Below are 57,671 nucleotides of genomic sequence, written 5' to 3' on the forward strand. Positions count from 1 at the left end.
GGTGTGATCACCTGGGCGTTCTCGCCCATCAAGTTCCAGGCCGACATGGGCATCCTGCTGACCTTCATGTTCCTGTGGAACATGCTCGGCGCCCTGGCCCTGATCCCGGCGCTCTCTCACTTCTTGCTGCGCGATGTGCACGTCTTTGGTTCACCGGTGGTCTTGCCGCCAGCCGGCGAAACATCGGTCGCCCTCGAAGCCAAGGCCCGGACCGTGCAGTGCACCCAGGCCGATCCGAACCCCGTTTGACCCCCTGAATTCATAAGGAATCACCATGAGCGATACATCCGCAGCGTTCCTCGGCGAACAGGAAATCATGATCCGCGACTCGGCGCGCAAGGTTGCCGCCGAAGTGGTCGCGCCCACGGCCGCCGAACGTGACCGCACTGCGGCCTGGCCGCGCAGCGAACTGCGCGCCGTGGCCGAACTGGGCTTCCTCGGCATGCTGATCCCCGAAGCGTACGGCGGCGCCGGTGCCAGCTTTGTCGAGTATTGCCTGGCCATCGAGGAATTCGCCGCCGCCGACACGGGCTTCGCAACGCTGATCCACGTGCACAACTCGGTGGGCCTGGCCGTGGCGCGCCTGGGTAATGAAGAACAGAAGCGCAACTACCTGCCGGACCTGGCCAGCGGCAAGCGCATCGGTGCCTTTCTGCTCAGCGAACCTCACGCCGGTTCCGACACCGGGGCCTTCCGTACTCAGGCCCGTCGCGAAGGCGAGCATTACGTGCTCAATGGCAGCAAGCAGTTCATTTCCAATGGCAACGAAGCAGGTCTGGGGCTGGTGCTGGCCGTCACCGACAAAACCGCCGGGAAGAAGGGCAGCAGCCTGCTGATGGTCGACCCTCGGGAAAGTCCCGGCTATGTGGTAGCCCGGGTCGAACACAAGATGGGCCAGCGCTCGGCCCATGTGGCGCAGATCCAGCTGGATCAATGCCGGGTGCCACTGGTGAACCTGCTGGGCGAAGAAGGCGCCGGCTATCGCAACGTGATGGGCTCGTTGTCGGAAGGGCGCGTAGCGATTGCCGCCGTCGCCACCGGCACCGCTCGCGCGGCACTGGATGCCGCCGTTGGTTATGCCAAAGAGCGTAAGGCCTACGGCGCGCCGATCATCAACCTGCAAGGGGTGGCATTCGACCTGGCGGACATGGCCGCGCAGGTTGATGTCGCGCATGCCTACATGGTGCATGCCGCACGGCTTTGCGAAGCGCATGTGCCCTGCGCCAAGGAAGCCTCGGTGGCCAAGCTGTTCGCCAGCGAAATGGCCGAGAAGGTGTGCTCCGACGCCCTGCAGATCCATGGCGGCTATGGCTACCTCAATGATTTCCCGGTGGAGCGCTACTGCCGGGATGTGCGGGTGACCAAAATCTATGAAGGCACCAGCCATATTCAGAAGCTGATCATCGCTCGTGGACTGAGCTGAGTGTATTTGCCTGCCCCCTCCTAACCGAGGGGGGTGGTCAGAGCGTCATCGGGCATAGCCTGTCGTCGATAGCAGGCTCGAATGTTCCAGTGGATTCGTGACGACAGGCAGGGAACCAGACCATGAAGATACAGAAAACGACCGAGGCGCAGCGACTTGCGGTGGACAGCTTCCGTACCTTCCTCGCGTCTGAGGTCACGCCTGTCGCCCGGGCGTTCCGGGGCGGGCCGATTCCCCGGGAAAGGATGCGCGAGATCACCCAGGGCATCGCCGAATTCGGCCTGCCCGGCGCGAGCATAGCGCCGGTTCAGGGTGGCATGGGGTTGTCGGTGGTCACCGAGGCCATGCTGCTGGAGGAGCTGTGCGCCGTCTCCAGCGAAGTCGCTCATTGCGTTATCAGCAACATGCTCGTGGCCAGCGTACTGGTGGACTTGCCCGCGGCGCTCGAGCCCTTGCGCGAACGCTATCTGCCCGACCTGCTGACGGGTCGCAGTTGCGGCGGCTTTTACCTTCAGCAAGCCGATGCGCTGGCAATGGCTGCCGAAGGGGGCGTCAGCGCCTGGTCGACGTCCGGAGGCTGGATCATCAACGGGGCGCACGAACGGGTTTGCAATGGGCTTTATGCGGACATTCTCATCGTCGAAGTGCACACCGAGGATGGCGCCTTGCGACATGTGCTGGTGACGCGTGAGCAACATGGCTACACCTCGCGAATCATCGACAGGCCCACCTTGAGCGGTACGTTCCATACCCAGGTGTCATTTCGCAACGTGCGCCTGCCTGTCGGCCAGTCAATCTGGGAGGGGCAGGACGGGCTGCAAGGCCGGACCAGATTGCAGGAGAAAATGGATGCGGGCATGGCCTCCTTATCGGTCGGATTGATCCGCACGGTGCTGGAGGCTTGCATTGTCGCGGTTAAAAACACGGACGGACCTGAAAAACCCGCTGCATCACAGCCGTTGGTGGCGCTCAGGATTGCCGAGATGGCGACCCGGCTCGACGCGGCCAGGCTCATGTGCTTTCGCGCCTGGTCGTTGATCGATGCCGGCACTGACTGCCGGATACAGGCCGGCATGGCCCGTTGGCTGGCCAGCGAAACGGCGCTCAAGGCTTGCCAGGACGCACTGCAACTGCCCGGTGGCAAGGCGCTGAGCGCAGCGCTGGATCTTGAGCGCCTGGTACGCGAGGCGATCGTCCTGCCTGTTCCGCACGGCCTTACCGACCTTCAAAAACTCTCCATCGCCGAATCGCTCACGGGTATCAGCGCGCTGGACTGATTGCTGTACCGCTTCAATGGACGGCTGCCGCGTGCGGTACGCCAGGCTAATCATTGTGGACGCGAGCCACGCTTAAGGAACCTGTATGCGTTATTCCCTTGTTGCACTTGCCATTGCCATCGCCTTGTCCAGCGGCCCGACCTGGGCGACGGACGCCGTCAACCCTGCCAAGGCCGCCAGTACGACGACAGCAGCCGTCAACAAGGACGTGCTCAAACAATTGCCGTTCCAGGACCGGGCCGACTACGAAGCCGCGCGCCGGGGGCTTGTGGCGGCTTTCGAGGGCGAGGTCAAGGACGCCGAGGGCAAGACGGTGTGGAACTCGCACCAATACGACTTCCTCAAGCAGGACCAGGCCCCGGACTCGGTGAACCCGAGCCTATGGCGCATGGCACAACTCAACACCAATGCCGGTCTGTTCCAGGTCACCGACAAGATCTACCAGATCCGCGGCATGGACCTGGCGAACATGACCATCATCGAAGGCGACGAAGGGCTGATCATCATCGACCCGCTCTACGTCACCGAGACCGCCAAGGCCGGCCTAGAGCTGTACTACCAGAACCGCCCGCGCAAACCGGTGGTGGCGGTGATCTACAGCCACAGCCATGTCGACCATTTCGGCGGCGTGCGCGGTGTGGTCGACGAAGCGGACATCAAGGCCGGCAAGGTGCGCATCTATGCTCCCGAAGGCTTCATGGAGCACGCCATCCAGGAAAACGTCCTGGCCGGCGCCGCCATGTTCCGGCGCGGGATGTACCAGAGTGGCGGGGCGGTGCCCAACAACGCGCTGGGGCAGGTGGACACGGGCATTGGCAAAGGCGCGCCGACGGGGGGCACCATCAGCCTGATAGCGCCGACCAACCTGGTGGCGCAAGCGGAAGAAACCCATGACATCGCCGGCGTGCAGTTCGTGTTCCAGCTGACGCCCGGCACCGAGGCACCTTCGGAGATGAACGTGTACCTGCCGCAAATGCAGGCGTTGTGCATCTCCGAGAACGCCACGAAAACCATGCACAACCTGCTGACCCCGCGCGGCGCGGAAGTGCGTGACGGCAAGGCCTGGGCGCAGTTCCTCGACGATGCGCTGGTGCGGTATGGCGACAAGGCCCAGGTAATGTTCGCCCAGCACAACTGGCCGACCTGGGGTGGCGAGAACATCCGCACCCTGCTCGCCGACGAGCGTGACATGTATGCCTTCGTCAATAACCGTACCCTGAACCTGCTCAACCAGGGCCTGACCCCGCTGGAAATCGCCGACGCGGTCAAGAAGCTGCCCGGTGAGCTAGACCGCAAATGGTATGCGCGGGGCTACTACGGCACCTTGAGTTTCAACACCCGCGCGGTGTATCAACGCTACCTCGGTTTCTACGACGGCAACCCGTCCAACCTCGATCCGCTGCCGCCGGTCGAAGCCGGCAAACACTACGTGCAGGCCATGGGCGGCGCCGACAAGGTACTGGCGCAGATGCACGCGGCAATGGACAAGGGTGACTATCGCTGGGCCGCGCAACTGGGCAATCACCTGGTCTTCGCCGAACCTGACAACAAGGCGGCCCGCGAGGCGCAGGCCGATACGCTGGAGCAGTTGGCCTACCAAAGCGAATCGGCGATCTGGCGCAACATGTACCTGACCGGGGCGCAGGAACTGCGTCAGATCAAGCCGCAGCAGGGCGCCCGTGTCACCGCCGACCTGATTCGTGCGGCGACCCCGACCATGTTCATGGACCTGCTGGCGGTGCGCATGGATTCGGACAAGGCCCAGGGCCACGACATGACCCTGAACTGGAACTTCGATGACCTCGATCAGCATTTCGCCCTGACCCTGCGCAACGGCGTGCTGACCTATCGCGAGCACGCCAGCCATGCACAACCTGTCGCCTCGGTGACGATGAGCAAGGCCGTACTGGACAAGATCAGTCTGCGCCAGCTGGATTTCCCGACGGCGCTCAAGCAGGGGGATATCAAGCTTGAAGGCGACGGCGAGCGCTTCAAGGCGATGCTCGGCATGCTGACCAGCTTTCAGCCGACGTTCAACGTCGTGACGCCCTGAACCATGGCCCGCCGGTTAGCAATAGCGCCGGGCAACGAGGGGGCGCCAGCGCCCTCTCGGGGTCAGAGCAACCATGACAACGTTCTGGTGGAACTGCCCGCCAGACCCCGTAAGCAACCGAAGCAGGCACGTTCGGTCGCATTGGTCGACGCGTTGAAAACCGCAGGACGCGAGATCCTCGAAGGGGAAGGGCGCGAGGCGCTGTCGATCTACCGGCTCTCCGATTATTCCGGGGTGGCGATCAGTTCCATCTACGAATATTTCCCCACCATCGAATCGTTGATCGGTGCGATTTTCGACGACTACCGTGCCGATGCCCGCCAGCAAGCGATTGCCAGCATCCACGCGCTTCCTGCTTCGGCCACCCTTTACGACGGCATCGAAATGGTCCTGCGCACCGGTCTTGCAGCCTTGCACCGCTGGTTGCAGATCGATTCGCAGCTGAGCATCAAGTCCGCCTACTACGGCGAACTGGTGCGCCTGGATATCGTCAAGCCGGAGCGCTTCTGGATTTCGATGGTCATTCCGGCGTTGGTGCAACGTTTTTCCGATCAGGTCCTGGTGCGTGATCGCGAGAAAGCGGGCTTTCTGGCTTACCAGGCCGTCACCGCGTTACCCCGTGCGTTGCTGATTGAAAAACCCGAATACCTGCTTCAGGACGACACCGTGCGGATGCTGACGCGCATGCTCCATGCACTGCTGACCACGGCGGACCCGGAATAACCCCTCAAGCCAATTGGCTTATTAGTAAAAAACACAATAAAAACAGTTGGTTGTGACGGCATCCGAGGTGTCGGAATCCGGAAATGATTTTACCTTCCCGCCCCCTACACTGGCTCTGCCATGAAAGCCGTCGCGCATCGACGGCCAGGGCACGAACCCATGAATTCCAGGAGACTGTCCATGACAAAAACAATAGAAGAACAGGTCGAACTGCTGCTGAGCGACCCGGTGGCCCTGGTCGAGCATAACTTGCAGAGCTGGAAGCATTTGCCTGTCGAACAGATCGACGCGCTGCAACTGGCAGGGCTCAAGCGCCGCTTCAACGAGATGCGTGACCGTATTGCAGTACTCAAGAAGCTCGCTGACGCGGAGGGCATCGAGCACATCGAGCACCTGGACGACGTGGTGCCACTGCTGTTCGAACACACCCTGTTCAAGTCCTACCCGCCATCGTTGCTGGAAAAGAACAACTTCGCCACCCTCAACAAATGGCTGGGCAAACTGGTGGTTCCGGAACTGGCGCAAAAGATCGCGACCGTCGACGTCAGCACCTGCACAGGCCTGGACGACTGGTTCGAAACCATGGACCGCGAACTCCCGGAGCTGTGCCTGAGCCACACCTCGGGTACTTCCGGCACGCTTTCGTTTCTGCCATGCAGTACCCGTGAGTTCGAAAAAGCCTCCCAGGTACGCAAGCTCTACGCCTGGAACATGACCGGCGCGGACACACCCGATCCGGACCTGCATACCGCTTACCCGTACTACCGCAAAGGCTACCTCAGCCATTTGCGCGGCATCGGTTCGCTGGTGCGGGTGCTGCTGCCGGACGCTTCGCATTTCCACCCGGCCTATCCGTCGACCCTGTCCAGTGACGTGCTGCGCCTGGGCGCCAGGCTTCGCGCCGCGCACAACAACGGCACGCTGGATCGCCTGGTGGTGGCGCCGGAACTGCTGGCCAAGAAAAAGGCGTTCGACCAGCAACAGGCCGAGATGCCGCAGCACCTGGCGGCCTTCTTCGATGACATCGCCACCCGGTTGAAGGGCAAGCGCGTGTACATCGGCGGCACCTGGAACCTGCTGCACAACATGGCCGTCGCCGGTCTGGAACGGGGCCTCGAAGGCGTGTTCCATCCCGATTCCTACATCATCACCACTGGTGGGGCCAAAGGCGTGGTGCCGCCGCAGAACTGGCGCGAAGACGTCATGCGCTTTCTGGGGGTGAAGACGCTGAACGAGTCCTATGCCATGTCGGAGGTGGTCAGCGGCTCGCATTTGAAATGCGAGCAGGGCAACTACCACTTTTCACACACCGCGATTCCGTTCCTGCTGGATCCGGAAACCAGCAAGCCGCTGCCACGCCACGGGCGTCAGACCGGGCGCGCGGCGTTCTTCGACCTGGGGGCCGATATCCACTGGGGCGGCTTCATCACCGGCGACGAAGTCACGATCGAGTGGGATGAACCCTGCAGCTGCGGTCGCCCCAGTCGCTACGTGGTCGGTGCGATCCAGCGCTACAGCGAAAAGAACGGCGGGGACGACAAGATCACCTGCGCGGCATCCGAACAATCCCATCGCGAGGCGATGGACTTCCTCAACACCCTGGAGGGCTGAGCCATGACCCACCCTATTGCGCCGATGATCATTCGTGGTCAAGTGATCACCGACAACCTGATTGAAGTGGGTGGTCGTGGCGGTGACCTGAGCTTCCTCACCCCCGACGCGAACAAGTACATCGACCAGCTGCCCTTGGGCAACCCGGCGAAAATGGCCGATCTGTACAGCCTGAGCTTCAACGACATTCTCGATTACGCCGTCGAACTCGGCGGGCGCCTGGACCTGGAAAAGAACCCGTACCTGCAGGAAGCCTGCGAGCTGTCGTTCCTGACCGCGCCCACCACCCCGACCATCGTCAAGGGCTCCTACATGGGCCTCAAGCATCTGCTGTCCCGTGAGTTCGTTACCGAAATGGCGGAAACCACGGTGGGCATCAAGTACCTGGAAGGCTGGGTGCCGCAGACCCTGCTCGACGGTACCGAGCTGGAAGTGCGCTGCTTCGGCGCCCGCACCTTGCACATCGTCGCCGGCAATGCGGTGTCCCTCTCGTTGTGGACCATCATCCGCAACATGGTCTTGCGCAGCGATGCAATCATCAAGGCGCCGTCCAACGACCCGTTCACCGCGTTGGCCATCGCCCGCACCATGGTCGACATGGCCCCGGACCATCCGCTGACCAAACACCTCTCGGTGGCTTACTGGAAGGGTGGCGACGAGGCATTCGAGAAGCGCCTGTATCAACCGCAGAACCTGGAAAAAATCGTCGCCTGGGGCGGCTTTGCCTCGATGAAGCACGTCACCAAGTACATCCAGCCGGGTCTGGAACTGATTTCCCTGGACCCCAAGCGCAGCGCCAGCATCATCGGCCAGGAGACCTTCGACAGCGAAGCGAACATGCGCGAAGCGGCGGTGCGGCTGGCCGTCGATATCGGTGCCATCAACCAGAAGGGCTGTGTCTGCGCACGGGTGGTGTATGTGCAGAGCGGCACGGATGAGCAGGGTCTTGAGAAACTCAACACCTTTGGCCGGTACGTCTATGACGCCATGCTCGGTTTGCCCAATACCCTCAGCACCACGCCCAAGCGTTATGACCAGGGCCTCAAGGCCCACGTCGACGCGCTGCGCCTGGATGACGAGTGGTACAAGGTCATCGGCGGCAAGGACGGCGAGGGCGCGATCATCTGCTCGCAGTTGCCGGAGCCCGTGTCCTTCGCCGCCAGCCTCGACGACCGTACCGCCAACCTGGTGCCGGTCGACGATTTGAGCGAAGTGATGGCGGCGGTCGATGCCTATACCCAGACCGTCGGCGTCTATCCGGAAAGCATCAAGGATCAGCTCAAGGATGTGCTGCCGCTGTATGGCGCCCAGCGCATTGTCTCGCTGGGCTATGCCGCCGCCATGAAATTTGCCGCGCCCCAGGACTCCATCGAACCGATGCGCCGCATGGGCAAGTGGATTTCCAACCAGATCGCGTCACCTGAAACCAGCGCCGCCCCGTGGCTGCGCCCGTCGATCTGACCCAACTCTCACGAACACCACAAGACCCTGTAGGAGCAAGGCTTGTCGGATCGCCGCACCGCCGCGATGGCGTCCTTTCAGTCGACATCTTTGCAGGATATGCCGGCCTCATCGCGGGCAAGCCTTGCTCCCACAAGTTTTGGGGTGTTTGTTCACTATTTGGAGAAACCAACATGACCACCTGCATCGGCTACGGCGTCCATGAAGCCAACGCCCCCCTCGAACCCCTGCGCTTCGAACGCCGTGCCCTGCGCGACGACGACGTTTCCATCGAGATCGACTACTGCGGCGTCTGCCATTCCGACATGCACTACGTGCACAACGATTGGAAAAGCACGCGTTTTCCCTGTGTACCGGGCCATGAAATTGTCGGCCGGGTCACCGCCGTGGGGCCGGCCGTCAACCGATACCACGTGGGCGACCTGGTCGCTGTCGGTTGCCTGGTCGACAGTTGCCAGCAGTGCGAGGCGTGTGAAGCTCACCAGGAACCGCATTGCACCCAGGGCATGACCCCGACCTACAACGGCCTGGACCGTATCAGCGGTGAAGTGACTCGCGGTGGCTATTCCCAACGCATCGTGGTGCGCGAGCGTTTCGTGCTGCGTGTGCCGCCGGCGCTGGACCCTCGCTTCACGGGGCCCTTGCTGTGCGCGGGCATCACCGTCTGGACGCCGATGCGCGAGCACAACGTCAAGGCGGGTACACGACTGGCCGTAGTCGGCCTCGGCGGGCTGGGCCACATGGCGGTCAAGCTGGGCGTTGCGTTGGGTGCGCAGGTTACGGTGATCACCACCTCGCCGGGCAAGGCCGACGATGCTATTGCACTGGGTGCGCATCATGTCCTGCTGTCCAGCGATCCGGCGGCCATGAAAAGTGCCGCCAGCAGCTTTGACTTGATCCTCGATACCATCCCGCGCACCCACAACGTCAATCCCTACCTGATGCTGCTGGCGCGTAACGGGACGCTGGTGCTGGTGGGCGCGCTGGAACCCCTGGAGCCGATCCACGGCGCTTTGCTGGCGGTCAACAATCGTTCAATTGCGGGCTCGTTGATCGGTGGCCTGGAGCAGACCCAGGAACTGCTCGACTTCTGCGCCGAGCACGAAGTGCTGCCGATGTGCGAGATGATCGACATCCAGGACATCAACCAGGCGTTCACGCGCATGCACAACAATGACGTGAAGTATCGCTTCGTGATCGACATGGCGTCGCTCAAGGATGTCGACCCCGCCTGACGATACATTCTCGAGAATGCCGGCCCCCCTTTCGTTCGGTGCCTCGCTCCGGTCCTGCTCCGTGGGCCCGCCGCGATCGGCCATCCTTGGCCGTGCGCGGCTAACCCGGCATCCATGCCGGGTTGCCCACTGCGCAGAACCTCCACTCGGCCTCACGAGGGGGCGAACACCGCGAAAAGTCAAAGCGAGGCGGCCTGACAGCCGACCTGATTTCACGGGTGCACTCGCTCTCCTGTGGGAGCGAGCCTGCTCGCGATGGTCTTCCAGACAACGAGATCATCCAGACAGGGCGCGTAATCGTTGACGTCCTTCGCGAGCAGGCTCGCTCCCACAGGGGGATGACGGGCATCCGTCAAAATCAGGTCGGCTGTCAGGCCGCCTCGCTTTGCTTTTGATCTGGGCGACTCACGGAGCAATGCCGGAGTGAGGGTATGCCGAGCCTGAGCGAGGCACCGAGTGGTGGGGCAAGAGCCCTTGGTTACTTGGGGCTCTTCCAAGTGACTCGCTGTAAGAGCGATACCGCCAGCCGCCGTTACCGAAGAAACGGATATGTACACCAGTCGAAAGTAACAACGAAAAAAAGCCCCGATGCCCCAGCCTGACCAAAGGCGGTAGGGGACATCGAGGCGAAAAACGAAGGGGTAACCGTTAATTTACGAAACAGCTCAGGACACGCAACGCGCCTTGTCTTTCCAGTACTTCTCACGCACCTGCCGACGTAGCACCTTGCCCACCACACTGACCGGCAGTACCTCGACAAACGTGATCGACTTGGGCGCCTTGAATCGACCCAGGCGGCCTTTCACATGCTCGATCAAGGCATCGACCGACACGATCTCGCCAGCCTTGAGCACCACTTCGGCATGCACCGCTTCACCCCATTCCTCATGGGGAATGCCGACTACCGCGGAGTTGGACACCGCCGGGTGGGCATTGAGCGCTGCTTCCACTTCGATGGCGTACACGTTGAAGCCACCGGTGATGATCATGTCTTTCTTGCGGTCAACCAGGAACAGGAAACCCTCGGGATCGATGTAGCCCAGGTCGCCGGACTTCCAGTAGCCGTTGTGAAACTCCTGCGCCGTGCCTTCCGGATTCCTGAAGTAACCCGAGATGGTGCCCCGGGAACGCACCCACAATTCACCGGTGGTGCCTAGCGGCACTTCCTCGCCGTTGTCGTCGACAATCAGAATCTCTGCACCGACGGCGATGCGCCCGGCCGAGGACAGTTGTTTCTCGTTACGGGGCAGGTGATCCGCTTTGCTCAGCAGTGCGACCGCGTGCAGGCTTTCAGTGGCACCGTAGATCTGCATGAAGATGTTGCCGAAACGCTCCTGGGCCTGACGCAATTTGGCGGGGCTCATCGGTGCCGCGCCGTAGGCCATGGTCTGCAGTGAAGACAGGTCGTAGTCCCGGGCTTCGGGCATTTCCAGCAGGCGATAGATCATGGTCGGCACGAGCAGGGTCATGGTGACCTTTTCGGCTTCGATGTTGCGGCACAGGCGCGCCAGGTCCGGGACGTTCTGGGTCAGGGTGCAACCGCCGCGAAACAGTGTTGGCAGCAGACCCAGGCCAGAACCGTGGCTGATGGGCGCCATGTGCAGGAAACGCGTGTCCGGCTGGTAAGGCTGCTCGGCCTCCAGGTACATCGAATCGCGCAGCGCCATCCAGTTATCGAGGGTGTAGGCGGCGCACTTGCTTTGCCCGGTGGTGCCACCGGTGAAGCGATAGACCAGCGGGTCCTTCTGCATGTCGTTGTCGACACCGGGGTTGTGATCCGGCACGCCTACAAGCAGGTCCCAGAAACACAAAAGCCCCTCGCGCGGGGTTTCTGGCGGGTCCATGCAGACGACGGTGATGCCCTGATCGTGCAGCAGGTCGAAATAGCGATCGATCAATGCGTTCTCGATGAACACCACCTTGGGGCGCAGGAACTCGACTTGCCAGCGGTGTTCCTCGAACGCGTCGCGGTAGTTGGTATAGGCAGCGGCAGCGTCGCCCTTGAGCGCCGTCCAGGCATGGAACAGCGAGATGTTGTCGTTTTCCAGAATGCAGAGATAGACATCCCCGCGGCGAAGCCCCAGACGCCCGCGCAGCATGTTGACGATGCGATTGGTCAGCGAATGGAGCTCACGGAAGTTGTAGCGACGATTGCGCTCGATGTTGACCAGGGCTTCCCGGTCGCCAAAGCGCACGGCCAGGTTACCGACCGTGTTTGCGAAGTTCATTATTGTCATGGTTATTCTCCGTCCGGGCGTGTGGCTGCACGCCCGTTGCGATCATCATCGCGAGTTTAAACCGGGCCCCGGCCCGGGAATACTCAGGCCTGTCGAGCCTTGATAGCCGCCATGGCCGTGTCGATGAAGACCTTGACCTGCTCGTTGGCGTCGTTGCGCGGCGCGGCAGTGCTCCAGTCGGTGATCTGTGCCAGGTGCGCCTCGATGGCCTCCGGCGACAGTTCGTCATTGCCGATGTACACCGGAGCGGTCTCTTCCATGCGCACCGCCGAGAACACACCGGCGCCGGCACCCAGGATCAGCTTGGTCGGCGCGTTTTCGCTGACCAGGAACAAGGCGCCCGGAGTGACCTGTTCGGGACGGCTGGCCGCCAGCAGCTCGGCCGGCATGACGTCTTCGGTCATGCGGGTGGCGGCCATCGGCGCCAGGGTGTTGACCAGGATGTTGTGCTTGCGGCCTTCGATGGCCAGCATGTTCATCAGGCCGACCACGGCCATTTTCGCCGCGCCATAGTTGGCCTGGCCGAAGTTGCCGAACAGGCCGGCGGCGGAGGTGGTCATCAGGACGCGGCCGTAGTTTTGCTCGCGCATCACATCCCATACGGCCTTGGTGCAGTTGATCGAGCCCATCAGGTGGACATTGATCACTGCGTTGATGTCGGCCATCTCCATTTTGGCGAACGACTTGTCGCGCAGGATGCCGGCGTTGTTGATCAGGATGTCGACACGACCGAAGGCTTCGACCGTCTGCTTGACCATGGCCTGGACCTGTTCGTAGTCGGCCACGTTGGCGCCGTTGGCAATGGCGACGCCACCGGCCTGGCGGATTTCCTCGACCACGGCCAGGGCGGCTTCGGTGGAACTGCCGGAGCCGTCACGGCTGCCGCCGAAGTCGTTGATCACCACCTTGGCGCCACGGGCGGCAAGATTCAGGGCGTGGACGCGGCCAAGGCCGTTGCCGGCGCCGGTGACAATAGCGACGCGATCATCAAAACGAATGGTCATTGTATTTTCCTCTGGTGAAATAGTAGTAGGCGGAGAACGGCGGAGGAAGTACGTGGTTTCCCCGGGGTCGCCGTTCTCCATAAACATCAGGCGCGGCTGAAGATGCCGACGTGCTCGGTGGACTCTTCCACACGCCACAGGCCGCCGCCGTTGCCTTGCAGGGCAAAGCGCGCGCCTTCGACCTGACGTGGGCCACAGTTGCCGCGCAGCTGCTCCACCAGTTCGAAGATCTGCCCGATGCCGGTGGCGCCGATCGGATGGCCCTTGGACTCAAGGCCCCCGGACGGGTTGACCGGCAGCCGGCCACCCAAAGCGCTGTCGCCGCGTTCGGCCATCACACCGCTCATGCCCGGTTCGCACAGGCCCAGGGCTTCGATCGCCAGCAGTTCGCCGATGGCGGTGGCGTCATGCACCTCGGCCACATCGATGTCCTGCGGGGCAATGCCCGCTTGCTCGAACGCGGCCTTGCCGGCCAGGTGGGTGCAACCCTTGTCGAAGTCTTCGGCGGCACGGGCCGAGGCCGAGCGCACGACGCTGGCCAGTACCCTGATCGCGCGGTTCTTGTTGAAGCCGTATTTCTTCAGGGCCGATTCGGTGCACAGAATCGCGGCGGCGGCGCCATCGGAAATCGGCGAGCACATCGGCAGGGTGATCGGGTAGGTGATCGGCGGCGCGGCGAGGATCTCTTCAATGCTCATGGCATTGCGGTACTGGGAGCGTTCGTTGTGCACCGAGTGGCCGTGGTTCTTCGAGGACACAGCGGCCAGTTGCCGCTGGGTGATGCCATAGCGTTCCATCAGACCGCCACGGCCCAGGGCCGCGTAGACGTCCATGAATGGGCTGTAGGGTTTTTCCGATTGCGAACCGGCGGGTGGCACGATGCCTTTGCCCATGCTAGCCAGGTAGTGCTTGTTTTCCTCGAAGGTCTCGATGTCCCAGGCGGATTCGAAGGCCGAGAACATTTTCGCCTTGTCGCTGTAGAACATCTTCTCCGCGCCAACCGCCAGGGCCACCTCGGCGGCGCCGGCCTGTAGCTGGGTAACGGCCAGGTTGAAGGCATGGCTCGAAGAGGCGCAGGCGCCTTCAATGTTGAAGATCGGGATGCTGTCCAGGCCCAACGGCAACAGTGCCACCTGGCCACGGATCATGTGCTGGCCATCGAAATGGCCCTGGGTGCAGTTGCCGAAAAATCCGACCTGAATCCACTTGCGGTCGCAATCGGCATCTTTCAGGGCATCTTCCACCGCCCAGGCGGTAAGTTGCTTGATGGTCTTGTCAGTGTGACGGCCGAAGGCGGTCATGCCGACGCCGACGATGTATACGTTTTCCATCGTTACCTCGAATCACTCAGTAAAAAGGGGCAGGGCGCCTGAATCCGGTTTCTGTGGGAGCGAGCCTGCTCGCGAAGACGAAATTCCAACCACAGAAGATGCGGCGGCAGTACCGGCCTCTTCGCGAGCAGGCTCGCTCCCACAGGTTTCGAAGCTGCGAATCAGTAACCCTTGAAATCCGGTTTGCGCTTTTCGGCGAAGGCGCGCACGCCCTCGGCCATGTCGTAGGAGCGCTGGTGATCGCGCAGTGTCAACAGTTCCTGGCGCAGTGCATCGGCGCGGGACTTGTCACCGGCTTCGTCGGCCACTTTCTTCATCTTGCGCAGCACCAGCGGGCTTTTCCCGGCCAGCTTGGCGCCCAATGCCTGCACGCGCCCGACCAGTTCACCATCGGCGACCACTTCGCTGACCAGCCCGTAGTTCTTCATGTCCTGGGCGGGCAGGGCGTCACCGGTGAACAGCATGTACTTGGCGATGTTCTCCGGGATCTTGCGTGGCAATACCGCTGCGCCACCACCGCCGGGAAACACGCCGAAGTTGGAGTGGGCATCGCCGAAACGCGCACTTTGCGCGGCAATCACCAGGTCGCAGCACAGCACGGTTTCCAGGCCACCGGCCAGGGCCAGGCCATTGACCGCGGCGATCACCGGTTTGGGAAACGCACGCAGCGCATCGAAAAAGGTAACGATGGTGTCCAGCAGATCCTTCTCGCCGGGTTGCGGCGTGCCGCCGGCCTTGAGGTCGGCGCCGGCACAGAAGGCCGGGCCAGTGGCGGTCAGGGCTACCACGCGGACTTGATCGTCGTTTTCCCAGGCGTGCAAGCGGGCGGTCATGGCCTCCAGCATTTCACGGTTAAGGGCGTTCATGGCTTTCGGACGGGTCAGGGTGATCCAGCCCACCTGACCCTTGATGTCAAAAGAAACGGACTCGCTCATCTCCAATCCTCGATCTCAATGCAATTGACGTTTCTGTCTGGACTGGAAATTACGCGAGTCACTCAGGCCCTCACCCCCCCCCTTGCGGACGGGGCGCCGACCGCTTCGCCTGTTGCAGGATGGGCGTCACATCCAGGCAATAAGCCAAGGGCGGAGAGTCAATCATGCAGACAAATGTCATCAACGCCGGCGATCTGTTGGTCGCCACCAAGTTCTCGCCACCGCGTCTGAACGCCCGGCACATCCCCCGTGCCTACCTGCTGGGTCGTTTGCGCGAGTCGCAACTTTGCAGTGCCACCCTGATTACCGGCGGCGCGGGGTTCGGTAAAACGATCTTGCTCGCCCAATGGCGTCTGGAATTGATGAAAGCCGGGCTGGACGTGGCCTGGGTTTCGTTCAGCCTTGACGACCGCCAGTTCGCCAGCTTTCTGTCCTACCTGCTGGCAGCCTTGCAGCGCCTGGGCATCGCGATCGAACAGGATTGGCTCAACAGTGACGGCAGCGAACAATCGATCAATGCCTTGATCGCCCTGATCACCCACGCCGCACAAGACCTCGAAACAGAAATGCACCTGCTGCTTGACGACTTCCATCATGTCGACTCGCCGACCGCGCACCGGCTGATGCAGAAATTACTGGATCATTGCCCGTCCAACCTGCACATCACCCTTGCCTCGCGCAACACGCCGCCGCTGAGTCTGGGGCGTTTGCGCATGCAGGGCCATGTGGCCGAGATCGATACCGCGGAATTGCCGTTCGATGTCGATGAAACCCGGGACTTCTTCAAGCAAAACCTCAGTGTCCTGCCACTCACCGCCGACGAAGAACGCCTGATCCATGACTTGACCAATGGCTGGCCCGCGAGCTTGCAACCCATCGCCACCATGTTGCGGGTGCGTCCGACCCGGCGCACGCAACTGCGTTCGATCCTGCGTAACTCGGCGGACCTTCAGGCTTACTTGACCGAGGACGTGGTGGCGTGCCTGCCGCCGGAGTTGCTGGAGTTCATGGAAAAGGTCTCGATACTGCGGCGTTTCAATGCCGACGTTGGCGAGTTCGTCACCGGCTGCCCCCATGCGCAAGACATGATCAAGCGGGCAGAGGACGAGAATTTGTTGATCCATCGCATCGAATCGGAAGACAGCTCGCCCTGGTACCGTTTCCATCCGCTGTTTGGCGAATTTCTCACCCAGCGCCTGACGGCCCGTGGCGAGGCGGTGGTGCAGGCGCTGCATCGACACGCCAGCCAGTGGTTCGCCGAACATGACTATCTGGTGGAAGCGGTGCGCCACGCCAATCTGGGCGGTGACCGTGATTACGCCGTCAAGGCCATGGAACAGGCGGCGTCCAGCACCTGGAGCATGGCCTATATCAGTCCGATGCTGCACCTGCTCGAACGCTTGCCCCAGGATATTCTGTTCGCCCATCCGCAACTGTTCATCATGGGTTGCCTGACCTATGCCTTTACCGCCCGCCCGGAAAAGGCCCAGCGCTGGCTGGAGCAGATCCGCCGCAGCGAGGCCTCACGCAACCCGGCGATCTCCTCGAAACTGGTGCTGGCCGACGCCGCCATTGCCCTGACACTGGATCAGCCCCATCGGGTCATCGGCCTGCTGGAACCGACCCTCCAGACACCTCTGGAAAACCGTTCGTTGCGCTACATCAGCCTGTCGGGGCTGGCCACCGCCTATCTGTCGGTGGGGCGTGCGGATGATGCGCGCCGACTCCAGGAGCGGCATCCGATCGACCTTCAAGACTGCGACAACGACATGGCCATGGTCTTTGAAAGCACCCGGGCGCTGACCCGTCTCAGGGAGGGCAATGCCCGGCAGGCACAAAACATCGGGACCCGCGTTACCGAGCGTGCCGAACACACCTATGGACGCGACTCGGTTGCAGCCAATCTGTGCGCCGCCACGCTCTGCGATGCTTACTACGAACTGAATCAGCTCGACGACGCGTTGCGGGTGCTGGCCAACCGCAGCGGGATTCTGCGTTCATCCCTGCCCGAAGTGATGGGGCGGGCTTCGATCTGCCGCGCACGCATTACCTTGCAGCGCGAGTCAGCCCAGGCTGCCTTGCATTTCCTCGAGGCGCAGGGCGCGCACTTTCATGTACTGGGCCTGGACCGGCTGCTGGCCATGATGCTGGCCGAGCAAGTGCGCGTGCTGATACAGCAGGGGGAAAGTCGTCGCGCTGCCGAGCTGATGACGCGATTGACGGCCCTGGAAGCCGAGCAACGCCCGCACGCCGAAGCACGGGAGGCCATCGGTTGCCTGGCGGCGATGTCCCGAGTGCGACTGGCACTGGCCGGGCGCGAGCCGGGACAGGCCCTGGAACACCTGCAGTCCATTGCCGCCTACATCGAGCAGTCGGCAAAGGGACGCACACTGGTTCGTCTTCGCTTGCTCGGTGCCCTGGCTCACCACATGCTCGATCAGCCGGATCAGGCGCGGGCATACCTGCAACAGGCCCTGGAGGCGGGTGCCAGGATGGGATTGGTCCGTACGCTGCTTGATGAAGGCCCGGCGGTGCTCGCGTTGCTGGCTCAAGGGCAGGACGAAATCGCCCGGGACAGTTCGACCGCGGATTACCTGAAGACATTGCTCAACCGCGAATCACCCCACGAGGAGCCCACGCCAGCGGCGGTTGCCCCCAGGAGCATGTCGGACGGGCCACGGGCCAGCCTGACGCCGCGAGAGCTGGAGATCCTCGGCCTGATCGCCCAGGCCATGTCGAATAAACGCATTGCCCTGACGCTGAACATCACCTTTGGCACGGTGAAATGGAATGTGAAAAACATCCTCGCCAAGTTGGGGGTGTCAAGCCGCTATGCGGCGATCTCCCTGGCTCGCCAGCAGGGCATGCTCAAGTAACCGGATGCGCGCGGCGCCCCGTGCACCCTCCCGAGACGGGAGGCGCATGCGTCGCTGGCCAACCCCCATGCTCAGGTCAGCATCGACTACCCGACCCGGTTCAAGAGGAAGACCATGAGCGATACATCAGCAGCATTCCTGAGCGAGCAGGAAATCATGATCCGCGACGCCGCCCGCAAAGTGGCGCAGGAAGTCGTGGCTGCCACGGCGGCCGAGCGCGACCGCACGGGCGCCTGGCCGCACGCGGAACTCAAGGCGGTGGCCGAACTCGGCTTCCTGGGCATGCAGATTCCCGAGGAGGCCGGCGGTTCGGGCATGTCCTTTCCTGAATACTGCCTGTGCATCGAGGAATTTGCCGCAGCGGATGCCGGCTTCGCGACCATTCTGCATGTCCACAACGGCATGACCGACATGCTGCATCGCTTCGGCACCGAGGGGCAAAGGCAGCAGTACCTGGCCGGGATGATTTCCGGCGAGCTGATTGCCGCCGGCTTGCTGACCGAGCCCCAGGCCGGTTCCGACACCGCCGCGTTCCGCACCACGGCGCGCCGCGACGGCGACCATTACGTTCTCAACGGCAGCAAGCAGTTCATCTCCAACGGCAGCGAGGCGGGGGTTGCCTTTGCCATTGCCGCGACCACCGATACTCCGGAAGGCCGCAAGGGCCCGAGCATGTTCATCATCGACCCGCGGGAGCCGGGTTATATCGTGGCGCGGGTTGAAAGCAAGATGGGCCAGCGCTCGGCGCATGTGGCGGCCATTCAACTGGATAACTGCCGGGTGCCGGCGCACAACTTGCTGGCGGAGGAAGGTACGGCCTACAAACGCCTGATGGCCACCCTGTCCGAAGGCCGGATCGGCATCGCCGCCGTGGCCGTGGGCGCCGCCCGTGCCGCACTGGAAGCGGCGGTGAAGTATGCCAACGAACGTGAAGCCTACGGCGCGCCGATCATCAAGCTGCAAGGCGTGGCGTTCGATCTGGCCGACATGGCCACCCAGTTCGAAGTCGCCCAGAACTACATGCTGCACGCCGCTCGCCTGCATTACGCCGGCGTGCCCTGCGCCAAGGAAGCGTCCATCGCCAAGCTGTTCGCCAGCGAAATGGCCGAGAAGGTTTGCTCCGAAGCGTTGCAAATCCATGGCGGCTACGGCTACCTCAGCGATTTCCCGGTGGAGCGCTACTGCCGTGATGTGCGGGTGACCAAGATCTACGAGGGCACCAGCCACATCCAGAAAGTGATCATCGCTCGCAACCTGTAACCGGGCAGCGTTGACCTTTGCGGAGAACTTCAGGCACGGCCAGGCATGACCTGGCCGATGCGGCATCAGGAGGAATTGAGTGTGACTGACAGTGCAGTGCTGTATGAAAAGATTGGCAAGACCGCGCTGATCACCTTGAACCGGCCACAGAAAAAAAATGCCTTCGAGGCCGCCATTAACGAAGCCTTGCCGGCAGCCCTGAAGGCAGCGAAGGACGATCGTTCGGTGCGCTCCATCGTCCTGACCGGTGCCGGCGGAGCGTTCTGTTCCGGTTTCGACCTGGGCAGCCTGGAGGAGGGCGAGGACGCTGTGTTTGCCGGGCGCAAACTGGTGCTGGGTTTTCAGGAGTGGTTCGGCAGTCTGGTGGACCTGCCAAAACCGGTGATCGCGGCGGTCGATGGCGCGGCCGTGGGGGCAGGCTTCTCGCTGGCCCTGGCCGCCGATTTCATGTTCGTCACGCCACGGGTACGGCTGTTGCCGACTTTCCTGAGCCTGGGGCTGGTGCCGGACCTGTCGATGCTTTACGTCTTGCCAAGGGTGGTGGGGCTGGCCAAGGCCAAGGAGCTGGTGTTTTGTGCACGGCCGATCGATGCGCAACAGGCGTTGGCGCTGGGTCTGGCTCAAGCCGTCATCCCCCAGGAACAACTGGTGGAGAGCGCCTTACAGTTCGCCCGGCAGTTCGATGACGCGCCGTCCGATGCGTTAGGATTGGCCAAGACCCTGCTCAACCGCTCGTTCGAGACCGACCGCCACGCGATGACCCAGTTCGAAGCCAGCGCCCAGTCATTGTGCGGGGCCAGTCGATACCATGCCGAAGCCGTGCGCCGCTTTCTCGGCAAGGAAGGGTTGCCCTACCCGGGCGCGGTGTTGCCACAGCCATGAAGCCCCAAAGAGGGAGGGGCAGCCGGCCTTCGGGCCTGCCTATCCTTGAGACTCAAGACCTGCCGTCCGGCGCTGCTTGCCGGAGAACGCCAGGGAGCCGGCAGGATTTCCAATATTGAGGAGTAAGACATGATGCAGAAAGTCGTCGTCGCGGGTGTAGGTATGATCCCCTTCGTCAAACCTGGCCAGAGCGAGACCTATGCGGTCATGGGCGAGCAGGCCGTGCGGCTGGCCCTGGCGGATGCCGGCGTCGGTTACGAGTCGGTCCAGCAGGCGTTTGCCAGTTACATCTTTGGTGATTCCACCAGTGGCCAGCGTGTGCTGTACAACGTCGGCATGACCGGCATCCCGGTGATCAACGTCAACAACAACTGCGCCAGCGGGTCAACGGCACTGTTCCTGGCCAACCAGGCCATCGCCAGCGGTATGGTCGACATCGTCCTGGCGTTCGGTTTCGAGCAGATGGTTCCGGGGGCCATCCCCAGTGCCTTCCCGGACCGTCCGAGCCCGCTGGAGCTGTTCCTCGATCAATGCGACGAAGCGATTCCCGGTGCCGCACAGATTCCGGCGGCGCTGCGTATCTTCGGCAGCGCTGGGGTGGAGCACATGAATCGCTTCGGCACACCACTGGAAACCTTCGCCAAGATTCGCGCCAAGGCCAGCCGTCACGCCGCGAACAATCCAAAAGCCGTGTTCCGCAAAGTCGTCACCACCGAAGAAGTCATGGCCGATCAGGTGATGTGGCCGGGCGTCATGACGCGTCTGATGGCCTGCCCGCCAACCTGCGGCGCAGCGGCGGTGGTGTTGTGCAGCGAAACCTACGCCAGAAAGCATGGACTGGATCGCGGCGTGTCGATTGCCGGTCAGGCCCTGACCACCGATGGCGCGGAAACCTTCAAGTCGGGCGACATGCGTGACGTTGCCGGTTACTCGATGTCCCGCGCGGCTGCGAAGAAGGCCTATGAAATGGCCGGTATCGGCGCCGAGGACGTGCACGTCGTCGAACTCCATGACTGCTTCGCCCAGAATGAGCTGTTGACCTACGAATCCCTGGGCCTGTGCCCGGAAGGCGGGGCACAGAAGTTCGTCGACGACGGCGATAACACCTATGGCGGCCAGTACGTGGTCAACCCGTCCGGCGGCCTGCTGTCCAAGGGGCATCCGATCGGCGCCACGGGCCTGGCGCAATGCACTGAGCTGGTCCTGCAACTGCGCGGCCGCGCCGAACAGCGCCAGGTAGAAGGCGCGCGCATCGCCCTGCAACACAACGTCGGTATCGGTGGCGCCTGTGTCGTCACGCTGTACCGCAAAGACTGACAGGGGATACACCATGGATTTTCAACCTGATGCCAGCCTCGAAGCCTTCCGCGAGGACGTGCGCCGGTTCCTTCGCGACCAGGTTCCGGCCGATCTGAAAGGGCAGCAGCGCTGTGCACGCTCGCCCCGGGAGCAGATCGTGCGCTGGCAAAAGCTGCTGACCGAACGCGGTTGGGGCGCACCGTACTGGTCCAAAGAACAGGGCGGTACTGGCTGGTCGGTGCCGCAGATCCTGGTATTCGATGACGAATGCAGCGCTGCCGGCACGCCCACCCTGGATGGCTTCGTACACAAGCTGCTCGGCCCGGTGCTCAATGCGTTTGCCACGCCTGAGCAAAAGGCCGAGCACCTGCCTGCGGTGTTCAGCGGAGAGCGCATGTGGTGCCAGGGTTTTTCCGAACCCGGTGCCGGCTCGGACCTGGCGTCGCTGCGCACCCGCGCCGAGCGCGATGGCGATGTCTATGTGATCAACGGCCAGAAAACCTGGACCAGCTATGCCCACCACGCCGACTGGATCTTCATGCTGGTACGCACCAACCCGGACGTGAAAAAACAGGCGGGGATCAGCTTCCTGCTGGTGGACATGCGCACGCCGGGCATTACCGTACGGCCGATCCGCAGCATCGACGATGCCCATCATCTCAATGAAACCTTCTTCGACAACGTACGGGTGCCGGTCGGCAACCTGATCGGCGTCGAAGGGCAGGGTTGGACCATCACCAAGTTCCTGCTCAATAACGAACATGCGACCACCGCCGATCTGCCTGAGCTCAAGCGCTACATGCGCGAACTGCGATTGATCGGCTCGACGTTGCGGGTGGGCGACCAGCCGCTCTACGAGCGAGCGGAATTCGCCCTGAAGCTGGCGCGTCTGGACGCCGAGCTGCAAGCCATCGAAATGCTCGTGCAGCGGGTCGCGCGCCTGGAACAGCAGCACAATCCGGCGTCGCACACCCTGGGCTCGATGCTCAAGATCCGCGCCACCGAGTTTCAGCAACGCATCACCGAGGCGCAGATCGAGGCGCTGGGCGATTACGGCGCGATCGCCTATCCGCATCCCCATGAGGCCGATCCGCAGCAACCGTTCCCGCAGCAAGCACTTGCGCGAGGCATCAGCCACGACATGTTCCTGCGCCGGGCGTCGACCATTTACGGCGGCACCAGCGAAGTGCAGCGCGGCATTATCGCCAAGATGCTGTTCCAACTCTGATAGCAGGAAACCGGTATGGATTTCGAATTCACTTCGGAACAACAACTGTTGCAGGACAGCCTGCGACGTTATGTGGACAAGGCCTACAGTTTCGAGGCGCGTAACGCGCTGCTCAAGGCGGGCAAGAACGGTAGCACGGACAACTGGGGCCTCTTTGCCGCCAACGGCTGGCTGATGGCCGCGTTGCCGGAAGCCTATGGCGGGCTCGGCGGATCGCTGGTGGATACGGTGATCATCGCCCGGGAACTGGGTCGCGCTCTGGTGCTGGAGCCTTTTACCGGCTGTGGCGTGCTGGCGGCCCAGACCCTGCTGGCGGCAGGTACCGAGGCGCAAAAAGAGCGGCTGCTGCCGCAACTGGCCGATGGCACCTATCGGATCGCGCTGGCGTATAGCGAAGCGGGTTCACGGGGCATGCCGTTGCCGGTCACGCTACAGGCCGAGCGTCAAAATGAGGGCTTTCGCCTGACTGGGTGCAAGAGCCTGGTGCTCGGTGCTGTCGGTGCAAAAGCGTTCATCGTCTCTGCGCAGATACCGCAAACACCCGGTATCAGCCTGCTGCTGGTCGATGCGGATCGTCCGGGTCTGACCTGCCAGGCACTGCCCCTGCACGACGGCACCTGGGTGCAGGCATTGCACTTCGATGGCGTCGCAGTCGGCTTCGATGCCTTGCTGGGTGAAGCGGGGCAGGGCTTGCCCGCACTGCGCCAAGGCCTGGCCAACGGCATTGTCGCCCTGTGTGCGGAGCTGATCGGCGGCATGGAGAAGACCCTCGAAGTCACCGCCGACTATCTCAAGGTGCGCCAGCAATTCGGCGTGCCCATCGGCTCGTTCCAGGCCTTGCAGCACCGCATGGCCGACATGGCGGCGGAGCTGGAACTGGCGCGTTCGAGCCTGCACGTGGCCCTGGCATCGATGGCCAACGATGAGGAAACCACCCGCGACAAGACCGTTTCGGGCTGCAAGATGCTGATCTGTCGCGCGGCGAAATCCGTCTGCGGCCAGGGCATCCAGTTGCACGGCGGTATCGGCATGACCGAGGAATACCTGGTCGGGCACTACTACAAGCGGGCCATCGTCGCCGACTTGTTGCTGGGTAGCAGCGACAGCCACGAGGCCGCCTGCGCAGCCGCATTGCAGGTCGGGCTTCGCGCCTGATCTGCCGTTAAACAGACCATCGAGAGCACAACAACAATGAAAAGCTACGAAACCCTGGCCGAACTGCAAGGCCTGGTCGGCGAAGTCGTGGGCACCAGCGACTGGGTGACCATCGACCAGCAGCGCATCAACACCTTTGCCGAAGCCACCGGTGACCACCAGTGGATTCACACCGATCCCGAACGCGCCGCCAAAGGGCCGTTCGGTAAGCCGATTGCCCATGGTTTTCTGACCCTGAGCCTGTTGCCGACCTTCATGACCAACGCCTTCGAACTGAGCAATGTGAAGATGGGCGTGAACTACGGCATGAACAAAGTGCGCTTCGTGCAACCTGTGCCGGTGGACAGTCGCCTGCGCGGGCATTTCAAGGTGCAGTCCTTTGAACCGCTGGAGGGCAATGGCGCCCAGATCACCTATGAAATGACCGTGGAAATCGACGGCGCCGCCAAACCGGCCTGCGTGGCGGAAACCATTCTTCGGGTATTCGCCTGAGCCGACACCGCCAGCAAGACCGCTTTACCAAACGCCACGCGCATCCCGATGCCGCGTGGCGTTTGCGTTTTCAACCGGATGACGGGCTGCCCCTCCCTTGCCGCGCCAATAAGGGGGGGGCGAAAGGAGGGGTGGGTTGGTTAAAAAAACACTACCCGGACGGGACCCGATTTCGCCGTTTCTTGAAGGGCAGGGCGCGCTTTAGAAGACGCTCAAACCACATCCTGGAGGTTGGAGACATGATTAAACTGACAAGAACCCTGATCGCGGTCGGCCTGCTGGCCGCACACGCAGGCGTGCTCCATGCAGCAGTGACAGAGCAGGAAGCCAGGCAGCTGGGCACGACATTGACACCGGTGGGTGCCGAAATGGCCGGTAACGCCGATGGCACCATCCCGGCCTACACCGGCGGGCTACATACCCCGCCCCCGGGTTTCGACAAGGCCAAGGGCATCCGGCCCGATCCGTTCGCCAGCGAAAAGCCGCAATTCTCCATCGACGCCTCAAACGTTGATCAATATGCGGACAAACTCACCGAAGGCGCCAAGGCACTGATCAAGACCCGCCCGGGGTTTCGCATCGACGTGTATCCGACCCATCGCACCGTGGGTTATCCGCAATCGGTGCTGGACAACACCCTGAAAAATGCCACCCAGGCGCAGTTGACCAATAGCGACCAGTTCCTGCAGAACGCCCGTGCAGGTGTGCCATTCCCGATTCCCAAGCGTGGCATCGAGGTGATGTTCAATCACTTGACCCGCTACCAGGGTGTGGCCTACATCGCTCCCAAATATGGCGCGTACAACGTGGATGCAGCGGGCAAGCTCGTGACCTCGACCGAGGGTCGCTGGGTTTACGAAATGCCGTACTACGACACCACCAAGCCGGAGGCGCCGACCATCATCACCCGCGCGCGCGCCAACTACACAGGCCCGGCACGCCGCGCCGGCGAGGCCGTGATGACCTTCGACAGCATCGATACCGAGAAGGGCCGTCGCGCGTTCCAGTACCTGCCTGGCCAACGTCGCGTGCGCCTGGCGCCAGACCTGGCCTACGACACGCCGAACGCCAGTACCTCCGGCATGTCCACGGTCGATGACATCTACCTGTTCAACGGCAAGCTGGACCGTTTCGACTGGAAGCTGGTCGGCAAGAAGGAAATGTACGTTCCCTACAACACCTACCGCTTCACCTATGCCGAAGATCCACAGAACGTGTTCGGGCCGAAGTTCATCAACCCCGACCTGGTTCGCTGGGAACGTCACCGCGTGTGGGTCGTGGAGGCGACGCTCAAGGAAGGCCAGCGCCACGTGTATTCCAAGCGTACCTTCTATATCGACGAAGACAGCTGGACTGCGTTGGCGGTGGATCAATACGACGGCCGTGGCCAACTGTGGCGCCCTGGCTTCAGCTACATGACTGCCATGTATGACGTCGGCGCGATCAACAACTCACCGGGCGGCCACTACGACCTGATCGCCGGCACGTATTACATCAACGTCTGGCCTGGCAAAGGCGGCGTGCAGGTCATGGACAAGTTGAGTCCCGACAACGGCTGGACGTCCGATAGCCTGGCGGGTGCCGGCGTACGCTGACACCGCTGCGCGCGAAACGGAACCGACCTGTGGGAGCTGGCTTGCCAGCGAAGAGGGCGGCAGGGTCGACATCAATGTTGCCCGATAAATACACGCGGACCCTGTAGGCGCTGGCAAGCCAGCGCCTACAGGGTCCGTATTGTCAGAGGTTGCGCTGCGTCAATCCAGCCCAGAATCCTGCGCCACCCGCCGCAATCGCTGCCTGGCCGAGGATTTCGGCCCACTGTGCATCGCTGCCGAATTCGTCGCGCCAGGACCACAAGCGACGGGTCGTGAAGTGCAGGGTGTGCTCGTGGGTGAAGCCGATCGCACCGTGAACCTGATGGGCAACGGATGTCGCCAGGGTCGCAGCTTCGCCGGCGCAGACTTTCGCGACGGCCACATCGAACGACACACTGCTTCGGCTGCCAGACTCGGCCTGCAACGCCTCGCAGGCACTGCGCAACGCGACTTGCGTGGCCATGCGTGCGGCGCCGATGGCACCGGCCATTTGCGCAAGTTGCTGCTGGATCGCCTGGAACTTGCCGATGGCCTTGCCGAACTGTGCACGTTCATTGGCGTAAACGACGGCCTTGTCCAGACTCGACTCCAGCGCGCCGACCAACATGCAGGCACGCATCAACGCACCGAACAGCCACACAGGCTCCTCCACATCCGCCACTTGCAGTGAACCGACCGCCTGAGCGGGAGCACGAGTGAAGTGCAGGGTGTCCCGCTCCTCGCCAGCGAAATTGCTGCCGGTTTCCACACTGACCGGTGCCTGACAAAGATCGACCAGCGCCACCTGTCCGGCAGCATCGGCCACCGCTGCCCAACGACAGCTGCGTGCCCAGGGTACGTTGAATACGCGACCGTTCAGGTAGCCGTCGTCGGTCAATCGCAGGTCGCCCAGGTGACCGGTCTGAATCAGCGTGATCGGACCTTGCGGAACATGCAGGCCCGCCCGGGACAGCAGCAGCGAGGCGAGCATGGTTTCGCTCAAGGCCAGTGGCGCGTTCCAATAACCAATGGCGCGCAATACCGGGCTGACGTCCAGCCAACTGGCCGCGCTGCCACCTGCTTCCTCAGGCATCAGGGCGCCGGGCAGGCCGAGATCGGCCACCTGTTGCCACAACGCCGTTGCCCCGTGACCAGCGTCGAAACGTGCCAGTACCTGCGGGGTGATCTGTTCGGCGAACAGGCGCTCGACGCTGTCGGCAATCATCGATTGCAGTTCCGAGGGGGCGCTGTCGTCCACCGCTTGATAATTGAGTGCCTGGTTCATCGCAGTCCTAATCCTCTGGCAATGATGCCGCGAAGAATTTCGCGGGTGCCGCCACGCAGGGAGAACGACGGGGCGGTCTGGGTCAGGTAACGCAGCACCTGGTCGAGTCGGGAGCCGGGTTGGCGTTCACCGCCAAACAGGTCGTGGGCAAGGTCGGGCAGCGACTGTTCCAGCAGGGCCCCTTGGTCTTTCACCAGCGCCGCCGGCGTCGCAGGGTTGTCACCGCGAGCGAGCATGCCGGCGACACCCAGCGACATTTGTCGCAGCGCCGCATAGCGCGCTGCGACCCGGCCCAGGCTGACCGCGTGGCGACTGTTCTGCGGGTCGGCGGTGTCGAGCATTTCCAGGTACAACTGCGTGCAGCTCAGATAACGTTCCGGGCCGCTGCGCTCCAGCGCCAGTTCAGCGCCGACTTGCTTCCAGCCGTCGCCTGGCTGGCCGATGACAAAATCGTCCGGCACAAACACGTTATCGAGAAACACTTCATTGAAGTCGTGCTCGCCAAGCATGTTGTAGATCGGGCGGACCGTGACGCCGGTGGCCTGCAGGTCGATCAACAGTTGCGACAGGCCTGCGTGCCGATTCTTGTCGTCCTTCGGTCCGGTGCGCAGCAGCGTGACCATGTAGTGGCTGCGATGGGCGCCGGTGGTCCAGACCTTGCTGCCGTTGACGATCCAGCCGCCCTCGGTCTTCACGGCCCGGGTCTGCACCGACGCCAGGTCGGAACCCACGTTCGGTTCACTCATGCCAATGCAGAACAACAGCTCGCCACGGGCAATGGCAGGCAACAGCCTGGGCGCCAGCACGTCGGGGGAAAACTTCATCAACAGCGGGCCGGACTGACGCTCGGCGATCCAGTGGGCATTGACCGGTGCGCCGGCGGCCAACAGCTCTTCGAGCACCACATAGCGCTCCAGGGCACTGCGTTCGTGTCCGCCATAGCGCTTGGGCCAGGTCATGCCCAGCCAGCCACGCTCGCCCAGTTTGCGGCTGAACGCGGGATCGGCGCCGTTCCAGTTTTTGGCGCGTTCGTGGGCCGGGTAGTCCTTCAGTGTCTGGGCGACAAACTCACGCACTTCGGCGCGTAAAGCCTGTGCGTCGGCGTCCAGGTGACAGGGACGAATATCGAGTGCCTGCATGGCTTTTTGCTCGTGTGGAAAGGGGTAGGGTGGTTGATTTTCTAACTTGCTGAACGGACAACAAGTAAATAAGCTAACAGCAACCCTGGCAGCGATCAAGCCACCCGCCACCCGGAAAATCGTCCCCCCTTGATGGAGCTTTCATGTCGACAACTACTTCATTCATCCCCGGCCGCGGCCTGTCACTGGACCTCGACGGCCACGTCGCGACCCTGAGTTTCAGTCGTCCGCCCTATAATTTTTTTGATGCCGAACTGATCAATGACCTGGCCGATGCCCTGCAACACCTCGATGAGCAGCCCCAGTGCCGGGTGGTCATCCTGCAGGCTGAAGGCAAGGTGTTTTGCGCGGGGGCGGACTTCTCCGGGGCTGAGCAGTGCGACCCGCAATTCCCACGCCGGGTGTACAAGTCCGCCGTGCGCCTGTTTCGCACACGCAAGCCCATGATCTGCGTGGTAGAGGGCGCGGCAATCGGCGGCGGACTGGGTCTGGCGCTGGTCGCGGATTTCCGGGTGACCAGCGCAAAGGCCCGTTTCTGCGCCAATTTCAATCGCTTGGGCATTCATCAGGGCTTTGGGATTTCGGTTACCATGCCGCGCCTGGTCGGCCCGCAAATGGCGGCGCTGTTGATTGCCACCGGGCGGCGGATCGATGGCTGTGAAGCGGTGCGGATCGGCTTGGCCGATGTGCTTGCCGAGCCGGGTCAGGAGCGCCAAATGGCCCGCGAGCTGGCCGAGGAAATTGCCGCTTCGGCACCAAGGGCGGTCATGTCCAGCCGTGAAACCCTGCGCATGGGCCTGGCGGATGCGGTTGACCAGATCATTGACCGCGAAGCGTCCGAGCAGGAGTGGCAGATTGTCAGCGCCGATTTTGCCGAAGGCACCCGTGCCATGGCCGAACGCCGCACCCCCGTTTTTTCAGGTCAGTAAGGAATTGCCCGATGGAACCCGTTGAAAAACCCACCCAGCCGACGGCGCGTCGGACCCAGATCGAGCGCCGCGCCGAGGCAGAACAACGCCTGCTGATCGCTGCCCGGCAAATCGTCGCACGCAAGGGCTGGGTGGGCATGACGTTGTCAGAGGTCGGCGAGGAGGCGGGCTACAGCCGCGGCCTGGCCACCCATCATTTCGGTAACAAGGCCGGACTGCTGCGCGCCCTGGCGGGTTTCGTCAATGCCACGTTCATGGAGCTGGTCGAAGCCCGGTCGCCGCAATGGCGGCCAGGGCTGGATGCACTCAAGGGCTTCGTCAGTACTTACCTGTCGCGTCCTGATGGCGATTGGGTCAATACCCGCGCGCTGCTGGCACTGATGTCGGAAGCCGTGACCCAGGACTCGGAAACCGTGCAGATCCTCGCTGAATACAACCACTCGGTCATGGAACACCTGGCCGGCTACATTCGCGAAGGCATCGACACGGGCGAGATCCGCGCACAGGTCGATCCGATGGCCAGTGCCCTGCTGATCCTGGGCACGTTGCGCGGGATGATGCTGCAGTTTCTGCTGGATCCTGCGGGCATTGACCTGAAGCTGCTGCGCACGCAGTTGCTGATGTTCATCGAGCATGCATTGGCAACCTTGCCACCTGCTCACGTCTGATCCCCCGAGCTGGAACCGGACCTTGACCCCGCCACCCACGGCGGGTGGCGGGTTTTAGCAAGGGTCTTTGTTAGCGTGCTCCTCATGGTTCGCCTACCTGCAAGTCACGGCAGGGGCGATGAATGCCTGTTGTCAGGCCAGGACTCATTGAGGAAGACACATGCTGTCAGGTATCAGAATCGTAGAAATCTGCGGAATCGGCCCAGGCCCATTCTGTGCCATGCACCTGGCCGATCTGGGCGCGGATGTCATTGCCATCGAGCGCGCAGAGTCCGTGTCGATCACCGGCCAAGCCAATGCCCCGGACAACCCGTTGAACCGTGGCAAGCGTTCGGTGGTGGCCGACCTGAAGAGCCCTGAAGGGCGTGAAGCAGTGTTGAAACTCCTCGAAAGCGCCGACGCTGTCATCGAGGGCATGCGTCCTGGTGTCATGGAGCGACTGGGGCTTGGCCCGCTGGAATGCCAGGCGCGCAATCCGCGGCTGGTCTACGGGCGCATGACGGGATGGGGGCAGGACGGTCCAATGGCCTGTGCTGCCGGCCATGACAATAACTACATTGCCTTGTCCGGCGCCCTCTATCACAGCGGCACAGCCGGGGAGGCCCCGTCGTCGCCGATCACCCTGATCGGTGACGTCGGTGGCGGGGCGCTGTACCTGGCCATCGGTTTGCTGGCCGGTATCCTCAGCGCACGGCAGACGGGTAAAGGCACCGTGGTCGATGCGGCCATCGTCGACGGCTCGGCGCACATGATGCAGCTGATGATGTCTCTGTCCCGCCGGGGTTTGCTGCAGGAGGCGCGTGGCAAAAGCGTTCACGATGGCTCGCATTTCTATGCCACCTATCGTTGCGCCGACGATCAGTACGTGGCCCTCGGTTCGATGGAACCGCAGTTCTATGCATTGCTCATGCACAAGCTCGGCTTGCAGGATGATCCACGATTCGCCAAACAGTGGGACATGGAGCGCTGGGACGAACTGCGAGACCTGTTGGCCGATCTATTTGCCAGCCAGCCGCGCGAACACTGGTGTGATCTGCTGGAAGGCACCGACGTGTGCTTTGCCCCGGTATTGAGCCCGCGTGAAGCCTCCGAGCACCGGCACATGGTGGAGCGGGGCGTGTATTTCGAACGCGATGGCATGCTGCAAGCCAGCCCGGCACCGCGTTTCGACGGCCAACGGATCACCCCCGGCGCGATCCCCACCCGTGGCGCGCACACCGCCCAGGTCATGGACGCGCTCGGAGCCCGGGACCTTGCCGGCCTCTGGCGGTCGTAGGTGAACTATTCAGACAGAGGAACGACCACGGTAAGCCAGACGTTCCAGCCCTCTGGTCGATTCTTTGCGTCAAACTCGTCGTAACCCTTGAGGTTGGCGTACCAGAGATCTTTACCCACCTTGAAGAAATGCCCGATCTGGGGGCCGATGCCATTGACCCTGGATTTGAAGTCGCCAAAGGTAGCGCCGCTTCCGCTATCGCCCGTGACCTGATGGTAGACGTAGCCGACCAGGCCAAGGTGGGTCTGGTCGGTGATGAAGTGCGATGCACTCAAATCCAGGTGAGCGTCGATACCGTTCTGATAGTCGGTGTCGGTGTTTTCCCAGTTGTAGGTCATGCCCGCGACGGCGGAGAACTCGTTTTTCTTGTCGAAATAGGTGTAGCCACCCCCCGCATCCAGGGACGCATGCCCCAAGCCGATATTGACCAGGCGATCAGGGTCGTAGGCGCCGACCGGAACATTGCCCATCGTGTAGGCCATGAAATTGTGAACCCCATGGTTCCATTTCAACGTGCCCATATAAAGCAGGTCGCTGGCCCCCTTCAACGTGTCTTCCGTGCCGCCGGAAAAGGCCCGGCCCCGAGGCCCGGTCAGCGTGACATCGACACTGGCTTCGTCACGCGCTACCGCAGCACCCACCGCAATGGCGGCCTGGGCGCCGAGCAGCGGTTCGGCAAAGGTGTAGGTAGGGAAGGCGAACAACAGGTCTGCTGTGGCATCAAGGCCGAAGGTGGTCCGGCCACCGCGTGGAACGCCTTTGTTGGCGTCGTCCTTGGCGCTGACATGATAGTAAACCAGCGGCATGCTCCAGCCGGGTTCGGTAGGCGCCGCGGCCAATGCCCCGAACTGGCCCGGTAGCCAGAAACTGATGCCGCCGTCATCGGCCTGGGCCAGCGCGGCTGGCAACAAGACTGCCAAACCCAATGCATGTTTTGTTCTTGAATTCATCCAGATCCTCGATTCTCGGAAAGCCTGCATCCTGACAGTGCGCCCTAAAGAGTAGCTCCTACCCAAAAAACCATTGACGGGACGCTGCTCTTTTTTTCCCTTCAGCAGTCACCACCCGAAGGCTGAATCCTGCACTCAGGTCAGCCACCCATTTTGAACTCACGCCCCAGGGGATGACTCCTAACTCACAAGGCACTGCATGACAATGATTTAGCAATGACCCAGCTACAGCTGCATGGCCGCGAGCCCGGCACGATATTCGAAACCCATCTTCCAGCACGCCTGGATCGCTTGCCGTGGGGCCGTTTTCATACCTTGCTGGTATGCGCGCTGGGCATCACCTGGTTGCTCGACGGCCTGGAAGTGACCCTGGCCGGCTCGGTGTCCGGCGCGCTGAAAAACAGCCCCGACCTGCACATGAGCAATGTCGATATAGGCCTGGCCGGCGGCATCTACATCGCCGGCGCCGTGCTCGGTGCGTTTGGGTGCGCAGTCGCGATGAAATTGATCGCCAACTATCTCGTGACTATTCACACCTTGGCCGCAGCTGAGGCGTTAAACCTTGGCGTGAAAGCGGGCTTCAGCGCACAGCAGGTGGTTGAGGTGATTCGCCAAAGCGCGGGTGGCTCAACGATGTTCAGCGCAAGAGCACCGATGATGGCTGATCGTCATTTCCTGCCGGCACCAGGACCTTTTGCCACGCTGGAAAAGTACATCGACATGGCCAGTGAACTGTCCGAGGAATTCGGTAGCGCCGCGCCTTTGTTCAATGCCGCCAAGCCCTACTTTCTAAGGGCTATCGAAGAAGGCATCGGTGAAGAAGATATCTCGGCAGTGATCAAGTTGATCGAAGCCGACTCCAAGGCCGAGTCCCAGGCACCTTCCAAAAAAGAGAAAACAACATGCTGATTGAACAACGTACCTATCAACTCAAGCCAGGCGTCCTGCACGAATTCCTGCGTGCTTACGAGGAGGAGGGGCTGCCACTTCAGGGCGAGGCACTGGGCAACCTGATCGGTTATTTCAAGCCGGAAACGGGGGACATCAATCGGGTCATTCAGTTGTGGGGATATTCCAGCTACGAGGACCGTGCCCATCGCCGCGCGGCGCTGTCCAGTGATCCAAGATGGCGTACGTTCCTTGGCAAGAACGGCCATCTGGTGGTTGCCCAGCAGGTGGAACTGTTGAGCGCCGCACCCTTTTCCCCTATTCGTTAAAAAGGAGCGTCCAAGATGATTCGTTCTCTACAACACGTAGGCGTGACTGTTCCGGATCTGGAAGTGGGTCGCTCCTTCTACGAAGCTGTCGGGCTTGAAGCCCGCATGGCCGGTGATCATTTGGTGTTGCGCTGTAAGGGGCGCGCCCAGGATCAAGTGCGACTGATGCCCGGCACCACAAAGCGCCTGAGTTATATCTCGTTTGGTACCGATGCTGAGGGCCTGCAGACTATTCGAGAAAACCTGAGCTACCACGGTGTGGTCATCCATCCGGCACCGTTTGATATCGGGCAAGACGGAGTGTGGTTTCGTGATCCGTCCGGCGATTGGGTTCACGTCACCGACGCCGACTCCATGCCGTTAGCTCCTTTGCCGACGCCAGAGTCGAACACCCCGGGCCGTTACCGCCGCATCGGTCAGCGCGGATGCACACCGTCCTCGAAGTTGCGTCGAGTGACACCGTTGCGCCTGGGGCACTTGATCAAGTTCACCCCCGATGTGGACCGTTCGATTGATTTCTATACCCGGGTACTAGGGATGAAAGTCTCTGATCGCGCGGGGGACAAGATAGCCTTTCTGCGGTGTGGCTGTGGCGGTGATCACCATGTACTGGGCCTGGCCAAGAGCAGTCATAGCGGTCTGCATCATCTCAGTTTTGAGGTGATGGGTATTGATGAGATCGAATTGGGCGCTCAACACCTGATGAGCCTGGGCTACGAAAGCGCGTTTGGCCTTGGACGACATGTGGCCGGCTCCAATTACTTTCATTACATCCGCGACCCTTGGGACAGCATGGTCGAATACTTCTGGGACATCGATGTCATTCCCGAAGATGACAGCGAATGGCTGGCTATCGACGGGGCACCACCAGACCTGATCGCCGTGTGGGCAACCAACCCACCTCCTGAAGCCTTCATTCAGAATTTCGAGGCGGCGCGTGATGAGTGATAGCTCTACGACCAAGGAACTGCTGGCAGGGATGTTGAACAAGCCGCTGTTCGTGGTCATGCGTACGCCACGGGACCTGACCCGCGTGCCAGAGCTGTTGGACGCCCACTTGAAGTGGGCGATTCTGGCGCAACAACGCGGCGAGTTGTTCGCTTCCGGGCCCTTTGTCTCGGATCAAACCTTCCCGGTGAGCTGGGGGGTATGAGCATTTTGCGTGCGGCAGATCATGCCGAAGCGCTGCGCATTCAACATCACCGGGAAGAGCGCATTTATCTTCGGGCTAGCCTGCACATACCTCACAGATCACACGTGTCTTGCGCCCCAACGTCACCTTCAACCTGTATCCGATAAAAAACAAAATGCCGGTCAGCTTAACTAACCGGCATTAGCTCTGAGTCCTGTTTTTTCTTGAAATTCTTTTTGTTTATCGCCCCGTTGCCTGCAGCGGGTATCCCCTGTAACAATACCTCTTTGCATCTTTGGCAACCATGTTAGGGCTGAGGCGTAGCTCTAGCAGTTAGGCGTACCAATTCGCAAATGTTAACTAGGGACTCTAATTCAAAAACTTTCCGCTCTATCTCTTCAATTTTTGATAAGGGAAGATGCCCTTCACATAATGCCCGGAACTTGTTCGTGAGCCGTTTTTTCTGCGCGTTGAGGTCATTTTCCGGACGGCTCGAATCATGTTTTCGCTCTACTTCACGTCCGTCCCGCAACTTGATGCGCACTATGGTTTCCGGCACTCGCAATCCCGGATCGAAAATCACTTGTGTCAATTCTTGCAAAGCCAAAATCTGTGGATCTGCTATGTTTTCGTCATTGAAAGCACTTGGGTCTGCTGTGTTTTTGCCGAGCAAGGCCATCGCCACCGTATGTTTAAGGCTGAATTTGGCCTGCAGCGGCGTTAAAGGACAAGCAATATTACAGATATCGTCGCAATGTGGATTCACGTGAATATCTAGCGCAACAACATTGGATGCCTCTACATTTTCAGTGCGAGCGAGGTAGAGTGCGCATTCAATAGCTGAGTGAGTCTCGTAACATGAGTTGTGGTATTTGAAAAGATTGGTTTCCAGATGATAGTCATAAACAGGCGCTTCGTCCGTGGTCTTCACAGCGAAGTCCGCTACATAACGAGGAGACCTCAGTGCGCAAAGTTCAGCCCAATCGGACGAGTGCGTCCGGGCGAAGCCAAGGCGATGACCTATCATGTCCTCCGGCACATCTACCCCTTTCTGAGCCAACATTGCGGCTACAAGACCGCCACGTGCAGCCTCCCCAACTTGCAACGCCTTGCATGAAGATCCAAATGCTGCCTTCAACCCTGCCGCACGAGTTGATGCAATCCCCAGCGCCCGTGACGTAGCATCCGCGTCAAGTCCAAGCAAACGAGAAGCCGCAGCAGCAGCTCCGAAACAGCCCATTGTTGCTGTCGCGTGAAAGCCGCTCGAATAATGATTAGGTGCAATCAACTGGCCAACTCGACAGGAAATTTCGTAACCGGCAATAAACGCCTCCAAAACGCGTGCACCGCTGGCATGGAGTTCTTCGCCAAGCGCCAACGCCGCTGCAAGCACTGGCGCGGAGGCATGGCCAGGCACGGAAAAATTTACGTCGTCGTAGTCTAGCGCATGCGATGCCGTGCCATTGATCGACGCCGCCGCAGAGGCTGGAAGACGATCCAGACTGCCTATAAGAGTGCAGCGAGGGAGACCTCCTTCCGACACCATAAACTCGACAAGCTTATCTGTAATTGACTCATCGGCACCGGCTATGCTGACACCCAGCCAGTCAAGTACGGCTTGGCGAGCAATACCCAGCACGTGTGGAGGAATATTCTCTAACCGGATGCTAACTGCTAAAGAGGCCAACTCAAAGGTGATGTTTTCTTTTTTATTTTCCATAATACCCTAACCGAAATGTAATTTTTCGCTTTTCAGATGTTTGCCGAAACCAAAATTATCAAACGTGCGAACTATTTAAACGCCCCCTAAGTTTGGATTTTTTCTGAATCAGAACATTGCACCGCAATTTTTTAATGCGTTCGAGCCACTTATCTAAACTACGAACCGACTCAGGGAAGCATCAAGCAATGCTCGCGCAAGCTCAAGCGACTAAAAGTCTTGATTCGTTTGAAAAAAGCTCAACTGCTAGAGTGGAGTTAAACCATCCTCTTTAAAACCGATCTCCCTCTAGCTTGATTTTTCCTCAACCATCTGAGGCGTAAAACTCGATTGTCAGCAGCGTGCGTTAACTTTGTAATTGAGTCGTCACGTGACCATTTCAGCCTTTGTCGTCGAGATCTGAGACCAGAGACCAGAGACCAGAGACCAGAGACCAGAGACCAGAGACCAGAGACCCGAGACCCGAGACCCGAGACCAGAGACCCGAGACCCGAGACCCGAGACCCGAATTAATCTGTTGTTCTTAATTATAACTTTCCAGCTACAATAATAACGAGAGCACTTGCATGACCATAAAAAAAAGAAAGCCGGTTTACAAGAACCTGACTTTTCAGGTTGTCGCTGCCATGGGGTTGGGAATCGCTTTAGGGTTCTTCGCACCAGAACTAGCGACTAAATTCAAAATCTTTGGAGATATCTTTCTGAAGCTAATAAAGACTGCCGTGGCCCCCTTGGTCTTTTTTACGGTAGTTCAGGGTATCGCTTCCGCGGGCGATATTAAACGAGTCGGTAAGGTGGGCGTGAGGGCGATAGTTTATTTTGAAGTTGTTTCAACGATCGCATTAGCCATAGGACTCCTGTGGGGCAATCTGCTTAATATCGGTGCCAACATGCATGGCGCCCACCCCAGTAGCGCTGCAACGGCGGCGGCCAACTCGGCTGTAGCCAAGGCCCATGCCCCCACATCGACCATGGAGTTCTTTTTTGGAATTTTTCCAGATAATTTTGTGGGTGCGTTCTCAGGTGGGCAAATGCTCCAGGTGCTCGTTATTTCTGTGGTATTTGGCTTCGCCCTTCTGGCTCTTAAGCCGGAACGTCGAAACTTCATTGACGACGGATTGACTCGGATATCTGAATGCTTCTTTGAGTTCATCAACTTGATTATGAAACTTGCTCCACTCGGAGCCTTCGGTTCCGTTGCCTACGCCGTCGGGAGCAACGGCAGTGCCGTATTGATGTCGTTGGCAAATCTTGTACTTATGTTCTACGTCATTGTCGCTTTTTTTATCTTTGTAATTTTAGGTGTGATATGCCGTATGTCCGGGTTCAGTCTGTGGCGATTCTTGAAGTACATCAAGGACGAAATCCTAATCGTTTTAGGCACTGCCTCGTCAGAAAGTGCCCTACCTCGTCTTCTGCAAAAGCTTGAAAAATTTGGCTGCTCTAAGCAGAGCGTCGGATTGGTGTTGCCCACTGGCTACGCGTTTAATCTTGATGGCACTTCGATTTACATGTCGCTTTGCATGTTATTCATTGCCAATGCCTATGGCGTTCCACTCAGCTGGGACCAGCAACTAGGGATTCTAGCGATCATGCTACTGACATCCAAAGGAGCGGCAACAGTCAATGGTGGCAGTTTTGTCGTTTTCGCGGCAACGGTGAGCGCGATCGGGGTGTTGCCGGTCGAGGGGCTCGCGTTGATTTTTGGAGTGTATCGGTTTATGTCCATGGCGAATGCAATCTGCAACACAATCGGTAATAGTGTGGCTACCGTAGTGGTATCTAGATGGGCGGGAGAGTTTTCAGAACAGACCGCACAGATTGAATATGAACGCACACTTGGACGAACACCCAATGCAGCCCTTTAATTTTCTTCGACGCGGGCCAGTGATTTTCGAAATGTGATTTGGCACGACTGCCTCGATTTCACCGACGTGTGAATGCAGGAAGGATCCGTAAAATAGGCCTGACAGTGTGCCTACTTAAATTAAGTGCACCATGTCGAGGCCTTTACGGGGAAGAGTCTGCGTCGGTGCTTCCCGGGTGGCAGTGTATTGCGGCTGTCAAACAACGGTTTGACGTGTCCGTTATCGAAATCATTGACGGAAAGCCACCATGTACCAATGAAGCCAAACACTCGCACCGTGGCCGCCCCCAGCGATCGTTTTTTTCGAACCGTTAACTAATGTCTATTACTGGCGTTTCATTCTGGCCTAGGAAAAGCTTGACTCCGCCAAACGTCTGCATGCAAGGATTGCGTGCGCGGACGATATGGTTATCTGCTGCCACCCCGTATCCGTCCGGCCAAGTCATCTACCCAGCCCTACAAAGCCAAGCTACGCGCTTATATTTAAGTGGGCACCAGTTTTAGCCTTTTAAGCTGGTACTCCAAATCCTTCAAGGTCCAATTTATTCAAGAGTGCGCCCAGCCCAGTGCCTCGATTGCCAGTGTCGCGCTGAGCCATAGCCTCAACGCGAACCTCGTCCACAAATTGATTCGAGTGTAAACGCAAAAAAACACGGAACTGCAAACTGCTTTATTCCGTTACCCATGCAGCTAGCCGGAGCAAATTCGCAAGCTGCGTCATCGAATTTCTGCGTTGAAATCCCACACCCGCGTGACACTGTCAAAGTGAACTGGCCGACCGAAAGCGCCTGCCTGCGCGACCTTTCTTCGAGACCTGTTGCGATGATCCGCATCGACTCCATCTGGCTCGCCCGATACCATGGACATGCGCGCCGGTTCCGAAACCGCTCTGGCGCGTGTGGTCGCCGTGTTCGGTGCGGTGCAACTGCACTGTGCTTATTTGTTTGCTAACCGCCGCGTCAATCGCAAGAAAGTGCAAATGGGCGACGGGTGGGTATCTGGCTAGCGGCGCGCCGCCCGCATCAAGGCAAGTTCTCGTGGCCGGGTTCTCGACACGGCTCTCACATGGAACTAGGTGCCGAACAACTGCATGCCCTGGCGCTGCGTTTGCCTTGGCAAAGAGTTGGGCCAGGCAGCGCGATTTACATCATATAACGCCTGGCTCGACCAGCCCAGGCCGTGTAATTGTCCGATGAGCCTATCGTCGCTATTAGGCTGCTCTGGCAAAGTCGTCGGAATGACTTCGCTTCCGAATCTCAACCAATCCGCCACAAGTGATGATCGAGGCAATCCCAACGTAGATTCACGCAGTGAATGGGGGGCTTAGGGAGGGATAGGCTTTAGTGCTCATGACGGCATATCTTCGCGATCTTTAGTGACTAAAGACTGTCTGTTGAAGTCGTCTCTCGAGGAATTAGTTAAAATCGCCAATCGGTGGTGTAAATACTCTCAGACGGTGATGTATTACCTGGCTAGACATTGGGTCAGGAAGGTCATTACAGACTGCACTGGTGCGCTACTACGAATGTCGCTATGAGTCACCAGCCATACTTCGCGCTCTAGTCCCGGCCCAAAAATGGCGGTGGGCCGAAGTGAATATTGTTCGCCGAGGAAGTAGGGTAGTGCTGCAAGTCCGACACCTGCTTTCGCTGCCATTGCCTGAATGTTCAGATCGTTGCTGCGTAGCAGAATTGGGCGATCACCGGCTTGTTTCAGCAACCATAGCTGCTGAGTGGTTTGGTCCATGCTTTCGTCATAGGCGATGAAGGTCAACTGATCGGCGGGTGTCCGATCCAGATAATCGGCGGAGCCATACAAGGCAAACGGAATGGTTGTGATTTTTCGCGCGACGAAGTCGGGCTCTGTAGGGCGGCTCAAGCGAACAGCGATGTCCGCTTCCCGACGAGTGAGGGACGCGCTGCCTAAATTGCCCAGCAGTTGCAGAGAAAGTTGAGGATGTTGCTGACGAAGTTTCCCTAGGTGCGGAGCAATTAATGAACAGGCCAACGCAGGCGGCGCGCTGACTGTCACCTCCCCGACAACCCCGACCTGACCTGCTAACGCACTGCGCTCCACTGCAAAGGATTCGACTTCCATGCGTTTGCCCAAAATGGCAATTCGTTCGCCGTCCGCTGTCAGCACGTAGGACCTGGGGCGACGGTCTACCAATTTAAGATTCAATGACGATTCCAGTGCACTGATTCGCCTTGCTACTGTCGCGTGATCAACTTTTAACCTGCGAGCTGCTGCGGATAACGACTGTTCTTGAGCAAACACCGAGAAGTAGCGCAGATCTTCCCAATCAAACATCACGTACGTCCTTTGCCGGATTATGGTGCCTGCCTGTCACGTGGCAACGCCACATTGCCACGGCTAGGCTTCCGATTGAGCGGTTAACAAACAGCATCAGTTCTGAAAGTTGCACGATTGGGCAAATTTTCGATAACTGATTCGTTTCACACTCCCTGCGGTCGTACTGTAGGTCATATACGCCTCGATCACTTGGCACGTTGCGGAATCAGGTTCATCCATGGCAATCACCTTGGCCACATCGAGCTTCATTGCATAGCTGTAAGGGGTGGTGGGGGGCACGGTGTCCTGGTCTGCATAAGCAAAAGCGCTAACGGTTGCAATCACCAGAGTGCCAAGGGTGGTTATAAATTTCATGATATTTCTCCAGAAGTCACGTTGTTTACCTTCATGAGCGTCGTCATGTCGGCTTGTGATCATTCTGATGAAACACCCCCATGCTGAAAATTCCCCATCCCTGCACACGTTCTATGCATTTTTGCACAAAGGAACATCACTCATGCCCGGTCCTCACCATCGTGCCTCCGAGTATCTGTCTTAATAGTATTACTTATCCCAGCACTCTCAGAAATGCCAATGCGAATACAACTATTATACCTAACAGCGGAACCATGAAGAGTTGATAGAAAAGTCTGCTGCGCTCGGCATCTTCCTGGACACCTGCCAGTGCCATGGCGCCTGCAGAAGAAAACGGCGAGAACCCAGTCATGATTGCGCAGGAAGTAATGACGGAAAATAGGACTGTTGGACCCACGCCCGTCTGTGCAGCCAGGCCCGGTACGATCGGATACAACGTTGGCATTACTACACCAAGCGTACTTGAAAAAAAGCTCATAATCCCAGCGCAGATTCCGGTGGCGTAAACCACGGAGTTACTTCCAACATGTAATCCCAACCATTGAGATAAAACGTCGATGGTGCCAGCCTTCGTTGCTACGGAGATGAGCATTCCCATTCCACACAGCAATATGATGATTGACCACGGCACTTTGGTCAGGGCAATGCGTTCATCTCCGATTTTGCAAATCAGCGCCAAGACAACACCCAGTATTGAGATGAATGTTGGATCTACTGCTGATCTGATAGTTGTGAAGATTCCTTGTCCAGGGATAATTACAGCCAAAAGGCTAGGTATAACGACGAGTCCCAATATGACTAGCACAAGAATGACCGTTTTACGCTGCACTGCATCTAATAGAGGCGGAGCATCCACCACTAAACATCGGGTCTTGTAGCCTTGCAGCAACAGATAGGAGGCAACAAAGATTACAGTTTGTACGATTAGTGAATCCAACAATAATTGGTGTGTAAAGAGTTCCGCAGTGGGGGTGTTGAAGCCCATTTGTTCAAAGATTCCTTGGGTTACTCGACCACCGAGGCTAATGCTATTGAAAGTAGTGGCCATTCCGCCGCATACAACGATCACAGCCCCCAGCAGTCGACTCATGCCGGTTTTGCTTGCGACTGCCATAACTAGGGGGGAGAGAAAAACAAATACAGCGTAGTGTCCTGGTCCCACGCCAGAAATCAGCATTACCAGTCCATATAAGGCAAAAGGTATCATCGCAGGACGATTGCGTGTCGCATAGACGACCCGGTTTGCTATTTGCTCAAGTGTGCCGTTTGCGATAGCAAAACCGAAGAAAAACGTGACACCAAAGATGATTAGGAACAGTTTTGTAGGCCAAAGTGAGACCAAATCGTTCAGCGATATACCGGGTATGCAAACGCTGAGTAAATAGGCGAATACAATCGCCAAGAGTCCGGTGTTGACGTTTAGCCAATAGCCAATACCGATGGACGCCACGATCGCTAATAAAATCAATACAGTAAGCATCGAAACCTCTTCCTTTTATTCTTGTTGTTGACCGGGACCGATCGGCCCCGGGGAAGGGCGAGTATTAGTGGTGAGGGAGGAAGCGCGGGACATCAACGCCTTGCTTCCATCCAAGCAAAGCGTCAGCAGCGGCGTCAGCGAATTGCGCATACATCTCATCGGTCGGCCAGCCGATATGGGAAGTGAGGATTACATTGGAGAGGCCAGTCAAGGCATGCCCTTTAGGCAGGGGTTCCTGATCGAATACATCCAGTGCTGCGCCAGCTATACGACCTTCTGCAAGAGTGTGCACAAGCGCGGCTTCATCGATAATGGGGCCGCGTGCGGTATTGACAATGTAGGCTGATGGTTTCATCAAGGCCAAACGTCGTGCGTCAATCAGGCCTCTCGATTCTGCAGCCAACGTAGCATGAACCGAAACGATGTCTGACTGCTTCATCAACTCATCCAGGTCCAATGCCTTGGCTCCAACCGCTGTAGCGATTTCCGCTGTAAGCCTGGGCCCCCAAGCGACGACATTCATGCCAAACACTTGGGCAACCTGCGCTACGTAACGACCGATATTGCCCATACCTACAATGCCCAGCGTTTTGCCGCGCAGCACTCGCGTCATGGGCGTCGGCCAATCACCATTTTTGACCGCGTTGTCGACCCATGGGATTTCTCTCATCAACGCCATCATCAATCCGAAGGTGAATTCACCCGCACTGGTGCAGAACCCCCCTGTTGCTTTGGCAATCACGATACCCAGCTTTTGCGCGGCTTCCAGATCGATATGATAAGCATGATTGCCCGTTTGAGCGATAATACGAAGATCTGGCAATTGTTCCAAAAACTCCGCAGTGAACAAGGTCCGCTCACGATTGGCAATGACCGCATCAAAACCTCTCAAATCGCTCGGCCCGCTAATAGGTCCAGTGAAGATCTTGACCTGAGCGTGTTCACGCAATCGGCGGATACCAGCGGTATTTTCGTAGGCATGGTGAATATCATTAAGGACGGCAATTCGCATTTTCATATTCCTAATAGTTTAGGGAGTAACTCGGGCGGTGATCTATCGTCCAAGTTAGCCAGTACACCCAATACAGACAACTGAGTTTTTTGCCAGTCTCGATTGCAAAAAAATCAAGAGCGGTAGCTTGGTCAACAATGGCATCCACGTTGTCAGACGGCAGAAAAATCTCAATTCTATTTAACTCCACCTTTAGGTTCCAAGTCATGCGAGATAAGGATTAAAGCGTATTATTAGTTGTGTGGGGAGGTTAGTTGATGTCGCGCTCACACAGTTTTTATTATGCTGAATGCAACAAGTCTCAATCTCCTTGTAAGCGGAGTGATTAACTTTGTACCGCCGATCGCTTGTTGTCAGCGATGAATGAAGTTGCATATTTATTCATTTTGCCAAGTGCGTATTTTCGTTTCCTGTGGAGACGCAGTTGACTTGGCAGCTTTCAGTCATCGTTTAAGGTCAATAAGCGAGTCACCGCCCATTCGCTATCCCGTGGTGCATCTTGCGGAGTAGGGTAAACCTTCGGTGCCCAAGGGGAGTCAAGTTGATGTATGGCGCTACGAATGTGGGGGCACGAGTAGATCGACCAGGTGTTCAATAATTTCAATCACGTCCTGGCCAGGACCAAAACAAGCTTTGACTCCCAAGCGCAGTAACTGTCGCGCGTCGGCGTCCGGAATGATTCCTCCCACCACCACCGAAACGTCGAGTTCGCGTTCGTTCAACAGGTTCAACAGTTCAGTGAGTAATTCGTGATGTGCCCCGGCCAGGCTGGAAATTCCAATCAGGTCCACCGGGCTATCGTCATCCAGTGATTCAAGTAATTGAATCGGCGTTTGAAACAGCGGCAGAAGGCGCACCTGGAAGCCTGCATCGGATAGCGCCGCAGCCATTAGCCGAACCCCTCGGTCATGCCCGTCTTGACCCAGCTTGCTCAGAACAATCCTGGGCGGCCGCCCATGGTGAGAGGCAAAATTCGCGATGCACGCAGCGACCCGCGCCCAACCAGGTTGTTTGCACACGGAGGGGCCAAAGTGACCGCGGTGAAAGCTCAGGTCCTGCCGAAATCGTGGCCAGACTATTTCCAGTGCCTGGGTGCATTCACCCAATGTCGCCCGAGCTCTGATAGCCGCCACGGTCGCCTCCAGCAAGTTGCCCTGGCCCGAGCGTGCGCACTCAGTAATCGAATGCAGAAGGTCTTCAACCCGAGTAGTGTCGCGCCTCAGGCGCAAGTGGCTCAGGCGTTGGCACTGACGGTCGTGCAGTGCCTGGCTGTCGATGGCGGACGCTCCTTCTTGCGTTGTCTGTACTTGTTCGCTTAAAGCAACGCGCCGTTGAATCCCGCCGTCAAGGCGGGCCTGGGTGGCCATTGCTTGCAAATGAATGGCCTGACTGATCCAACCGTACTCTATCGACTGCAGCACGCCACCCCGGGCATCCATCTCCGCGATTCGTTGACGAACCAGCGAAGCTATTTTTGCTGTCAGTGATTCCATCAGGTAGGACCCAGCCCAAGGATCGACCACATCACAGAGTCCGGTTTCCTGTTGAAGGATGTGCTGGGTGTTGCTGGCCAATCTCGACGAGGCCTCACTGGGTAGTGTCAAGGCCTCGTCCCAGGCGTTGGTATGCAGAGACTGCGTACCGCCAAATACCGCGGCCATGGCCTGGACGGTGGTGCGCGTAACATTGTTGAGCGGATCCTGAGCACAGAGCGACCAGCCTGAGGTCTGGCAGTGCATGCGCAGTGCCCGGCCTTTTTCACTCTGCACGCCCAGGGCCTGGGTGATTTCGGACCAGAGCAGACGGGCCGCGCGACACTTGGCGATTTCGGTGAAAAAGTCGCTGCCGATGCCGAAAAAGAAACTGATTCGTTCACAGAAACTTTGCAGGTCCAGCCCGCTTTTTTGCACCTCCTCGGCATAGGTTCTGGCGTTGACCAAGGTCAATGCCAGCTCCAGCACCGCATCCGCACCGGCCTCCTGAAAGTGATAGCCGGACACCGAAATCGGGTTGAACCGCGGCACGTGTTCGTTCAAGTAGCCGATCACGTCCGTGGTAATGCGCATTGAGGGTTCTGGCGAAAAAATGTAGGTGTTGCGTACCGTGAACTCTTTGAGAATATCGTTCTGGATCGTGCCGCTGAGTTGAGTCGCAGCGACGCCAGATTCTTCTGCGGCAACGATGAACGCTGCCAACACCGGCAGCACTGCGCCGCTCATGGTAAGTGACACCGACACCTGGTCCAGAGCTATGCCGTCAAGCAGTTCGGCCATGTCCTCGACGCTATCGATGGCGACACCAGTCTTGCCGACATCCGCCTGCCATTGCGGATCACTTGAGTCGTAACCGCGATGAGTCGGCAGATCGAAGGCCAGTGATATACCCGTTGCGCCCTCGGACAAACGTTGCCGCAGACGCTGATTGCTGGCGTCGGCACTCGCGAATCCGGTGTACTGGCGCACGGTCCAAGGTTTTTCCGGGTACATGCTCGAATAGGGGCCGCGCACAAAAGGCGCTTTGCCGGGCAGGCTGTGCAGGTGCTCGAGACCGTCCAGGTCACTGCCGTGGTACACCGGCTTGAGTCGCAGGCCTTCGGGCCGCCAGAGAGGAGGATGGCTCATGGTCGGCTGCAATCGGAGAGGTGGATTTTCCGGGTGAAAATGTCAGCCAGCTTGAAGAGGTCGCTGCGCCGATACACTTCACACCAGTGCAACTCTCGATGACCTGACTGGCAGGTGTGCAGTCTGAGCTGCACGCTGTCGCTGATATTGAGGTTGCCGTAGAAGTGCAGCTCGCGTTGACGAATGTGGCCGGGGTGGCGCAATCCCAATAGTGCCCATTCCGCACGTTCGACCAGGGCCTGAAAGTTGGCGAAGTACAGAAGGTCGGCACCGTTGAAGTCGATGTCAGGGCAGGGCGTAAAATCAAACACGCGCGCTTCGGTTGATTGACGGTCAATGCCGAAATGACTGCACCAGTCGCCGCTGCGTATTCGACGATTGTCGGCTTGCAGTGCTTGCAACGCCTCAGGTAGCGGGGTCGCGGGTACTTGAGTGCCGTTCAAACATGCTTTGCTGACACTGCGATTATCGCCCGGTACTTGACGGCTCACAAAGGTGGACAGCAATGCCAGTTGCCCCACAAGGCGATCACCCAGTCTAACCTCATGTTCGCTGTAATGCCGGGCCTGTCCACCGCGCCCGATCCGCGTATGAATCTGGAACGAGCGATTCTCGATGATGGCTTCCAGCTGTAAATTCCATGTTTTGACTGCGGTGAACGCGGCATAGGCGATGCGCCCTTGCTCATCCACGAAATCAGGCAGAGGCCGATCATGCAGTTGGGCCAGTGCGAGCCAATGTTGATGCCCGCATTCTTTCAATAACCAGTTTTCCGACAGGCCGGTGAAGGCCAGGTTGGGCATCGAAGCCAGGTAGGTTTCTGAACGTGAGACGGTGAAAGCAGAGGTTGTCGGCATGGTAGGCATCCTGGATCTGCTGTTATCGATGGCCCGTTTGGCTTATCGGTTGCAGCACTCAGAAGCGAAGGTCGTGCCAGCACGTTGATGGTTTCAAGCTAGTCGCTAACTATTTGATAATAAATATTATTTTTTAGTGTCCGATACGCCAGGGCATCGCTGATGGCGTCGCAGAAATTACGTAATTGCGTGGAAATACGAATTTTCGTAGAGGCTTTTACGAGATTGCGTGGTCAAGTGCCAAACCATGCCCACGATCGAATCAGTTCTCCAACTTGATTTCCAGCCGCTTGAACCTCGACGCCAAGGTCGTGGGTTTCAGGCCCAGCAGTTCGGCTGCGCCACCTTTTCCAAACAGTTTGCCGTCGGAGGCCTTGAGCGCGGCCTTCATGTTGTTGCGCTCCAGCTCCCGAATCTGCGCGTCAGTCATGATCTGGGACGAGGGGAAAGGCTTTTGGGTGACGGTGGTTTTAGGTTCGTCGGGTAAGTCTAGGTTCAGATCCGCCCCGACGGAGGTGATCAGCGCGCGCTCAATGACGTTTTGCAGTTCGCGAATATTCCCCGGCCAGGAGTAGCTTTGCAGCCGCTCGATATCGCTGTTACGCAAGCGCCGCCCTGGCATGTTCAGGCGCTTGCCGGTCTGCTTGAGGAAGTGCGCCGCCAGGGGCGCAATATCAATCGGACGTTCACGCAGCGCCGGAGACTGGATCGGGAAAACGTTGAGCCGGAAATACAAGTCTTCACGAAAATGCTTCGCAGCGACTTCCTGGCGCAGATCGCGATTGGTCGCGGCAATGATCCGCACATCGACCTTGCGGGTGCGTTCTTCGCCGACCCGTTCGAACTGGCCTTCCTGCAAAACCCGCAGCAGTTTACTTTGCAGCTCCAGCGGGATTTCGCCGATTTCGTCGAGAAACAGCGTACCGCCATCGGCCAGTTCAAAGCGCCCGACGCGATCTCGCACAGCGCCGGTAAAGGCACCGCGAATGTGCCCGAAGAATTCGCTTTCGAACAATTCGGCAGGAATCGCCGCGCAATTGACCCGGATCAGCGGGCTGGCATTACGACGGCTGGCCTGATGGATGGCGCGAGCGATCAGTTCCTTTCCCGTCCCCGACTCGCCGTTGATCAACACGCTAGCATCGGTGGGGGCGACCACGTCGATCTGTTTGATGATTTTTTTGATCGGCTCGCTCTGGCCGACGATCTCGCGGAAGTTGTGTTCGATATGAATCTCTTCCTGCAAGTAGGCGTTCTGCTCCTCCAGGCGATCCTTGAGGACCTTGAGTTCATCGAGGGCATTTTGCAGTTGGTTTTCGGTACTGCGCCGCTCGGTGATGTCGCGAAATACCACCACCGCGCCGACGATTCGGCCGTCCGATATCACCGGCGTGCTGGTGAATTCCACCGGGAACGAGCTGCCGTCACGGCGCCAGAACACTTCCTGGCGACCTTCATGAACCACGCCGTCGCGCACGGCCTTGTAGATTGGGCACTCTTCGACCGGGTAATGGCTGCCGTCGGCGTGGGTATGGTGATGAATGCGATGGATGTTCTTGCCGATCATGTCCTGGGGTTCCCAGCCCAACATACGCGCGCCGGCCGGGTTGACGAAGGTGGCCAGGCCTTCGCTGTTGATGCTGTAGATGCCGTCGCCCACCGAACTGAGCAACAGCTGGTTATCGCGCTCGCTTTCCTGAAACAGGTTGAGAATGTTGCGCCACTCGATCAGCCCGCCGCGCATGGTGCGCTCGGTATGCGCCTGGTCGCGCTGGTACTTTTCATGACTCAACTCGCGCATCACCAGAATCAAGTGCTGCTCACCCTTGATCTGCAAGGTGGTGGCGGAGATTTCCAGCTCGATGCGCTCGCCGCTTTTGCAGTTGCAGCTCAACTCTTCGGTCCAGCCACGACCTTTGTCCATCACTGCCTGGGTGAACACGATCAGGTCGGCCAATTGATGGCCGAACAGCTTGCTCACCGGTAGCTCCAGCAACTCCTGACGCGGGTAGCCGAGCAACTTACAGGCAGCAATGTTCAGGTCACCCAGCCGATCAGAAAACGGGTTGAGCAGCGCGATGGCCTCGGCGCAATGCTCGAACACCATGTGCCGCGACGAATACGCCAGATCGGCCCAGCCGTTGAGAGAGTCTGTTTCAGTCATGGCTACGAAGTCTCGTGATTGGCCGCTACGAATATTCGTATTTCTACGGGAATGCGTGATTCACCGATAGCATCAGATGCGCAATATAAAACCGGATCAGATTGTCATTCGTAACCTAATCAATCACTTACCACTGCACAGAAAATAATTTTATTTCCTGGCACGGCATTCGCTCTCTCTCCTGTAACCCGGCAGCCAACACAGGCTGGCGTTCAAGCACGAAGCAACTGGAGAGCGACACTATGCCAACCGTGGACATCCCCCATTACAAAGACGGCGACTTCCTGGTCAATTACGAAGAGAAAGTCTTCGAAGACATCAAGGCCGAGCCCGGCGAAAAAGTCCTGATCACCTTCCACACCATCGCCTTCGAGGGCTCCATTGGCCTGGTAAATATGCTTCAGGCCAAACGCCTGCTGCGCAAAGGCTTCGAAACTAAGATTCTGCTGTACGGGCCGGGTGTGCAACTGGGTGTGCAGCGCGGTTTCCCGACGCTGGGTGCCGAAGCCTTCCCCGGTCACCTGGCGGTCAACAAGCAGCTCATTCAATTCATGGAAGAGGGCGGTGAGGTCTACGCCTGCCGCTTCGCCCTGCAAGCCCTGTACGGGCAGACCGAAAAAGCCCTGATCGAAGGCATCCGCCCGATCAATCCGTTGGACGTAATGGACCTGCGCCTGCTGATGCGCCGTGAGGGCGCGATGATTATCGATACCTGGACGGCCTGATATGTAGGAGCGAGCTTGTTCGCGATGGCGGTGCGTCTGATACACCGCACCGCCCGCATCGCAAGCAAGCTCCTACAGGACCGTTGTCGATCTTACAAACACTACTGACCTCAGGACCCCTCATGGCCATTATTCGCGCAGCCGCCGTACAAATCAGCCCGGTGCTTTACAGCCGCGAAGGCACCGTGGACAAGGTCTGCCAACAGATCATCGCACTCGGTCGAAAAGGCGTGCAGTTCGCCGTGTTTCCGGAAACGGTGGTGCCTTACTACCCGTACTTTTCGTTTGTGCAACCGGCGTTTGCCATGGGCGCACAGCACCTCAAATTGCTCGATCAATCGGTCACGGTGCCATCCGCCGCCACGCTGGCGATTGGCGAGGCCTGCAAGCAAGCGGGGATGGTCGTTTCCATCGGCGTCAACGAACGCGATGGCGGCACGATCTACAACGCGCAATTACTGTTCGATGCCGACGGCAGCCTGATTCAGCATCGACGCAAGATCACCCCGACCTACCACGAACGCATGGTCTGGGGTCAGGGCGATGGTTCGGGACTGCGCGCGATCGACAGTGCCGTGGGGCGCATAGGCTCGCTGGCCTGCTGGGAGCATTACAACCCGCTGGCCCGTTACGCCTTGATGGCGGACGGCGAGCAGATCCACGCTGCGATGTTTCCCGGCTCCTTGGTGGGCGATATTTTTGCCGAGCAAATCGAAGTCACCATCCGCCATCACGCCCTGGAATCCGGCTGCTTCGTGGTCAACGCCACCGCATGGCTGGATGCCGATCAGCAGGGCCAGATCATGCATGACACCGGTTGCGGCCTCGGCCCGATCTCGGGTGGCTGCTTCACCGCCATCGTCTCTCCCGAAGGCAAATTGCTCGGAGAACCGCTGCGTTCCGGCGAAGGCGTGGTGATTGCCGACCTCGATCTGGCACTGATCGACAAGCGCAAACGCATGATGGATTCGGTCGGGCACTACAGCCGTCCGGAGTTGCTCAGCCTGTTGATCGACCGCACGCCCACGGCGCATGTCCATGAGCGCGGCGGCCACTTTGCATCGGTTGCCGACGAGGAGTCCGATCATGCAAACCAATGAATTGCTCGCTGAACTGCAATGCCATGGCGTGCGTTGGCCGGCTGCGCAGAACGGCTTGTCCCGGCAAGGTGGCGCGGGACCGTCGGATCACAAGGCGCTGAGTTTTGGCAGCCGGACCATGATGGTGCCGATCCTCAATCAGGCCTCGCAGGATTCACCCTATCAAGCGCAACCCAGCGCCGATGGCAGCCAGGCGCTGATCTTTCGCGAAGGCCTGCAGGTCGGTCAAGTGCAGATGCCAGGCGTGCCGAAGTTCTATGGTTTGAGCACTGCCGACGGTATCCCTTATTGGAAAATAGCCACGTTGCACAGCAGTGATGTACTCGCTACCACGGTGTTGCAGCACTGCATTCGCTTCAATGACCGCGGCAGTTCCTGCCAGTTCTGCGCCATCGGCCAGTCGCTGGCAGCGGGTAAGACCATTGCCCGAAAACGTCCGCAGCAACTGGCCGAAGTGGCAAAAGCTGCAGTGGAACTCGACGGCGTCAAGCATATGGTGATGACCACCGGCACTCCACAAACCCCGGACCGTGGCGCGGCGATTTTGTGTGAATCCGCCGCGGCGGTCACAGCCGCCGTCGATCTCCCTATTCAGGCCCAGTGCGAGCCGCCGGACGACGATCACTGGTTCCAACGCTTGGCCGACAGCGGCGTAGTGTCGCTCGGCATGCACCTGGAAGCGGTCACCGATGAAGTGCGCCAACGGATCATGCCGGGCAAGGCCGAAGTCCCGTTGAGCCGTTATTTCGAAGCCTTCAGTGCGGCGGTCGAAGTGTTTGGCCGTGGCCAGGTCAGCACTTACATCCTCGCCGGCCTGGGTGACAGCGAAGCAGCGATCAGTGAAATGAGCGAGCGTTTATGCGCGCTGGGTGTGTACCCGTTCGTGGTGCCGTTCGTACCCATCGATGGCACACCGTTGGCTCATCACCCGAAACCCGACAGCGCGATGATGGCCAGGCTCTACCCGCAGATCGGCGCCAGCCTACGTCGCCACGGTTTGCACTCCGATCAGATCAACGCTGGGTGCGCCAAATGCGGCGCGTGCTCGGCCCTGAAAAGCTACGAATAAGCCGGAGAACACCCATGCTGAATCTCGCCTTTGCTTTGGTCGACAGCACGTTCGAACCGTTCCGTGCCGGTGAATTGCTGGTCAAACCCGCCAGCGAACACTGGGAGAAACAGGCCTATTTCGCCCTGCGCCGTTCGGTGTTTTCCGATGAGCAACAACTGCTGGTGCAGGACAAAGACAGCCATGATTTCCAGGCGATCGCCATCGTCGCCTTGGCCGGCAATTGCGGCATCGCTGATCAGGTGGTCGGTGCGGTGCGCATCTATCAGCCAGAGCCGGGTTTGTGGTACGGCGGACGCTTGTGCGTAGCGCCGGCGTATCGGCGGCACAGCATGATTGGTAGGGCGCTGGTCAATGAAGCGGTGTCTCGGGCCAAGGACCTGGGTTGCGAGATGTTTCGCGCCACTGTACAGACGCAAAACGAAACCTACTTTCACGGCTTGAGCTGGCAAACCCTCGAACAACTGGAATTGCTCGGCCAGCCGCATTACCTGATGCAGGCGGATTTGCCGAGCTACCCGTTGATGCCGCGCCAAGTGTCGTTACGTGCGCTGAAGGTGGCTCGCCATGACTGACGTCGTTGATTTACCCGCGCTGCTCGAGACCTTGCGCAACACCCCAGCGATGCGCTCGAAACAGGCGATCCAGCAACCTGCGGCCGTTATCGGCAGCGCAACACAAGCGCTGACCCGCGAGCAACTTTACGCCCTGCCCGGCGATGACACGGCAGCGATTGCCTGTGGCGATCATTTTCAGCTGCTGGCCATCGAAGGCATGTTGCCGGCCTTCGTCGAGGCGGCACCGTGGTTTGCCGGGTGGTCGGCGGTCATGGCCAATGTCAGCGACATCACCGCCATGGGCGGTCGCGCCACGGCGGTGGTCAACGCTTATTGGCATCACGACGACGCGGCCGCGCAGCAAATCCTCAAGGGTATTCGTGCTGCTTGCGAGGCCTATGGTTTGCTGCTGGCCGGTGGGCACACCAGCCTCACGGCGGGTAATCCAGCTGCGCTGGCGGTGGCCATTACCGGCAGCGCCCGAAAATTACTGTCGACCTTGCATGTCGGTCCCGGCCAGGTCATCGCCATGGCGGTGGACCTTGAAGGGCATTGGCATGCCAACAGCACGTACTGGAAAGCCTTCGATGGCGTACGCGCCGAACGCTTGCGCAGCAAGCTCGATGTGCTGCCGCGCCTGGCTGAAGCCGAGCGCCTGCACGCGGCTAAAGACATCAGCAACGCCGGTGTCCTCGGCAGCCTGTTGATGTTGCTGGAAACCACCGGCTGCGGCGCGACCATCGACCTGGCGTCGCTGCCGTGCCCGCCGGATGCCGATCTCGCTCGCTGGCTTCAGGTGTTTCCCAGCTATGGCTTTTTGATGACGCTGGATGAGCGTGACTGGCCGCAAGTGCAGAGCGCTTTTGCCTTTGAAGGCGTGCGCTGCGAACGCATTGGCCAGGTCAACGCCAGTGGCACGTTGCGTGTCCAGTCCGGCGCACAACACGGCGACTTCTGGAACCTGCGCGAGCAGCCGTTTACCGGCTTCAGCTATCCCCATCTCGATCTGACCGCTTTAAAACCTAATCAACAGGAGCACTGACATGCCCGCCGTCAATTTCAAAATCCGCTGGCCCAATGGCCGGGAAGCGACCGGTTATTCGCCTTCGACCGTGATCTATCAATACCTGGAGGAGGGCGCCAGTTACCCGCTGACGGACTTTCTGCAACGCATCGAAAGCGCATTGAACAATGCCTCGGAACGGGTCAAGCAGGTCAAGGGTTTCTATTGCAGTTCGGCGATGGACACCTTGAGTTCCCTCAAGGGCCAGGCCAGTTACCTGGTTGATCCAGCCCTCGCCGATGGCCAGGTGGACATTCTGAGCATGCGTACCGAAGGCGCCGGTCAGGTGTTCGGCACCGGCTGGGGTTCATTCTGATTCATCGATTTTTCCCTTAACCCTTTCGTTACCCAGTACCGGAGCACCCCATGACCAGCCACCTCACTTCAATCAAAACTCCACACCACAGCGTGATCGTCGTCGGCGGCGGTCAGGCCGGGTTGTCCGCCAGCTACTACCTGCAACAGCAGGGCATCGATCATCTGGTCCTGGAAAAACACAGCCTGACCCACACCTGGCGCAATCAGCGCTGGGATGCCTTCAGTCTGGTGACGCCCAACTGGCAATGCGCATTGCCTGGCTACAGTTACACAGACGGCTTCAACGGCAGCGATCCTCATGGGTTCATGAAGAAGGACGAGATCAACGAATACCTGGCCGGATTCGTCAAATCGGTCAATGCTCCGGCCCGTGAAGGTGTCACGGTCCAGCGCGTGGTGCCTCGAACCCAAGGTGGTTTCGAGGTGCATACTTCGCAAGGCGAATTCACCGCCGATCAGGTGATTGTCGCGTCGGGCGGTTATCACACACCGATCATCCCGCGCCTGGCCGAACGCTTGCCGGCGGGTATTCATCAGCTTCACTCCGAGCAATACCGCAATCCGCAGGCCTTGCCCATCGGCAATGTGCTGGTCGTTGGCTCCGGGCAGTCGGGTGCGCAAATCGCCGAGGACTTGCACCTGGCCGGGCGCAAAGTCTATCTGGCTGTCGGTGATGCGCCACGTTGCGCACGTTTCTACCGGGGCAAGGACGTGGTCGATTGGCTGGCGGAAATGGGTTACTACGAGATTGGCGTTGATACCCATCCGTTGCGTGAAGGCGTGCGCGATAACACCAACCACTACGTGACCGGTCGCGATGGTGGCCGTGATATTGACCTGCGCAACTTTGCCCGCGAAGGCATGGAGCTGTTCGGTCGGCTCGACGGCTTGCAAGGTACACGCCTGCAGTTCGCGAACAACCTGGCCGAGAATCTGGACAACGCCGATGCGGTGTACAACCGGATCAACGGCTCGATCGACAAGTACATCGAGCAACAAGGGATTGATGCGCCTTCCGGCGAGCGCTACCAGCCGAGTTGGGTACCCGTGCAGGAGCGTAGTGAGCTGGACCTGGTGAGCGAGGGCATCACCAGCATCATCTGGTGTATTGGCTTCAGTCCGGATTTCACTTGGGTCGAGGCACCGGTCTTCAATGGGCGTGGCCATCCTGGCCACCAACGCGGAGTAACGGCACAGTCTGGTTTGTACTTTCTTGGATTGCCGTGGTTGTACACCTGGGGATCAGGACGTTTCTCGGGTGTAGCGCGGGACGCGGAGTACCTGGTGCAGCACATTATCGAGGGAGCGCTTGAAGGCACCTCACGGAAACGACGTTTAGTGGCAGGGTAGGGCAGACCACCAAATCCTCTGGCTTGTGTGAGCAGGCCAGAGGCGTTTGCTTCTAGCACCGTGGATGGCTGAAACAAAGTTTATCGTGCATCCGGGTGCTGGGGATCTGGAGGATGACCGAAGCCCGCCCAAGGCAGGATCGTTCTCGTATCCATCACGATCTCCGGAGGACGAGCCGCATGAGGCGGTGTCAACAGTTGTAGGCACAGTACTAGATACGCCATCGGGTTCATGAGCGCTCCGGGAGGAAAATCCAACCCTTCCGACAGTGTCGACCATCGGATGGGACAAGTTCGATGGTGTATGGGGCGATCAGCTTTCATTGCTTGTATAACGCAGGGCGCGTTCGGTGAAATCGGCATATCCCAAACGACGCTCGAAGGTTTCGAAGTCTTCGAGAAGCACGTCCGATCGATCCGCATCCGGATCGCTCTTGTATTGTTTCAGCGCAACTTGAAGCGCCTTGGTCACTGCCAGCAGGCAGAAGCCATAATCGATGACTAGATCCGCTGCGCCGTCCCACTCATCACGATGACGAACGCTGGGTAGATTGATCACGATGTACTTGCCGGGAACTTTCTGTTTAATTTTCCGCAGGGTCGCAGGATCTGCACCGTTGGCAAAAAAGTGGGTGATCCCGATATTGGCGAATGCTTTTAAACGTTCGACGCATTCGTCGACATCATGCGTGGCCCAGATGGCGTCAGTTCGAGCAATGATCAAGAACTCAGGGTTGCGTCGAGCATCCAAGGCTGCTTGCAGGCGCTGTAGCATCAATTCAAGCGGAACCAGTTTTTGTTCCAGATCAGTGTGTTTACCACCGGCATGATCTTCAATGTGAATGGCCGACACGCCAGCCTCTTCAAACGCCTGTACTGTTCGCCAGATATTGGCAGGGTCGAAAAAACCGCCCTCGGCATCGGCAATCACCGGCACGCTGACGGCGCTACTGACAGACTTGGCATGACGGGCTAACTCCTCGAGCGTCAACACGCCGACGTCGGCAAGTCCGAATCCGGCTGCGGCTGTTGCATAGCTGCCAACGTAGACTGCCGGGTAACCTGCCGCCTGGACGAGCATGGCGCTCAAGGCATCATAGGCCCCAGGTATCACTAACGCCTTTGGACCGCTGAAGGCCTCGGTCAGCGGATAAAAGCCTTTCTTTGCATGCATTTCAACTCTCCTGTAAAGGGACGGCGCTAGGGGCATTGACGTTTCAGCTTGAGGTAAGGAATGAGCCCGCCAGCCTCGAGAACCAATAAATCCGAGGCACTGAATGGCTTGAAAATCAGTTCAGTGCCTCGACTGAGGTTGATGACCCGGTGCTCTTTCCAATCCACTTCTATTTCATCCCAGCGGCTCACCAGTCGGGTGATACCCGGGCACTCGATTTGTGCGAAGCCTTCGGCCATTTCGCCCCACCAGTAACCCGGGGAAAAAGATTCTGCGATGACGGCTGTTATGCCCAGCTTGCGCATGGCTATCATTGGCGGATAGTGCGGATGGCCGTAGCCGAAATTGGCTGCGCCGACTAACAGATCACCCGGCCGCATACGCTCGGCAAAGTGCTCGTCGTAAGCGTTCATGGCCACCTTGGCCAACACCTCGGCATCGCTTATCCGGATGTTTTTGACGCCGACGATTTGATCGATATCGAAATTTTCTTCTTCAAATACATAGGCGACGCGGCCGCGCAAATTGACCAAACTCATGACGAATCCTCAAAGGTAATGACGAGGGTCGGCAACCTTGCCTTCAATGGCGGCCGCCGCCACGGCAGCAGCACTGCACAGATAGATTTCGGAGTCGGAGCTGCCCATCCGCCCGCGAACATTCAAGGTGCCGGTGGAGACTGCGCGTTGTCCTGCATTCATGGTTCCGATGCGCCCGTAGCAATAATCGCAACTGGGCGAGGAGATGAATGCGCCGGCCTCGACCAGTGTGGTCAGCAACCCTTCTTTAGCTGCGGCCGCCATGATCTGTTGACTGGTGGGCACCACGTAGAGTGAAAACCCGGGCGCCAGCGTGCGGCCCTTGAGAATTTGCGCAGCAATGCGCAGGTCTTCGAGACGGCCAGAAGCACAGGAACCGAGGTAGCCGACATGCACCTCGAGACCGAGATAGTCAGTCAGATCGCGGGTTCCAGCGGAGCTGGGCGGAATCACAATCAAGGGTTCGATGGTGCCGAGGTCGATGGTGTGGACCGCCCGGTAGCGAGCATCCGCATCGCTGTAGACCGGTTCCAGCACTTTGCGCGACCTGGAACGGGCATAATCGAGCCTCACGGCATCCGGTGCGACGATCGCGGAAATCGCCCCGGTGAACATGGCCAGCCCGGTGATGGTCTGCAAGCCTTCCACCGACAGGCTGGCGAGCCCACTCCCTGCCAGTTCCATTACACAAAACTGGCACGCGCTGGGTCCCAGGGTTTTAACCAGATAATTGAGCA

General features: G+C 59.3%; 50 protein-coding genes and 1 pseudogene (2 of these 51 cut by a window edge). 33 read left to right on the plus strand and 18 right to left on the minus strand.

The features are described 5' to 3' along the window. The 8 genes from BJ917_RS00755 to BJ917_RS00790 form a co-directional block, all read left to right on the plus strand. Nucleotides 1-249, plus strand: the 3' portion of a protein-coding gene (locus tag BJ917_RS00755; RefSeq protein WP_121101035.1) for an RND family transporter. Its footprint begins 2,244 nt before the window's first position; the window shows 249 of its 2,493 coding nt (coding positions 2,245-2,493); the start codon falls outside the window, past its left edge; the stop codon is at nt 247-249. A 25-nt stretch (nt 250-274) separates the two neighbouring features. Then, entirely contained in the window at nt 275-1,423 is a 1,149-nt protein-coding gene (locus BJ917_RS00760; RefSeq protein WP_121101037.1) for an acyl-CoA dehydrogenase family protein, read from the plus strand. Between the two features lie 122 nt (nt 1,424-1,545). Next, a complete protein-coding gene (locus tag BJ917_RS00765) occupies nt 1,546-2,700 on the plus strand; it encodes an acyl-CoA dehydrogenase family protein (RefSeq protein WP_121101040.1) in 1,155 nt (384 codons plus the stop codon). A gap of 85 nt (nt 2,701-2,785) precedes the next feature. Next, on the plus strand, nt 2,786-4,753 hold the full coding sequence (locus BJ917_RS00770) for an alkyl/aryl-sulfatase (RefSeq protein WP_121101043.1): 1,968 nt from the start codon (nt 2,786-2,788) through the stop codon (nt 4,751-4,753). A 3-nt stretch (nt 4,754-4,756) separates the two neighbouring features. Next, a complete protein-coding gene (locus tag BJ917_RS00775) occupies nt 4,757-5,476 on the plus strand; it encodes a TetR/AcrR family transcriptional regulator (protein WP_121101045.1) in 720 nt (239 codons plus the stop codon). A gap of 180 nt (nt 5,477-5,656) precedes the next feature. After that, nucleotides 5,657-7,087 carry a hypothetical protein gene (locus tag BJ917_RS00780; RefSeq protein ID WP_121101049.1) on the plus strand — a complete coding sequence of 477 codons (1,431 nt, stop codon included), beginning with the start codon at nt 5,657-5,659 and terminating at the stop codon, nt 7,085-7,087. A 3-nt stretch (nt 7,088-7,090) separates the two neighbouring features. Beyond that, nucleotides 7,091-8,548 (plus strand): acyl-CoA reductase, encoded by a 1,458-nt coding sequence (locus BJ917_RS00785; protein WP_121101051.1) that lies wholly within the window; start codon nt 7,091-7,093, stop codon nt 8,546-8,548. 173 nt (nt 8,549-8,721) lie between these two features. Beyond that, nucleotides 8,722-9,783, plus strand: a complete 1,062-nt coding sequence (locus BJ917_RS00790; RefSeq protein ID WP_121101054.1) for an NAD(P)-dependent alcohol dehydrogenase — start codon at nt 8,722-8,724, stop codon at nt 9,781-9,783. A gap of 665 nt (nt 9,784-10,448) precedes the next feature. On the opposite strand, the gene BJ917_RS00800 is transcribed toward BJ917_RS00790, so the two are convergent. The 4 genes from BJ917_RS00800 to BJ917_RS00815 all read right to left on the minus strand — a co-directional run bounded on the left by BJ917_RS00800 (nt 10,449) and on the right by BJ917_RS00815 (nt 15,290). Continuing rightward, the gene (locus tag BJ917_RS00800; protein ID WP_254007533.1) at nt 10,449-12,020 is read right to left on the minus strand and encodes an AMP-binding protein; all 1,572 of its coding nucleotides are present in this window, start codon (nt 12,018-12,020) and stop codon (nt 10,449-10,451) included. Nucleotides 12,021-12,103: 83 nt separating this feature from the next. After that, complete coding sequence (locus tag BJ917_RS00805) at nt 12,104-13,024, minus strand: SDR family NAD(P)-dependent oxidoreductase (RefSeq protein WP_121101060.1); 921 nt, start codon at nt 13,022-13,024, stop codon at nt 12,104-12,106. A gap of 86 nt (nt 13,025-13,110) precedes the next feature. Next, complete coding sequence (locus tag BJ917_RS00810; RefSeq protein WP_121101063.1) at nt 13,111-14,355, minus strand: thiolase family protein; 1,245 nt, start codon at nt 14,353-14,355, stop codon at nt 13,111-13,113. A 161-nt stretch (nt 14,356-14,516) separates the two neighbouring features. Continuing rightward, the gene (locus tag BJ917_RS00815) at nt 14,517-15,290 is read right to left on the minus strand and encodes an enoyl-CoA hydratase/isomerase family protein (RefSeq protein ID WP_121101066.1); all 774 of its coding nucleotides are present in this window, start codon (nt 15,288-15,290) and stop codon (nt 14,517-14,519) included. 164 nt (nt 15,291-15,454) lie between these two features. Between BJ917_RS00815 and BJ917_RS00820 the strand changes: the two genes are divergently transcribed. The 8 genes from BJ917_RS00820 (at nt 15,455) to BJ917_RS00855 (ending at nt 26,077) form a co-directional block, all read left to right on the plus strand. Beyond that, a complete protein-coding gene (locus BJ917_RS00820) occupies nt 15,455-18,166 on the plus strand; it encodes a LuxR C-terminal-related transcriptional regulator (RefSeq protein ID WP_121101068.1) in 2,712 nt (903 codons plus the stop codon). A 114-nt stretch (nt 18,167-18,280) separates the two neighbouring features. Next, nucleotides 18,281-19,426, plus strand: coding sequence for an acyl-CoA dehydrogenase family protein (locus BJ917_RS00825; protein WP_096511586.1), 1,146 nt, complete (start codon nt 18,281-18,283; stop codon nt 19,424-19,426). A gap of 81 nt (nt 19,427-19,507) precedes the next feature. Continuing rightward, nucleotides 19,508-20,308 (plus strand): enoyl-CoA hydratase/isomerase family protein, encoded by an 801-nt coding sequence (locus tag BJ917_RS00830; RefSeq protein WP_096515393.1) that lies wholly within the window; start codon nt 19,508-19,510, stop codon nt 20,306-20,308. A gap of 129 nt (nt 20,309-20,437) precedes the next feature. Then, nucleotides 20,438-21,625: a lipid-transfer protein gene (locus tag BJ917_RS00835; protein WP_121101071.1), complete on the plus strand. Its 1,188-nt coding sequence runs from the start codon at nt 20,438-20,440 to the stop codon at nt 21,623-21,625. Nucleotides 21,626-21,638: 13 nt separating this feature from the next. After that, nucleotides 21,639-22,835, plus strand: a complete 1,197-nt coding sequence (locus tag BJ917_RS00840; RefSeq protein ID WP_121101074.1) for an acyl-CoA dehydrogenase family protein — start codon at nt 21,639-21,641, stop codon at nt 22,833-22,835. Nucleotides 22,836-22,850: 15 nt separating this feature from the next. Continuing rightward, nucleotides 22,851-23,990 carry an acyl-CoA dehydrogenase family protein gene (locus BJ917_RS00845; RefSeq protein ID WP_121101077.1) on the plus strand — a complete coding sequence of 380 codons (1,140 nt, stop codon included), beginning with the start codon at nt 22,851-22,853 and terminating at the stop codon, nt 23,988-23,990. A gap of 36 nt (nt 23,991-24,026) precedes the next feature. After that, entirely contained in the window at nt 24,027-24,482 is a 456-nt protein-coding gene (locus tag BJ917_RS00850; RefSeq protein ID WP_121101080.1) for a MaoC family dehydratase, read from the plus strand. Nucleotides 24,483-24,724: 242 nt separating this feature from the next. Further along, nucleotides 24,725-26,077 carry a DUF1329 domain-containing protein gene (locus BJ917_RS00855; RefSeq protein ID WP_372237695.1) on the plus strand — a complete coding sequence of 451 codons (1,353 nt, stop codon included), beginning with the start codon at nt 24,725-24,727 and terminating at the stop codon, nt 26,075-26,077. Between the two features lie 142 nt (nt 26,078-26,219). On the opposite strand, the gene BJ917_RS00860 is transcribed toward BJ917_RS00855, so the two are convergent. Beyond that, the gene (locus tag BJ917_RS00860; RefSeq protein ID WP_121101086.1) at nt 26,220-27,341 is read right to left on the minus strand and encodes an acyl-CoA dehydrogenase family protein; all 1,122 of its coding nucleotides are present in this window, start codon (nt 27,339-27,341) and stop codon (nt 26,220-26,222) included. After that, complete coding sequence (locus tag BJ917_RS00865; RefSeq protein ID WP_121101088.1) at nt 27,338-28,480, minus strand: acyl-CoA dehydrogenase family protein; 1,143 nt, start codon at nt 28,478-28,480, stop codon at nt 27,338-27,340. The genes BJ917_RS00860 and BJ917_RS00865 overlap by 4 nt, the downstream gene beginning before the upstream one ends. Before the next feature lie 143 nt (nt 28,481-28,623). Between BJ917_RS00865 and BJ917_RS00870 the strand changes: the two genes are divergently transcribed. The 3 genes from BJ917_RS00870 (at nt 28,624) to BJ917_RS00880 (ending at nt 31,353) form a co-directional block, all read left to right on the plus strand. Continuing rightward, nucleotides 28,624-29,409 (plus strand): enoyl-CoA hydratase/isomerase family protein, encoded by a 786-nt coding sequence (locus BJ917_RS00870; protein ID WP_121101091.1) that lies wholly within the window; start codon nt 28,624-28,626, stop codon nt 29,407-29,409. 11 nt (nt 29,410-29,420) lie between these two features. After that, nucleotides 29,421-30,077: a TetR/AcrR family transcriptional regulator gene (locus BJ917_RS00875; RefSeq protein ID WP_121101094.1), complete on the plus strand. Its 657-nt coding sequence runs from the start codon at nt 29,421-29,423 to the stop codon at nt 30,075-30,077. 160 nt (nt 30,078-30,237) lie between these two features. After that, nucleotides 30,238-31,353: a CaiB/BaiF CoA-transferase family protein gene (locus BJ917_RS00880; protein ID WP_121101096.1), complete on the plus strand. Its 1,116-nt coding sequence runs from the start codon at nt 30,238-30,240 to the stop codon at nt 31,351-31,353. A gap of 5 nt (nt 31,354-31,358) precedes the next feature. Here the strand turns inward: BJ917_RS00880 and BJ917_RS00885 are convergent, their stop codons facing one another. Then, nucleotides 31,359-32,303: a transporter gene (locus tag BJ917_RS00885; RefSeq protein WP_096511575.1), complete on the minus strand. Its 945-nt coding sequence runs from the start codon at nt 32,301-32,303 to the stop codon at nt 31,359-31,361. A 216-nt stretch (nt 32,304-32,519) separates the two neighbouring features. On the opposite strand from BJ917_RS00885, the pseudogene BJ917_RS31940 reads away from it, so the two are divergent. The 5 genes and pseudogenes from BJ917_RS31940 to BJ917_RS00905 all read left to right on the plus strand — a co-directional run. After that, a pseudogene (locus tag BJ917_RS31940) lies at nt 32,520-32,783 on the plus strand (MFS transporter); the annotation flags it as partial. 18 nt (nt 32,784-32,801) lie between these two features. Next, complete coding sequence (locus BJ917_RS00890; protein ID WP_256658526.1) at nt 32,802-33,212, plus strand: NAD-binding protein; 411 nt, start codon at nt 32,802-32,804, stop codon at nt 33,210-33,212. Next, entirely contained in the window at nt 33,206-33,520 is a 315-nt protein-coding gene (locus BJ917_RS00895; RefSeq protein ID WP_121101099.1) for an NIPSNAP family protein, read from the plus strand. Before BJ917_RS00890 ends, BJ917_RS00895 begins: the two co-directional genes overlap by 7 nt. Nucleotides 33,521-33,535: 15 nt before the next feature. Further along, complete coding sequence (locus BJ917_RS00900) at nt 33,536-34,468, plus strand: VOC family protein (RefSeq protein ID WP_121101101.1); 933 nt, start codon at nt 33,536-33,538, stop codon at nt 34,466-34,468. Further along, on the plus strand, nt 34,461-34,673 hold the full coding sequence (locus tag BJ917_RS00905) for a hypothetical protein (protein ID WP_256658478.1): 213 nt from the start codon (nt 34,461-34,463) through the stop codon (nt 34,671-34,673). Before BJ917_RS00900 ends, BJ917_RS00905 begins: the two co-directional genes overlap by 8 nt. A gap of 286 nt (nt 34,674-34,959) precedes the next feature. Here BJ917_RS00905 and BJ917_RS00910 read toward each other — a convergent pair whose 3' ends face one another. Further along, on the minus strand, nt 34,960-36,372 hold the full coding sequence (locus tag BJ917_RS00910) for an MmgE/PrpD family protein (RefSeq protein ID WP_121101104.1): 1,413 nt from the start codon (nt 36,370-36,372) through the stop codon (nt 34,960-34,962). A gap of 566 nt (nt 36,373-36,938) precedes the next feature. Between BJ917_RS00910 and BJ917_RS00915 the strand changes: the two genes are divergently transcribed. Then, entirely contained in the window at nt 36,939-38,240 is a 1,302-nt protein-coding gene (locus BJ917_RS00915) for a cation:dicarboxylate symporter family transporter (protein ID WP_008018061.1), read from the plus strand. Nucleotides 38,241-39,229: 989 nt separating this feature from the next. Further along, nucleotides 39,230-39,394, plus strand: a complete 165-nt coding sequence (gene tnpB / locus BJ917_RS32590; RefSeq protein WP_147432530.1) for an IS66 family insertion sequence element accessory protein TnpB — start codon at nt 39,230-39,232, stop codon at nt 39,392-39,394. 309 nt (nt 39,395-39,703) lie between these two features. Here tnpB and BJ917_RS00925 read toward each other — a convergent pair whose 3' ends face one another. From BJ917_RS00925 to BJ917_RS00955, 7 genes are all read right to left on the minus strand, one after another. Next, nucleotides 39,704-40,549, minus strand: coding sequence for a LysR family transcriptional regulator (locus BJ917_RS00925; protein WP_008018059.1), 846 nt, complete (start codon nt 40,547-40,549; stop codon nt 39,704-39,706). Nucleotides 40,550-40,645: 96 nt separating this feature from the next. Beyond that, nucleotides 40,646-40,906 (minus strand): DUF2790 domain-containing protein, encoded by a 261-nt coding sequence (locus BJ917_RS00930; RefSeq protein ID WP_008018058.1) that lies wholly within the window; start codon nt 40,904-40,906, stop codon nt 40,646-40,648. Between the two features lie 193 nt (nt 40,907-41,099). After that, nucleotides 41,100-42,386, minus strand: coding sequence for an SLC13 family permease (locus tag BJ917_RS00935; protein ID WP_008018057.1), 1,287 nt, complete (start codon nt 42,384-42,386; stop codon nt 41,100-41,102). A gap of 64 nt (nt 42,387-42,450) precedes the next feature. After that, nucleotides 42,451-43,398, minus strand: a complete 948-nt coding sequence (locus tag BJ917_RS00940) for a D-2-hydroxyacid dehydrogenase family protein (RefSeq protein ID WP_008018055.1) — start codon at nt 43,396-43,398, stop codon at nt 42,451-42,453. A gap of 554 nt (nt 43,399-43,952) precedes the next feature. Beyond that, nucleotides 43,953-46,019 carry a methylmalonyl-CoA mutase gene (scpA, locus tag BJ917_RS00945; RefSeq protein ID WP_121101106.1) on the minus strand — a complete coding sequence of 689 codons (2,067 nt, stop codon included), beginning with the start codon at nt 46,017-46,019 and terminating at the stop codon, nt 43,953-43,955. Continuing rightward, a complete protein-coding gene (locus BJ917_RS00950; RefSeq protein WP_008018053.1) occupies nt 46,016-46,876 on the minus strand; it encodes a Pnap_2097 family protein in 861 nt (286 codons plus the stop codon). The genes scpA and BJ917_RS00950 overlap by 4 nt, the downstream gene beginning before the upstream one ends. Nucleotides 46,877-47,138: 262 nt before the next feature. Further along, complete coding sequence (locus tag BJ917_RS00955; protein ID WP_008018052.1) at nt 47,139-49,040, minus strand: sigma 54-interacting transcriptional regulator; 1,902 nt, start codon at nt 49,038-49,040, stop codon at nt 47,139-47,141. A gap of 242 nt (nt 49,041-49,282) precedes the next feature. Here BJ917_RS00955 and BJ917_RS00960 point away from each other — a divergent pair, with 242 nt between their 5' ends. From BJ917_RS00960 to BJ917_RS00990, 7 genes are all read left to right on the plus strand, one after another. Continuing rightward, a complete protein-coding gene (locus BJ917_RS00960; protein ID WP_007969977.1) occupies nt 49,283-49,765 on the plus strand; it encodes an MSMEG_0572/Sll0783 family nitrogen starvation response protein in 483 nt (160 codons plus the stop codon). Nucleotides 49,766-49,887: 122 nt separating this feature from the next. Then, complete coding sequence (locus tag BJ917_RS00965) at nt 49,888-50,865, plus strand: Nit6803 family nitrilase (RefSeq protein WP_008018051.1); 978 nt, start codon at nt 49,888-49,890, stop codon at nt 50,863-50,865. Continuing rightward, nucleotides 50,852-51,934, plus strand: a complete 1,083-nt coding sequence (locus tag BJ917_RS00970; protein ID WP_008018050.1) for an MSMEG_0568 family radical SAM protein — start codon at nt 50,852-50,854, stop codon at nt 51,932-51,934. The genes BJ917_RS00965 and BJ917_RS00970 overlap by 14 nt, the downstream gene beginning before the upstream one ends. Before the next feature lie 14 nt (nt 51,935-51,948). Continuing rightward, nucleotides 51,949-52,509 carry an MSMEG_0567/Sll0786 family nitrogen starvation N-acetyltransferase gene (locus BJ917_RS00975; RefSeq protein WP_008018049.1) on the plus strand — a complete coding sequence of 187 codons (561 nt, stop codon included), beginning with the start codon at nt 51,949-51,951 and terminating at the stop codon, nt 52,507-52,509. Then, on the plus strand, nt 52,502-53,533 hold the full coding sequence (locus BJ917_RS00980; protein ID WP_008018048.1) for a sll0787 family AIR synthase-like protein: 1,032 nt from the start codon (nt 52,502-52,504) through the stop codon (nt 53,531-53,533). The genes BJ917_RS00975 and BJ917_RS00980 overlap by 8 nt, the downstream gene beginning before the upstream one ends. Before the next feature lies 1 nt (nt 53,534). After that, entirely contained in the window at nt 53,535-53,870 is a 336-nt protein-coding gene (locus BJ917_RS00985) for an MSMEG_0570 family nitrogen starvation response protein (RefSeq protein WP_008018046.1), read from the plus strand. Nucleotides 53,871-53,920: 50 nt separating this feature from the next. Next, nucleotides 53,921-55,222, plus strand: a complete 1,302-nt coding sequence (locus tag BJ917_RS00990) for an MSMEG_0569 family flavin-dependent oxidoreductase (protein WP_008018045.1) — start codon at nt 53,921-53,923, stop codon at nt 55,220-55,222. A gap of 312 nt (nt 55,223-55,534) precedes the next feature. Here the strand turns inward: BJ917_RS00990 and BJ917_RS00995 are convergent, their stop codons facing one another. The 3 genes in view from BJ917_RS00995 to BJ917_RS01005 are tightly spaced (at most 26 nt apart) and all read right to left on the minus strand, a layout consistent with a single transcriptional unit that may run on beyond the window. Then, nucleotides 55,535-56,395, minus strand: coding sequence for an oxaloacetate decarboxylase (locus tag BJ917_RS00995; protein WP_008018044.1), 861 nt, complete (start codon nt 56,393-56,395; stop codon nt 55,535-55,537). Nucleotides 56,396-56,421: 26 nt separating this feature from the next. Continuing rightward, entirely contained in the window at nt 56,422-56,934 is a 513-nt protein-coding gene (locus BJ917_RS01000) for a hypothetical protein (protein ID WP_008018043.1), read from the minus strand. A gap of 9 nt (nt 56,935-56,943) precedes the next feature. Beyond that, a protein-coding gene (locus tag BJ917_RS01005) for an aconitase family protein (RefSeq protein WP_008018042.1) crosses the window boundary here: on the minus strand, nt 56,944-57,671 show its 3' portion. The gene runs 529 nt beyond the window's last position; only the last 728 of its 1,257 coding nucleotides appear in the window; the start codon falls outside the window, past its right edge; its stop codon occupies nt 56,944-56,946.

Source organism: Pseudomonas sp. WPR_5_2 (assembly GCF_003634475.1).
Classification (GTDB): domain Bacteria; phylum Pseudomonadota; class Gammaproteobacteria; order Pseudomonadales; family Pseudomonadaceae; genus Aquipseudomonas; species Aquipseudomonas izuensis.

Coding starts and splice junctions, on each gene's coding strand:
- BJ917_RS00895 (WP_121101099.1), top strand. CDS start 33,206: ATGCTGATTGAACAACGTACCTATCAACTCAAGCCAGGCGTCCTGCAC.
- BJ917_RS00770 (WP_121101043.1), top strand. CDS start 2,786: ATGCGTTATTCCCTTGTTGCACTTGCCATTGCCATCGCCTTGTCCAGC.
- BJ917_RS00825 (WP_096511586.1), top strand. CDS start 18,281: ATGAGCGATACATCAGCAGCATTCCTGAGCGAGCAGGAAATCATGATC.
- BJ917_RS01000 (WP_008018043.1), bottom strand. CDS start 56,934: ATGAGTTTGGTCAATTTGCGCGGCCGCGTCGCCTATGTATTTGAAGAA.
- BJ917_RS00785 (WP_121101051.1), top strand. CDS start 7,091: ATGACCCACCCTATTGCGCCGATGATCATTCGTGGTCAAGTGATCACC.
- BJ917_RS00840 (WP_121101074.1), top strand. CDS start 21,639: ATGGATTTTCAACCTGATGCCAGCCTCGAAGCCTTCCGCGAGGACGTG.
- BJ917_RS00765 (WP_121101040.1), top strand. CDS start 1,546: ATGAAGATACAGAAAACGACCGAGGCGCAGCGACTTGCGGTGGACAGC.
- BJ917_RS00960 (WP_007969977.1), top strand. CDS start 49,283: ATGCCAACCGTGGACATCCCCCATTACAAAGACGGCGACTTCCTGGTC.
- BJ917_RS00875 (WP_121101094.1), top strand. CDS start 29,421: ATGGAACCCGTTGAAAAACCCACCCAGCCGACGGCGCGTCGGACCCAG.
- BJ917_RS00990 (WP_008018045.1), top strand. CDS start 53,921: ATGACCAGCCACCTCACTTCAATCAAAACTCCACACCACAGCGTGATC.
- BJ917_RS00995 (WP_008018044.1), bottom strand. CDS start 56,395: ATGCATGCAAAGAAAGGCTTTTATCCGCTGACCGAGGCCTTCAGCGGT.
- BJ917_RS00800 (WP_254007533.1), bottom strand. CDS start 12,020: ATGACAATAATGAACTTCGCAAACACGGTCGGTAACCTGGCCGTGCGC.
- BJ917_RS00930 (WP_008018058.1), bottom strand. CDS start 40,906: ATGAAATTTATAACCACCCTTGGCACTCTGGTGATTGCAACCGTTAGC.
- BJ917_RS00940 (WP_008018055.1), bottom strand. CDS start 43,398: ATGCGAATTGCCGTCCTTAATGATATTCACCATGCCTACGAAAATACC.
- BJ917_RS00815 (WP_121101066.1), bottom strand. CDS start 15,290: ATGAGCGAGTCCGTTTCTTTTGACATCAAGGGTCAGGTGGGCTGGATC.
- BJ917_RS00890 (WP_256658526.1), top strand. CDS start 32,802: ATGAAATTGATCGCCAACTATCTCGTGACTATTCACACCTTGGCCGCA.
- BJ917_RS00850 (WP_121101080.1), top strand. CDS start 24,027: ATGAAAAGCTACGAAACCCTGGCCGAACTGCAAGGCCTGGTCGGCGAA.
- BJ917_RS00865 (WP_121101088.1), bottom strand. CDS start 28,480: ATGCAGGCACTCGATATTCGTCCCTGTCACCTGGACGCCGACGCACAG.
- BJ917_RS00905 (WP_256658478.1), top strand. CDS start 34,461: ATGAGTGATAGCTCTACGACCAAGGAACTGCTGGCAGGGATGTTGAAC.
- BJ917_RS00910 (WP_121101104.1), bottom strand. CDS start 36,372: ATGGAAAATAAAAAAGAAAACATCACCTTTGAGTTGGCCTCTTTAGCA.
- BJ917_RS00870 (WP_121101091.1), top strand. CDS start 28,624: ATGTCGACAACTACTTCATTCATCCCCGGCCGCGGCCTGTCACTGGAC.
- scpA (WP_121101106.1), bottom strand. CDS start 46,019: ATGAGCCATCCTCCTCTCTGGCGGCCCGAAGGCCTGCGACTCAAGCCG.
- BJ917_RS00805 (WP_121101060.1), bottom strand. CDS start 13,024: ATGACCATTCGTTTTGATGATCGCGTCGCTATTGTCACCGGCGCCGGC.
- BJ917_RS00820 (WP_121101068.1), top strand. CDS start 15,455: ATGCAGACAAATGTCATCAACGCCGGCGATCTGTTGGTCGCCACCAAG.
- BJ917_RS00935 (WP_008018057.1), bottom strand. CDS start 42,386: ATGCTTACTGTATTGATTTTATTAGCGATCGTGGCGTCCATCGGTATT.
- BJ917_RS00950 (WP_008018053.1), bottom strand. CDS start 46,876: ATGCCGACAACCTCTGCTTTCACCGTCTCACGTTCAGAAACCTACCTG.
- BJ917_RS00915 (WP_008018061.1), top strand. CDS start 36,939: ATGACCATAAAAAAAAGAAAGCCGGTTTACAAGAACCTGACTTTTCAG.
- BJ917_RS00790 (WP_121101054.1), top strand. CDS start 8,722: ATGACCACCTGCATCGGCTACGGCGTCCATGAAGCCAACGCCCCCCTC.
- BJ917_RS00835 (WP_121101071.1), top strand. CDS start 20,438: ATGATGCAGAAAGTCGTCGTCGCGGGTGTAGGTATGATCCCCTTCGTC.
- BJ917_RS00760 (WP_121101037.1), top strand. CDS start 275: ATGAGCGATACATCCGCAGCGTTCCTCGGCGAACAGGAAATCATGATC.
- BJ917_RS00980 (WP_008018048.1), top strand. CDS start 52,502: ATGACTGACGTCGTTGATTTACCCGCGCTGCTCGAGACCTTGCGCAAC.
- BJ917_RS00970 (WP_008018050.1), top strand. CDS start 50,852: ATGCAAACCAATGAATTGCTCGCTGAACTGCAATGCCATGGCGTGCGT.
- BJ917_RS00925 (WP_008018059.1), bottom strand. CDS start 40,549: ATGTTTGATTGGGAAGATCTGCGCTACTTCTCGGTGTTTGCTCAAGAA.
- BJ917_RS00975 (WP_008018049.1), top strand. CDS start 51,949: ATGCTGAATCTCGCCTTTGCTTTGGTCGACAGCACGTTCGAACCGTTC.
- BJ917_RS00845 (WP_121101077.1), top strand. CDS start 22,851: ATGGATTTCGAATTCACTTCGGAACAACAACTGTTGCAGGACAGCCTG.
- BJ917_RS00885 (WP_096511575.1), bottom strand. CDS start 32,303: ATGAATTCAAGAACAAAACATGCATTGGGTTTGGCAGTCTTGTTGCCA.
- BJ917_RS00860 (WP_121101086.1), bottom strand. CDS start 27,341: ATGAACCAGGCACTCAATTATCAAGCGGTGGACGACAGCGCCCCCTCG.
- BJ917_RS00985 (WP_008018046.1), top strand. CDS start 53,535: ATGCCCGCCGTCAATTTCAAAATCCGCTGGCCCAATGGCCGGGAAGCG.
- BJ917_RS00965 (WP_008018051.1), top strand. CDS start 49,888: ATGGCCATTATTCGCGCAGCCGCCGTACAAATCAGCCCGGTGCTTTAC.
- BJ917_RS00780 (WP_121101049.1), top strand. CDS start 5,657: ATGACAAAAACAATAGAAGAACAGGTCGAACTGCTGCTGAGCGACCCG.
- BJ917_RS00775 (WP_121101045.1), top strand. CDS start 4,757: ATGGCCCGCCGGTTAGCAATAGCGCCGGGCAACGAGGGGGCGCCAGCG.
- BJ917_RS00810 (WP_121101063.1), bottom strand. CDS start 14,355: ATGGAAAACGTATACATCGTCGGCGTCGGCATGACCGCCTTCGGCCGT.
- BJ917_RS00880 (WP_121101096.1), top strand. CDS start 30,238: ATGCTGTCAGGTATCAGAATCGTAGAAATCTGCGGAATCGGCCCAGGC.
- BJ917_RS00955 (WP_008018052.1), bottom strand. CDS start 49,040: ATGACTGAAACAGACTCTCTCAACGGCTGGGCCGATCTGGCGTATTCG.
- BJ917_RS00900 (WP_121101101.1), top strand. CDS start 33,536: ATGATTCGTTCTCTACAACACGTAGGCGTGACTGTTCCGGATCTGGAA.